This is a genomic window from Lysinibacillus sp. NPDC047702 (assembly GCF_050272555.1).
In the GTDB taxonomy this organism is placed as follows: Bacteria; Bacillota; Bacilli; order Bacillales_A; family Planococcaceae; genus Lysinibacillus.
Map to the genome: position 1 here is coordinate 1 of NZ_JBNNMG010000047.1, position 43326 is coordinate 43326.

Consider the following 43326-nt stretch of genomic DNA (forward strand, 5'->3'; position numbering starts at 1 on the left):
TCGTCGCTCGCCCACTGGAAGCCTTGCTCTGCGCGAAAGCGAAGCGTCAGCGGCAAAGCGAGTAGCCTGGAACGGAAATCACCTTCATTTTGACTTAGTAGTATTCACAAAGAGTCCTTTGACCATTTAGTTTTTCCATAGTGTTATTTATTCCACCCTTTTTCCTTAAAACGCGCGATAGCTTCAATTCGATTACCAACATTTAATTTTTCTAAAATAGTTGATATATAATTGCGAACAGTTCCTGCTGATAAAAATAATTCAGCAGCAATCTCTTTTGTAGTCTTGCCCTCTGCAACTAGTGTCAATACCTGACTTTCACGCTCAGTTAAAGGATTTTCACTATCATCCTCATAAACAAAATCGACTAGTTCAGGTGCATAAATTCTTTTACCGTCCATAATAATACGGATAGCATTGACCAATTCCTCTATAGGGCTATCCTTTAGCAGATACCCTCGGACACTAGCCTTTCTAGCACGCTCAAAATAACCTGGTCTTGCAAATGTTGTTAATATAATTACTTTACAATCAAATCCAGAGCTATGCATTTCCTCTGCAGCGTCAAGTCCAGTTTTCACCGGCATCTCAATATCCATAATACAAATATCAGGCTGATGTTCAGCTACAAGTGTCAATGCTTCCTCCCCATTTTTGGCTAAGCCGACGACTTCCATATCATCTTCCATACTAAGTAAAGAGCGAAGTGCGCCTAATAGCATACCCTGATCTTCAGCAATTACAATTCGGATCATGTCACAAGCCTCTTTTCTATATGTTCTTCAGGTTTTCCTTGACCTTCTGATGCGTAATTGCCACTGGAATCGACACCGTTAATGTGGTGCCCTTCTCGCTTTCAATTTTAAAGGAGCCGTTTATAAACTCTAAACGTTCACGCATTCCGTTTAATCCATTTCCTGTCTTCCATGCTTGCTTTTTCGTAATTCCTTGTCCATTATCACGAACTACCAAGTACACCTCTTTAAAGTTTTGATGAAAAGCAATTTCACATTTAGTAGCACCGCTGTGTTTGATGACATTATTTACTGCCTCTTTTAAACACATAGATAAAACGTTTTCTACAAGTGGCGGCACTTGTAATGTCTCTTTATCCCCATCAAAAATAAATTCCATTTCTGCTGCCCGCAATATTTGAGAAATGCGCATCAGCTCATCCTCAAATTTTGTTGTTCTCATATCAGAAACTAATTCACGAACCTCTTTCAATGCAATACTTGCTGTTTGACGAATGTCTTTAATCTCTATTAAAGCCTGTTGCGGATCTCGGTCAATTAGTCTTGAAGCTAGGTCACTTTTTAAGCCAATCATGGATAATTTTTGACCTAGTGTATCATGTAAATCTCGGGCAATACGTTGTCGTTCCTCAAAAACAATTAACTCAGCAATTCGCTCATTAGCCGTTTCTAGCTGGCCCTCTAAATTTTCACGTTTGTTTTTTGAATAGATCGTTAGCGGAAGAAGTACGACTGCTAAAATCGTTAGCACAACAAACGGTAGTTGTGATAAAAATAAGTGCAGCTCCACAAAGAAACCAGCACCTGTCGAAATAACCGTAAAGCCAATATGTAACCCATACATAATATAAAAGCCAACCGGTCTACGAATATTACCAATGAAGAACGCTGTGAAAATTGATAGATACACATAGCCATACAATATTGTCATCACGATATTAATGACCATTTCAAAGCTAATCCACATATAAACAAGGCCGTTTTTCGAATTCATAGAAAACCGATAAAAAATAAAATATAGCATTAAAAATGTAATTCCTATCGATATTTCTAAATAGGAGGATTTTCTAAAAATAAAGAAAAACGGTAGGAAACAGAAAATAATCCATAAATATATACTGAGCATCGGACTATTCGGAATAATACTGTGCCATTTCCTCAACATAATCTCACGCTCTTTCCTACTTTTCCCTTATTATAACAAGAAAATTAATTTTATGCCTGTGCATGGCTTTCCTATGCCTATCATGATATGGGTAGCACTATTTAAGTAAAACAGCCATCCCTTTAGAAGAGATGGCTAAAATTTCTACTAAGCGGCGATACTGCCTTTTGCTTTTCGCTTAATGATTTCATTAACGTCTTTAAACGATATAAACTTCCCTTGATCTTCATCATATAATTTGTAGCGCAATGATTCTAAGCTTGTACGCAATGTAATCGTTGTTGCAGTATGCAGTGGTGGTGTTTCATTATGCGCTTTTTCAAGATTATAGTTCGGTACACGCGGAGCTAAATGGTGGACATGGTGGAAACCAATATTCCCTGTAACCCATTGTAATAGCTTTGGCAATTTATAATACGAGCTTCCTTCAACAGCAGCCTTTACGTAATCCCATTCCGAATCATGTTCAAAATAAGAATCTTCATACGTATGTTGAATATAGAATAACCAAATTCCTAGAGCTCCAGCAATGAATAATGTTACACCCTGTACCAGTAAAAATGCCTGCCAACCCATCGTATAAATTAATGTTGCACAAAGTCCTGCAATTACAACATTTGTTACATGAGTATTAAGACGTTCCTTCTGTTTTGCATCCTTACGATTAAAACGGTTTAATACTAATACCATATATAATGGACCTAACCCAAACATAACAAATGGATTACGATAAAAACGGTACCATAAACGTTGACCTTTAGAAGCCTGTAAATATTCCTCTACTGTCATCATATCAATATCACCAATACCACGCTTGTCTAAGTTCGAGCTTGTTGCATGGTGAATTGTATGCTCACGCTTCCATTTTTCATATGGGAATGATGTTAACACTCCAGTTAAAAAACCAACCCCGTCGTTTGCCTTTTTACTTTTGAAAAATGAACCGTGTGTACAGTCGTGGAAAATTATAAATGCCCTTACGACAAACCCTGCTGAGATAACACTTAATCCCGCTGTTAACCATGGTGAAACATCTACTAACATATATCCAGCAATCCATAGTGCGATTAACGGTACAATCGTATTGATCATTTGAAAAATACTTTTTGCTGAATCTGATTTCGCAAATGGCGCTACATCTTGGCGCAGTTTTTTTGTTTTTTCTTTATCTGTTGCCATTGTTTACTCCCTCTTTTCTTTTTTCCTTATGACCTCATCATAAAACATGAGCATAATCTAGCAACAGACGCAAACATCATAAAAAGGATATGACATTTGTCATATCCTTTTATTTAGGTCCAGATAAATGAAGCTGATAAAACACCAGATCCAGCCATTGTTCAAATTTATAGCCTGCATTCTTTATTGTGCCTGCATATTCAAAGCCTAATTTTTCATGTGCTTTAATACTGCCAATATTATCACCATCAATGCCTGCTACAAGTGTTTTCACACCCTGCTCCCCTGCAATTCGAATAAGCTCATGCATTAGCTTAGTAGCAATTCCCTTTTGATAATGATCCTTATGCACATACACAGAGTGCTCCATCGTATGCTTATATCCAGGATAAGGACGGAACTGACTATAAGTAGCAAAGCCTGCTACTACACCATTCTCGTCAAAGACAAGTAGAGGATTATCAGAAGCCTGTTGGTCCTTAAACCATTGCATTTTTTCCTCTAACGATTGCGTTTCGTAACGATAAACAGCCTTACTCGTTAAAATAATATCGTTGTAGATGTCTAAAACCTCAGGTATATCTTTGTCCTCCATGAAGCGTATCATCATGTTCACATCCCTCAATCAATTATGATAGTTTGTAATCTTTACTTCTATATTTCATAAATTTCTTATTTAACATTACACATTAAAATAGCGAGCATCAGGATGTGCAAAGACAATCGCAGAAACAGAAGCCTCTGGTTCCATCATAAAGCCTTCAGTTAAATGAACACCAATATCTTCCGGTTTTAATAGGCCAAACAACTTCTCTTGATCCTCTAAATTTGGACATGCAGGGTAGCCGAATGAGAAGCGTTGCCCTTGATATTTGGCAGCAAAACGATCACGCATTGTAAAGTCTGTGGCATCCGAGAAGCCCCATTGGTCACGAATTTCCTGATGCATTCTTTCTGCAAAGCCCTCTGCTAATTCAAGTGCTGTAGATTGTAATGCATGGCTTTCAAGGAATTTCCCATCATCCTTTAACTCACGCGCCTTTGCCATTACCCCCTGTCCTGCTGTAACAACCATTAGGGCAATATAGTCCATTTCTCCACTCTCAACCGTTTTTAGGAAATCTGCAAGGCATAAAAATGGTTCCACTTGCTGACGTGGGAAGGTAAAACGCTCAATTTCTGTTTTATTGTCTGCTGGATCATAGACAATTACATCATCTCCATCTGCTTGTGCAGGGAAAAATTGATACATGCCAGACGGTTTCAACAAGTCACTTTTTAAATAATCGTCCACTAAATCCTTTAATTCTGTTGCTCTTGCATCTCCCGTCTCAAGTAATTGCTGCACTTGCCCCTTTAAACCCAAGTGGTGACCAAGTAAAGTGCGCATATTTACATAAGGGTATAAATGCGATACAGCATATTCCTTCTTCACATGTCGTCTTAAATCAGCTGGTAAAAATACAGGTGCTTCTTTTACTGTACGAGCAGGCTTTATAGCTATTTCTTTTGCAGGGCGAGCCGCTCGTTTCTCATCTGCTTCTATACGTTTTTTACGTGACTCCTCAATTTCAGCTAAGAAATCTGCACGTGTTTCTGAACCCATTAAAAGATTTGCCTGCTCTAATCCTTGCATCGCATCCTTTGAATAGATGACAGGTCCATCATATTCATCTGCAATCTTAGTTTCTGTAAAACGTCGAGATAATGCTGCTCCGCCTACTAATATCGGTACGTCAATCCCCGCTTCTTTGAAATCCTGAGCCGTAATTACCATTTGCTGTGCTGATTTTACAAGTAAACCTGAAAGCCCGATAAAGTCCGGTTTCTCTTTTCGAACTGCTTCAATTAATTGAGCAGGAGTTACTTTGATGCCAAGGTCAACCACCTTATAGCCGTTATTGCTTAAAATAATATCAACTAGGTTTTTCCCAATATCATGCACATCGCCTTTGACTGTTGCGAGCACCATCTTCCCTTTGCCAGCACTCTCTTCATTTTTCTCCATAAATTGCTCCAAGTGAGCAACAGCAGCCTTCATAACACCAGCAGATTGTAATACTTCCGCAACGATAAGCTGATTATTATTAAATAATCGACCAACCTCAGCCATCCCACTCATTAATGGTCCATTAATAATATCAAGAGGTGCTTCAAATATATCACGAGCAGCTTCCAGATCCTCTATCAGCCCCTCTTTTGTTCCCTCTAAAATATAGTAAGCTAAACGACCTTCCACTGTTTTAGGGATGTCAGCCTCTGTTTTTTCCTTCTTTTTATCACGATAAAAATCTGTGAATACGGCTAGTGTTTCATCATTCGTATTGAATAATAAGTCATTTGCAAGCTTAATTTCCTCTTCTGGAATGGAAGCATAGCGCTCCAGCTTCTCAGTATTCACAATGGCATAGTCTAAGCCTGCCTGTGTACAATGATAGAGATAAACTGCATTTAATACCTCACGACCAACAGGCGGTAATCCAAACGAGATATTGCTGACACCAAGTACTGTTAATGTACGTGGCATTTTTTCTTTGATGAGTCGAATTCCTTCAATTGTTTCTAGAGCAGAACCAATATATTGCTCATCTCCTGTACCTACTGGGAACATTAATGGATCAAAGATAATATCTTCTGGTGCAAGTCCCCATTTTTCTGTTAACAAGTTATAGGAACGTTCAGCAATTTCTAGCTTACGATGTCGATCAACCGCCATGCCTTGCTCATCTATCGTTCCCACAACCAATGAGGCACCATATTTTTTTACAAGCGGTAACACTGCATCAAAGCGTTCTTCCCCATCCTCTAAATTGATGGAGTTGATAATAGCTTTCCCTTGCGAAAATTTAAGTGCTTCTTCGATAACCTTTTCATCAGTTGAGTCAATCACGAGAGGTACCTTAACTTTTTTCACAACCTCCTGCATAAAACCACGAATATCGGCTAGTTCATCGCGATCAGGATTTGCTAAACATATATCAATAACATGGGCACCATTCTTCACTTGTGCACGAGCAATTTCTGCGGCTTCCTCAAATTTCCCATCAATAATTAGGTTTTTAAACTTTCGAGAACCAATTACATTTGTACGTTCGCCAATAAATAATGGACGCATAGAATCGTCATACACTAATGGCTCGATACCTGATACTACATGGCCATGCGTTGCCTCTGGTAATTGGCGCGGCTTTTCCTCTTTTAGTACCTCACGAATAGTAGCAATATGTGCAGGTGTTGTTCCACAGCAGCCTCCTACAATGTTCAACCAGCCCTTTTCAGCAAAGCCTTTTAGCTTTTGTGACAGCGACTCTGGTGATTCATGGTAGCAGCCTTCCTCGTCAGGTAAGCCTGCATTCGGGTAGCAGCTTATATAACCCGTTGAAAGCTCTGCTAATGAACGAATATGGTCCGTCATAAACTCTGGACCTGTCGCACAGTTCAAACCTACGGATAATGGTTTAATATGCTCGATAGAAATGTAGAATGCATCTATGGATTGCCCTGCAAGTGTCGTTCCCATCGGTTCAATTGTTCCTGATATCATCACAGGAAGCTCTTTGCCAGTCGCTTCAAATGCGCGAGATACTCCTAAAGTACCCGCCTTAACATTGAGCATATCCTGGCTGGTTTCTAGCAACAATACATCTGCACCAGCTTCAATTAACGCCTTCGCCTGTACATAAAAATTTTCCTCTAGCTCATCAAAGGTAATTCCACCTGTAACTGATAGGGTTTTTGTAGTAGGTCCCATCGCTCCTGCTACAAAACGTGGCCAATCAGAGGTAGAAAAATCATCCACTGCCTTACGTGCTATATCCACAGCACGTTTATTGATTTCCTCTGCCTTTGCTCCCAGATCATATTCATTTAATACAAGAGGAGTACCTCCAAATGTATTCGTGCAAATAATATCTGCTCCTGCCTCCAGATATTTTCTATGAACCTTTTCAAGCACATCAGGTCTAGTTAGTACAAGATTCTCATTACAGCCATCATATTCCTCGCCACCGAAATCCTCAGCTGATAAGTTTTCATTTTGTAGCATTGTCCCCATTGCGCCATCAAGAATTAAAATTCGTTTCTCTAGTTGCTCTTCAATCAAATGCTTAGCCATTTATACTTACCCCTCTTTTTTGTTCATCCAATTGCTCAATAAATTTCATTAGTTCTAGCGTCATATCATAGCGTAGGAACGGTGTAATAAGATAAATACCATTGAAGTATTGTGCAGCTACCTCCACTAATTCCTTAGCAATTGCAATTCCTTCAAGCGTTGCGCGTTCCTTATCCTCACCACAAGCCTTCATACGTGCTAATGCTTCTTCAGATAATTTAATGCCTGGTACTTCATGATGTAAGAACTCCGCACTTTTATAGCTCGTTACTGGCATAATTCCTATATAGATTGGTACTTCTAAATGCTTTGTTGCCTCATAAATTTCTACAATTTTTTCCTTTGTATAGACTGGCTGTGAAATAAAATAATCTGCCCCATGCTCAATTTTCTTTTCTAATCGAGATACAGCTCGGTCTAATACACGTACATTTGGATTAAACGCAGCGGCTACAGAGAAATTTGCCTTTTGACGTAGCGGCTTCCCTGAAAATGATACACCCTCATTTAACTGTTTGATTAATTGTATTAGCTCCATTGATGATACGTCATAAACACTTGTTGCTCCTGGGAAATCGCCAACCTTTGTTGGATCTCCAGTCACCGCTAATATATCATGAATTCCTAGTGCATTTAAGCCCATTAAATGGGATTGCAGACCAATTAAATTACGATCTCGACATGTAATATGTGTTAGCGGGCGTACCCCATGTGTTTCTTTCAGTAATGCGCCCATTGCCACATTGCTTATTCTTGGAGATGCAAGTGAATTATCCGCCATCATAACCACATCTGCGCCTGCCTCATATAATTTTTTAGCACCTTTAATAAAGCCATCGATTTCTAAATGTCTTGGTGTATCCAACTCTACAATAACCGAGCGTTGACGTTTTACTTTTATATGCAGAGGCTCAAATCTTGATGGTTCTGCCTCACGTACAATCTCTACTTTTTCTGGCTTCGCTAATTTTTCTTCTACCGGAGATAGCTCCTCTAAGTATTTTTTTGCTGCAGCAATATGATTTGGCGTCGTACCACAGCAACCGCCTATTAAACGTACACCTTGATCTCGAAGTGCTACAGCTGCTCGACCAAAATAGTCTGTCTCAGACTCATAAACCACTCGGCCGTCTTCTAAGTCTAGAAGAGATGCATTTGGATATGCTGACATAAATGCCTTCTCAGGAAGCTCTACACCTTCAAATGCTTGAATCGTATGGAATGGACCTAAACGACAGTTAACACCTACAATATCAGCTCCAAGCGCTTCAAGCTCATGTAGAGCGTTATTTAAACTCTTACCATTTTGCAATACTCCCGGTTCATGCATTGAAACTTGCGCAATGATTGGCAACTTGGTTTTTACTCGAAGCATTTTTAATGTCGCTGTTAATTCTTCAAAATCATAATAGGTTTCAAGTAAAAGACCGTCTGGATTCCCTGCAAGTAATACAGTTGCTTGCTCTTCCACAGTCGCTAAAATTTCTTCTAACGTTGCATCGCTTTTTCGGATGCCTCGAATTCCTCCGATAGTTCCTAAAACAAATTGACCGCCATCTGCAGCGGCTCGCTTTGCAATTGTAATAGCAGCTTCATTAAACTGCTGAACACGCGATTCTAATCCATAGCGTGCTAATTTTATGGCATTCGCTCCATAAGTATTTGTTTGAATAATGTCGGCTCCAGCTGCGATATACTCTCTATGAATCTTTTCAATTAATTCTGGTCTTTGAACATTCATTTCCTCATGACAGTACTCCAAGCCATAGCCGTATAATACCGTACCAATTGCACCATCTGCTGTCAGAACATGCGTTTTTAACTTTTCAAGCAATCCCATAAAACTAGCCCCTCTTCCTATTTTTCTATAATAAAAAAGCCTTCTTTAACACAAAGAAGGCTTTTACGTTTCGTAATTTTGTTCCTTCTCATCTTCGACCATAGGGTCTTCTGGATTTAGCACCTGACAAAAAGTTGGTTGCTGAAGCATCATAGGGCCAGTCCCTCAGCTTCTCTTGATAAGAATTTAGTATGAATTTTTTAAATAATTAAAAGAATCATATCGTTAACAAACGTTTGAGTCAAGACTATTTCACGTAACAAAGGATATTTCAAACGAAAAATATAATTTTTTGTCTTATATTCTGCAATTAAGAGAGTTTTTCAGCAATATTCTCCCCTATTTTTTTACCGTTTTGAATACAAGCACCTATACCTACACCAAAATAAGAGCAGCCCGCAATGGATAAATTCGGATAATTTGTTTCGAGCTCTTGTAATAAACCCTGTAATGCATCACGATGAGCTAAATCATATTTCGGCATTTGATCAATCCATCTACTCACATTCACGACATTTGGTTTTTCTTCAATTCCCAAGCTTTTTCTTACATCCTCTAAGGCAACAACCGCTAATTCTTCATCTGTCATCCTACGTAACTTCTCATACGCAGGGTTAATACTTTTATAGAAGAGTCGAACAAGTAATTGCTCATTTGCTGAAGTATGCTTCCACTTGCGGCTTGTCCATGTCGCTGCATTACAGATTACATCCGAATTATGTGACACAATAAAGCCTGTTCCATCAGCTGGTAATCTATTATCGGGTACATCAAATCCTAAATAAATCGTAATGGCTGAGGCAGTATTGAACTGTTCAAAATAACGGTTCAATGTATCATCCTTTAATAAGCTCTGTACAGCTTCATTAGGTAATGCTAAAACAACATGATCTGCTTTAATAACCGTATCATCTGCCAAAGTAACAGTGTAGTGATCCTCCTGCTTGTTGACACTTGTAATGGTAATTCCCTTAATAATTTCTACATCAGTTAACGTTTCTTCAAGACGATCAATTAAAGACGATAAACCATTTTTAAACGAAATAAACTTTTTATTAGCGGCTTTTACAAATTGTTGTCGATTTGCATCAAAACCTTTAACGATACTACCGTACTCATTTTTATAATCAATTAAATAAGGTAAAGTGGAGGCTATCGATAATTGATGTAAATCTCCTGAATACACTCCTGCAAGTACTGGCGCTATTTGGTTTTGTACAAGCTCCTCTCCTAAATAATATGTTAAAAATTCTCCGATAGAGCTGTCCTTTGTAAAGCCTGCATTCGGCAATGTCAAATCCTTTAATGCTTCTTTTTTACCTTCTTCGGATACAAGTGTGCTTTCCTCCAGAGAGTGTAGGCTCATTGGAATGCCGAACGTCGAATCTGCAGGAATGGCATGGAGCTCATTATTTGTGTATATATAGGAAATCCCAGTTTCGTTGTATACCAAATCTTGCTCAAAATTAAGCTCTTCAATCAGTTCCATAACACCTTTATGACGAGCTACAATTGAATCTGCCCCTGTTTCCATAATGAATCCATGTTCGTGAGCAGAGTGCAGCTTACCACCTAGATATGTATTTTTTTCAACAAGCACAAGCTTTACATCTAAATTTTTCTCCTTCACTTGACGCTGCAAATAATGCATCGTACATAAACCCGTAATTCCGCCGCCTAATACAACCACTGTTTCCATATTAACCGCCCCTAATTTTTGTTGTCTTCCTTTAGTATAAACTCTTTTTATTGAAAATTACGCTAAATCCTTTACAAATTTAGCAAAAATGGAGCTATCCAGTGGTTAGGATAGCTCCATTTCTATGACTAAAATATGTATTTTTCCATAATGATACAAAAAAATACTTTTAACCTTAAATCTCGGTCATCAGCTTGCAAAATTGCATAACCTATATATCGCCTTCGGAACCATTAATTTACACATATTAATGGTTTTTATAGTGTTTACAGGCTGTAGATCTTCAGTTGCCACAATAAATACTATACTTGCTATGAATTAATTTAAGTGTTGGGCAACATTTGCTAATTTCTCAGCTGAATTTGTTACTTCTTCAAAGGCAACTCCCAGCTCATTAAGAATCTCCGCTATTGTTAAAACTTCTTTTTCCATACTATCATTCTGCTCTTTTGCTTCTGTCATCGATTCTAATATTTTCGTGAATTGCCCTTCTGTTTGAACCATATTTTCCTTACCAGATATGACCTCTTCTTGAATATTATTAAGAGAGTGTGTTAACTTATCTGTCCGTTCATTTGTTTTTTGTAACAACATGGCTACTGAAGTCACAGAATCTTTTGTTTGAATCGATAGTTTTCGAACCTCATCTGCAACTATATTAAAGCCTTTACCCGCTTCTCCAGCACGGGCTGCTTCTATAGCTGCGTTTAAAGCTAACAAGTTGGTCTGGTTGGCAATAGTCGTAACCACACTCATAATTGATTCCATTTCTTTTGACATACCAGTCAACTGTTCTATATTCTCTGTTATATCCTTCAGCAAATCAATAATATTACACATATTTTGTGATTGACTCTTTATTCGTCCTCGTCCCTCTAATGCCTGCTTCTCAGCCATCGCCGACACTAAAAGTGAGTTTTTTGCAAACTGTTTAATTTCATCGGATTGCTTGCTTATTCGATGAAATGAGTTATTTGTTTCATTAGATATTGAAGCAAGGCTTTCTGTAGACGCTATGATTTCCTTCTCTACTGCTTCCTTTTGTCGTTCCATATTCTCTTTGTGCCGCTCAACAGTATTTTCAAAGGCTTCTAATACTAATTGCTGCTCGAAGTTTGAAATTTTAGAAATGGACCGTATTGTATTAAATTGATCTTTGGGATGATGAATGTATTCTTCCACTAAGTCAATGAATGATAATGATAAATCTTGGAAAGCACAAATATACCATTGCGTTCTTAAACCAATATGAACATGTACTTTGGCAATATTAGTACGTCTCTGATAAAATTCATCATCAATTGTGCCATTAAACATTTCAATAATATGGCGACCTAGCGTGACTTTTAATTTTTCTACAGAACTGTGATTATTAATAATACTTACTAAATCATGCTCAGTCCCTATCATTCTATAAAATCTATCTACTATGTCATTAATATTGTCTACAACAAATGGCTGAAAGGCTTTTAAATATTGTAAGTCCTGCTTTGTTAAATTTAGCATTTCTATTTGCTTGACCATTGACTTGCAATTAGAAACATCCATTTTTACAACATATTGCTGAAGGTCTATCATTGCTGTCTTTCTCTTTTTTTGAAAAATCACACATTTTCCCTCTTTCACGTGTACTTTTGCAAAGCTGAGAAAATCCAATTCTGTTTACAAAAATATATATTACAAAATGTAAGAGAATAGGTTTATAAGTACCTTAGATTAATTACTGTTTAGTTGCTAAAAAGCATTTAGCCATAGCATCAACTGCTCTTTTCAAAATCACTCATATACCTTATACATTTTTAAAATAGCTGTCAATTTTCTGATATACATTTTTTACCATTAATTGTATAAAAAGTCCCTATAGCCAAACTATCGACTTAATGCAGTAAAAAAGCTACCACAATATCTTTTGGCAGCTAAATTGCATCAACTAATGTTTCTTTTGCTTATTTTTTGTTTATTTTTCCTTTGTCTTTATTATCCTTTCACTATATTAATATTTTTACCGTTAGTTCCACTTATTATTATATACCTAAACAAAACAACGAACGCCATTCTTTATACTCATAAAATCAGAAGCTATAATCGAAACTAAATGACTACATTTTTTTTACGAAAAATTTACAATCCATTTAATTCATTCAGCAAAACAGTCGCCTCTTCTATTCCTGCCTCTGCAGCCAGTCTGTACCATTTAATAGCTTCTTTCACATTTCTAGATATACCCTCTCCATTATTGTAAAGATGCCCTAGCTGTAATTTTGCTCCTGAATCTCCTTGAAGAGCAGCTTGTTTAAACCAATGAATTCCTTTCTCGATATTACGTATACCGGTTAAACCTTGACTCCAAATAAACCCCAAATCATAAAATGCATCAACATGATATTGCTCTGCAGCTCTTTCATACCAGTATAAACCACGATTTACATCTCGCGATTGACCTAATCGCCCTTCAAAACAGATTCCTCCAAGCCTATATTGAGCTTCTACATAGCCTGCTTCTGCAGATTTTTTATAATAGAAGTATGCGTGCTCCTCATCAATGTCGACACCCAAACCTTGCTCGTAAATAATTCCAAGAGTAAACATAGCTTCAGCAACACCTTGCTTGGCAGCGAAGTCAAACCATTTCTTTGAAAGTATCAAATTTTCTGATACACCTTCACCGTTAAAATACATATCTGCCAAGTTATTCGCAGCATCAGGATGCCCTTGATTTGCCGCTGCCTCATACAATGAAAAAGCTCTGCAATAATTTTCCTGTACACCTATACCTTCAAAATAAAAATTACCAAGTACATATTGAGCATCAGCATGATCCTGCGATGCGGCTAATTCTAACCACTTTAAAGATTTTTCAGGCTTAAAACAGGAGCTATCGCTGGCACTATAGTATTCTCCGAGCTGAAACTGTGCTTCTGCATCTTGTTCTTCGATTGCCTCTTTATATAAATCAATAATGACCTCATGATCTAAATCTTCTTCATCAAATGCTTCAAACTGCTCATCTTGATTGATAAAATACCATTCCAATACATCGATTACATCGTCAACAACCTCAATACAATTGGTTAACTTCTCAAGTGAAGAAATTTGCCAAATTAAAATATATATAGGGAGTGGAATCGCTTCACGTAGTAAATCATCATACTCAGCTAAAAGCGTTAAGACATTTTCCTGTATTGATTGCGTCTGCTCTGGATGAACAATTTGTAAATGGCGTTGTTGATTTTTTTTTAGAAGTCCGTGCACAACTTGATACACCATTTTATGCAATGCTGTTAATGGCACTTCTTCAAATGTTAGCAATTTGATGTTTTGTGCAAACCATGTACCTTGAGTTTGCGTGAGCTTTAGTAAGGATTCAATTCGCTCTTTATTTCGTTCAGCTAATAATTGTCCATACATTCGTTTCCCCCCTTGCACTATAAAAAACCGCCTTGCCAATATTATATGGAAGACAGTTTAAAATTGATTACACATACGCTCTTAGTATTAATCCTACGAGTAATGTGATAAATAAAAAAACAGATATATGACCCCATTTATACATTTCTAATAAACCGATAAATTCCCTAGTAAAAGCATTTGGAACATAGTAAAAGGCAGTCTTTGAACCAACTCCTTGAGCATCAAGTTTTGACTTTCGGGCATATATACTGGCACGGAATACATGAAAATTATTCGTTACAAATAAAGATCGGTAATTTTCACCTTGCGCATGTCTATCCATAATTGCCTTTGAAAATGCCATATTTTGTTCGGTATTTATAGATTGATCTTCCATTATTATCTTTTGGGTGGGTATTTGATGTACTTCAATAATATAGTTTTTCATGGCATAAGCTTCTGATACTTTTTCATCTGTTCCCTGACCACCTGAGACGATAATGTAAGGTCGCTCACCATTTTTTTTATATTGCCGTACTGCCTCGTCTAAACGACTAGCTAAAAGCGGTGGTACTTTATCACCGATTAGTCCTGATCCTAGTGCAATAATAAAGTTTGGCTCATAGCGAATAGCTGTAAAATGATAAATAGTTGCATATGCCATTACACTTGTGTATAAAAACATTGTATAACCAAAAATCAAAAACGCATAGAAAAAAAGTATATGCCAAATTTCATTTTCAGTATTCATAAATATCACGAATACATACCATATCATCATGATAAAAAAACTCAATCCAAAAACTGCTACCAATAAATTACGTACTTTACGACCTTCTTTTTCAAGCAAAACCTTGCTATTAATAAACATCACAATCGATAAAATAAACATAATGCTTGGAAAACTACCGAGTATAATGACAATTCCCATCTCTGAGACAATTCCTTGATTGTCTGGCAGCAGTAGAGGATTTTGAATAATGATTGCTCTTAAAATATGTAAACCTAATAGCCCCAGTACTACTGCATTGAAAAAGCGTCTTTTTTCCGTCGTATATAATAGTAGGAAAATTGCCGTTAATAGCACCAATGTTTGTATCATCGTCCCACTCCTTTCTATAGTCTTTATACCCTTTCTCCCGACACTACTTGTTCAAATTTGTCGTTATTTCTAAATTAATGACAGCGATTATTTTATTTTTTGAGAATGTTCATGTAAAATTAATAGTAAGAACTAGTTTATGACAAAATGAAAAATTATATTGGAGGAATGTAAGTAATGAAAAAAATTCTTGCCGCTATTTTTGTAGCGACACTGATGTTTGCAACGGTTGGGGCAACATTGTTTATTTCTGATACACCAACTGCTGAAGCTAAATCCTACAAATCAGGAAAAAAAGGCTTCACAAACAATAATAATAGCTCAAATATCCAAAAGTCTCAGGACAAATCTAAAGATCAAAATAACGCAACAACAAATAAAAACAATACAACATCTACAAACAAAACAGATACAACTGCAAAAAAAGGTGGTTTCTTCTCTGGTGGCCTTATGAAAGGTCTAATGCTAGGTGGTTTAGCAGGTTTATTATTTGGTAGTCTCTTTAGTGGTATGGGTCTGTTAGGTAATATTTTAGGTTTATTAATTAATGTAGCAGCAATTGCTGTCATCATTATGCTTGTCGTAAAAATTATGAATATATTTAAAGATAAGAAGCGTAAAGAGGAAGCACAATGGCACAAATAATTAATGAACAAGATATTATTAATGCCATTTGCTTATCACAGGCATATTATAAAAATATTCGCCCAGAAGAAGTGCTTGTAGAGCTAACCTACGATGATGATGCTGGCTTTGGTGCTGAAGTCGAAGTGAATAGACAGATAGAGTTATTCAATACAGCAGCAATGATTGGTGCATTACGTGTATGGATTAAAGATGTCCTGCATGGTGATCCATTTTCAACTGGTATCGAGCTTGTATTAGATGATGAAGAAGGCATTATTGCAAGATTATCGTAAATAACTAAAAGTTAAGCAGTACAATAAATTTTTTATTGTACTGCTTTGTTCATTTTAAAAATGATTTTTTATCTGTTTCTTTTTGTCTTCATCAATTGTAAAATCGACTACTGATCGTCCAACCATTAATAGCATGATGAACATAACCCCAGTACCAGTTATTAATTCACCACCTATAGAGATGGATTTAATCTACTGAATCAAAATAAATCACTAAAATTAACAAATATTTTTGCTGCATGGCTTCGCTTTGTTGAGGCTTCCGGTAAAAACTTGCCTTCACTGCCTGTAACTATTCCAAGCTCATATAGCATAGTAATCGCACGCTTTGTTTCTTCATTGTAAATAGCAATATCAGTAAATGGCGCATTTCCTTTCACTACATAAGGCTTCTTTTGTTGAAGTTCATAGGCACGATTAATCATTAATGCTAGCTGAGCGCGAGTAATTGGCTGGCCAGGGTTAAATTTACCATCCGTTCCCTTTATAAGTCCATTTGCATAGGCAGCTGCAATTTCAGACTGTGTTTTTGCATCGTAGCTTGAAATATCCGTAAATGGTGCCTGTTTCTGCGTCGTTAAGCCTAAGCTTCTGACAAGCATAGCAGCAGCCTGTGCACGAGTCACATTCTGTTCAGGTCTAAACGTTCCATCTGCATAGCCTTTCATAATCCCTACTTCAGCTGTTTTCTGAATAAACTCCTTTGCCCAGTGATTCTCTATATCAGTAAAGCTTGAAGTACCTCCCAACGAAAAAGTTATAGTTGGACTTTGTACGCTTTCATTGCCTGCAGCATCTACTGCTTTTACAGCGACAGTATATGTTGCATGATCCGTTAAATGTTCCAACGTAATTGTTGTCGTTTCAGCATTTTGCGTAGCTGTTAACTCACCATTTACATAAACTTTGTAGCTTTGAACGCCAACATTGTCTATAGCCTTCTGCCAATTTACCTGCACGGTTGTACTATTTTGAATAGTTGTACTGATCACTTTTGATACATCCCATAATGAGCTTGCTTTAATGGCTGGTAAAAATGCCTCATTTGCGACTGCCATATAGCCAGCTTCACTTAAATGTATATTTTCTGGATTTGGTAAATAGCTTGGCACATCCTTTGCCACAATGTCGTAAGTTGGGACAAATATGCCTCCTGCCTTTTCAACATTTGCTTTTATTGTGGAATTTACCGCAGCTAATAATAGTTTAAATTGTTTTTGTAAATCCTCACTATAGTATGGAAAGGAATTATAATAGCCCATCACATAAACCTGTGCGCTCGGATTTAACTTTTTAATTTCTGCTAAAATAGCTGTTAAATTTGTGACTGCATCTTGTGAAGCTTTTAGAATTGCCGTTGCATTAATACCTGTAGCTTGAGATTCCTTTAAAATTGGTATTAAATCATTAGCGCCTGCTGTTAAAGTAACGATCTCCGCCTCTTTAATAGATGTACGAAGCTTTACCTGTTCGTTTGGATAGCCAAAACCAACCACCGGCTTCTCGACATCTTTTTGTAAATCTTCTAATACATTTTTAGTAGTATAGCCTGTATAAGCAAAGCCCTTATTATATGAAGTAATAAGGCCATCTTTCTGTAAAGCCTGTGCAACAAAATCGGCATACCCTAATCCGATAATTCCCACTTCATTCATGCCATGAGCAAGTGAATCCCCTAATGCTACATAATCTGCCTGTGTCACCCAGCTTGGTGCTATAAGATCTCTCTGCTCTTCAGCATTTGCACCTATTGGCACCACTAACTGTAATGCTAGTACACTACTAGCTAAAAATCGAAATTTCTTTGAAAATTTCATACTCTCACTCCTTCAACATCTACTGATTACTATTTTAATAGATGAAGGTTAAAAATGGGTTAAATAAGAGCATGCATTTTTTTCTTGTTAATCAGATTGAATCTTTCCGTACATTCCCCCACCACCAACTTCAATTACTAGTTGACCTGTTCTTGCTAAATCAATCATCTTCGCAATTTTATGTGGTACGATTTGTTCAAGCTGTTCTAGTGAGACGTGATGTAATATATTCATCTCAGTACCAAAAGCATGTACTAATCGGTCCATCATTTTTGGCCCTAATCCTGGAATAAAATCCATTGGAACTTGATGAATATAGGGTGGTCGATCACGTTTATTGACAAGTTGTTCTGATAACTCCTGAATACGTAAAGCAACTCCTTTTATAATTTGAATACTGTTACATTTAGGGCAGACAGTTGCCACATTACTTAACTGTTCCCCACACTTTGCACAAACGGTTTGATGGTATTTACCAAGCAAAGGATTTAGACCATAATTAGCTGTTATTGCTCGCCCTTGCTGCTCTTGAAGTGCCAATTTCAATTCAGAAAAATTGGCATCAGATAAGCGTAATTTTTGATATTCCCTAGCGATTTTCCCAAGAGAGTGAGCATCAGAATTACTGACAAATGGATAGGCTTGAAGCTCTTTAATATTACTTACCATGTAGGTATCAGAGCTTAATCCCAGTTCAATGGCATCGATTAGCTGTGGATCGAAAACTTCTGTTAAACTTCGTTGTACACCTTTACCAAATAGACTTTTAAATGGTGTAAATACATGTGCAGGAATAAAAAGTCCCTTTAATTCACAAACTTTTTGTTGTAGCGTTCGTGCATCGCAATATATCCGCTGAGAGCTTAAGTGGATATTTTTCATATGATTTGACATCCAAGTTGAAAACTCTCTCATCAGGCTAAGCGTCGGAAAATAGGCAAGCACATGGATTGGTCCTAAGCAATTCTCATCATAAATCTCTATTTCACTGCCTGGAATCAGGGTCGTTTTCTGATAACGTAGTCCCCCTTTCTCTAATTCCTTAATTAAGTCTTGTTCTATCATCAATGCCATCTCTTCTATTACTTCTGGAGAATGACAATCGATAATTCCAATAATATCTAGCCCCTTTCTTGCACTAGCAGTCTCTAAAATATTTGCTAATGTTAACGTTCTACTGCCTGTAATTTTGACAGCACGTCCATTAAAAGTACGTCCAATATGAATATGTAAATCAGCATAGAATTCTTTCATAATTAAATTTCACTCCTGTTATTTTTATAACACAGAAAAACCTCACATTGCTGCAAGGCATCTCTTTGTTCATTATGATGGATGATTATTATGTGTGCTATTATTTGATTCAAAGGCACCTGAGCCCTGCGACGGGATTGAAGATGAATCATATGCCACTAATGTCACGTCAATTTTCTTTTCCAGTTCATTAATTTTTTCAAGCTGCTGTTGATTTAATTGTGCAAACTTAATCTCTTCCATTATCATCAAATCCTTTCATTCATAAAGTTCCCTGAGAAAGTGATATTTATGCATATCAATTTCGTCGAAATGTAATTGCGTCCGAAAGTATTCTGTACTTGACGGTGCACTTTCGCACAGTAAACATTTGTTGCTGTCGCTTCGCTTTCGCACAGTAAAGATTTGCTGACTCAAGATGAAAATGACTGATTATCAGTCATTTTCTTTGACTTTACTCTAGCTATTTTGTAACATATGTATTAAGCAAGTCAAAAGCGAGGGATTACATGTCAAAGGAAGAGAAAATTATTCAAGCTGCTATTGAAGTTTTTCGTGAAAAGGGAATTGAAAAAACTAAAGTTTCCGATATCGTTAAAGCTGCAGGTATCGCTCAAGGAACATTTTATCTTTATTTCCCGTCACGGCTTTCAGTCATGCCGGCTATTGCGAAAGTTATGGTTGAGAAAATAATTGCTGCTATTAAAGAAGGTATATCCATACAGGAACCTTTTGCAATCCAGCTTGAAAAAGTAGTCGATATTGTTTTTTCACTAACCGAAGACTATCGGGATGTATTTGCTCTTATCTACGCTGGTATTACTCAAACTGAACATATGAAAGAATGGGAAAATATTTATGCGCCCTATTACGAATGGATGAATAATTTCTTATATGAGGCTCAACAGCAAGGAATAATTCGCCCTTCATTAAATACTACACAATCTTCTAAGCTTATTATTGGGTTAGTAGAATCTGCAGCTGAGCAAATTTACTTATATGATGATAGTGAAGAAGAATCTATCAGACTGCAAAAGCTTGAACTCCTTGACTTTTTACATCATGCACTTGGCTTACGTCACACATAAGTGGCGTTCTTTTTCACACTAAAAATGACTGAATGTCAGTCATAAATATTATTAAACGAAAGGAAACGTAACTATGAAAAAAGATTGGCTGTATGTTGGACTAACAAGTTTATTTGAATTATTTTGGATTTTTGGCTTTAATGTTGCACATTCATGGTGGCATTGGATTATTATCGTAGCTTTAATCGCTATGGACTTCCATTTCTTATCGAAAGCATGTGAAAACCTGCCTACTGGCACAGTTTATGCGATTTTTGCTGGGGCAGGAACAATTGGTACCACATTAATGGACATTTTCATTTTTGAAGGAGAGTTTAACACTATTAAAGCGATTTTTATATTTATTTTAGTATTAGGGGTCATTGGGCTTAAATTAGCTGATAACCCTGCTGGAGATAGTGATAACAAGAAAGGAGCGAATGCCTAATGGGCTGGTTACTTGTTTTATTAGCTGCAATATCAGAAATTATCGGGGTGGTAGGTTTACGTTTCTACAGTCAGAAAAAATCGCTACGTAATTTATTCATATATGTAGGTGGTTTTGGATTGTCCTTTGCGTTATTATATTCCTCCTTCAACTATTTACAGTTAAGCATCGCCTATGTTGTATGGATTGGTATTGGCACTGTTGGTGCTGTCCTTGTAAATATTATATTTTTCGGTGAATCTAAAAACCTTACTCGTCTGATTAGTATCGTTGCCATTATCATTGGCGTGGCAGGCTTAAAAGCTGTATCTTAATTTGCTTTGCTCCTGTACTTCTGTGGTAGAATTTATTTATAATGAATTAAAATCAATTTCGCCTTGGCGTAATTGTAGCTGCCGCTTTGCTTTCGATACTAAAAACATCTGCTGAATGAAGATAAATATAATCTAGTGAAAAGGAGGTTTTAAGAATGGTGTATTTATTACAGGTTGACTTTACTATGGAAGGCCCTTTTGGTACGGAGATGTCTGAAGGCTTCAAAGATTTAGCACATAGTATTAATGATGAAGAAGGCGTTATATGGAAAATTTGGACTGAGAACGCGTTAGCTAAAGAAGCTGGCGGGGTGTATTTATTTGAAACGAAAGAAAGTGCTGAAAAATATTTAGCCATGCACTCTGCCCGCCTAACAAGCTTTGGAATAACAAATATTCGCGGTAAAATTTTTGCAGTAAATGAAGCATTGTCATCCATTAACAATGGGCCTATCCTTCGATAAACAACATGGCGTATCCGCAATAGGAGATACGCCTTTTTCAAACTATCAATATTTTAATATTTTCTTTGTATATTGCTCAGATACATACGTTAAATAAGGCTTACCTGTAAGAGGATGAGTTTGTATATCAGCATAAACACCAAATACATCTTGTAATAGCGTCGGTGTAAGTACTTCTTCAGGTGTACCAGAGCAAACAATCTGACCTTTTTGTAAAACATAAATTTGATCGCAATACATAGCTGCAATATTTAAGTCATGCAAAGCAGCAACTACTGTTAAATGTAGGGTTTGAATTAAATCCATTAACTGTAATTGATGCTGTATATCTAAATGATTTGTTGGTTCATCTAAAATTAGAATTTGTGCTTGCTGAGCAAGAGCACGTGCAACCATCACTCGTTTTTTTTCTCCACCTGACAGAGAGCTGAAGCTACGTTTTTCTAAGTGCGCGATACCTGTTTGATTTAATGCATCCTTCACAATTTGAAAATCCCGTTCTTGATCGAGCTCCAATAGTTTTTTATGAGGTGTTCTTCCCATACTTACTAAATCATGTACCGTAAAGTCAAATAAAACCGGTGTTTCTTGACTTACTACCGCCAAATTTCTAGCAATGGTTTTACTTGATTGCTTAAAAATATCCTGCTCATTTAACAAGACTGTACCATTTTCGGGTTTTAATAGACGATACATATTCTTTAATAAGGTTGACTTCCCGCTACCGTTAGGACCAATTAGCCCAACAAATTGCTTTTCCCTTATTTGAATACTAACTTCATGTAGTATACGTTGATCATGAATGGAATAGGATACCTGCTTCGCTTCTAATGTCATAGGTTTAATCTCCTTCACCGAAAGAATAATTATTACGGCGTAGTAGCCAGATGAAAAATGGTCCTCCACAAAAAGCAGTAATTATTCCAATCGGCATTTCTTCAGGGGCTATTAAAATTCGTGCAATTGCATCTGCCCAAACTAAAAAAATCCCTCCTAATAGAGCACTAATTGGTATTACATATTTATAGTTGGAACCTACTATTATGCGGACAATATGCGGAATAATTAAACCGACAAATCCAATTGAGCCACTTACTGCAACAAGTACGCCCGTTAATAAAGATACTAGCAGGATAAGCTGCAAACGAAATTGTTGGATATTGACACCTAATGTAACCGCAGCCTCTTCTCCAAGCAATAATAAATTTAAGTTCCGATAATGGAGCCACAGTAAGGCAAACACGACGATAAATATAGCTGTAGGAATGATTATATTACTCCATTTAGCACCTGCTAGACTACCAAGCATCCAATACATAACTGCCTTAATTCCATTCTCTTGCTTTGCCATCATTAAAATAAAATTCGATACAGCAGATAAAATAAACGACACTGCCATTCCCGCAAGTAAAAGTCTAAAAACAGAGATTCTTCCTCCGACACGTGCAAGGAAAAACACTAACAATATGGCAAGAAGTGAGCCTAAAAATGCAGATGCAGAAAGAGCGAAAATACCTAGAAATGAAAAAGCACCTAAAATAATAACTGCTGTAGCACCGACTGTTGCTCCTGAAGATATTCCCAATATGTATGGTTCAGCTATAGAATTACGCACAAGAGCCTGTATAGCTGCTCCAGCGATTGCTAAGCCTGCTCCTACGATTGCAGCTAGCAAGACGCGTGGCACCCGTATTTGCCAAATGATAATTTCTTGCGAGCGACTCCAATCCTGCTCTATAAAATTTTGAACGATTGGAATTTTGGATAGAATAACCTGCCACACATAAAGAGGTGTGATGGAAACAGATCCAACCATAACAGCCAAAGTCATAGAAATGATTAGTACTAGAAGCAGAGTCAGAGATAATAGTATAAATTTTTTATTCATATGTATAATACTCCTAATCAATCGTAATAGATATGAAACAATAAAAAAGAGTATTTCATGCATAGTATGCATAGAAATACCCTAGAATCATCAACAAAGTCAGAAAGATTTCCATCTATTGTCCGTAAATGCGTTCATCCTCGTGGGCATTACAAGTATCACTATATGGCAGGTCTCCTGGCTTCGGATCAACGTTTTACGATTACCTTCCCATCCTAGAACAGTGGCTAAATCATCATAAAACTCCTCGTTACAGTTGCGGGACAGCGTCGGACTTTCACCGACTTCCCTTTTAAGTGACACTTTGTATAAGATGTCACACCATTAGTATCCAAACTATTAAAATTATGACGATTCTATCATACATTTTAGTAGTTAGTCTATAAATAACCGTAAATTATAAACTTTAGCTGTGAAAACCGCAATTGAGTTAACCTAAATAAAATAACAAGTTGACACAAATGCTTTATTTTCTTACACTATTAATAACTTTAATAGATAGGAGTGAAATTATGACAACAGTTGCAGAACACTCTCATCATAGATTAAGAACAGTAGATATTGCCTATATTGGATTATTTTCAACATTAATGATGATCGGTGCTAATATTACCTCCTTTGTCCCTTTCATGTCTGTGGGAGGAGTCCCAATCACATTGCAAACTTTCTTCGCTATTTTAGCTGGATTAGTTCTTGGCAGTAGAAAGGGAGCGCTTGCTTGCACGGTATATATGTGTATTGGTTTAGCTGGTGCACCGGTATTTGCGCGTTTTGGTGGCGGCTTTGGACAAATCCTAAGCCCTACATTTGGCTTTATTGTCACATTTATTTTAGCAGCATTTATCGCAGGACTGATTGTTGAGCGCAGTGGAACAAAGAAAAGCTATATTGTTGCGGCAGTAATTGCTACAGCTATTAATTATTTACTGGGGACAAATTGGATGTACTTTGCTTTTAAACTATGGGCTAGCGCTCCTGACGCTTTCAATTATAAGATGGCATGGCTTTGGATGATGCCACCATTGCCAAAGGATATTATTTTAGCTGTCTTTGCGGGTATTTTTGCGCATCGTCTACAAAGAATATTGAAAATAATACCAATAAAATAGTTGTACCCTGAAAACGTCAATCTTAAAAAGATGGCGTTTTTCTTATAACGTGGCCATTATTTCTGCACATTTATTTGCTACATTAAGCGTAATAGTGAGGAGGAATAAATATGAAGATAAGAAGAAGCTGGTTTATTAGTTTACTGACAGTAATTGCTTTACTAGCGTTATCAGCTTGCTCTGACAAGACAGATTCAGGTGAAAAAAATGACAATGAGCAGAATACAATGATAGATCATTCCACAATGGATCATTCTAGCTCTGGTGAAGTGCCAATAGCGTTAAAAACTGCCGTAAACCCTACATTTTCAGTAGGAAGCACAGCTATTATTACTGATGGACATATGGAAGGTATGGAGGGAGCCAGGGCGACAATTGTAGGTGCATATGATACGACAGCATATATTGTCTCCTATGAGCCTGCTAAAGGTGGCGAGCGTGTCGAAAATCATAAGTGGGTTATTCATGAGGAATTGATCGATTCAGACTTGGCTCCATTAGCCCCTGGCACTGAGCTTAAGACGAATGCATCTCATATGAAGGGCATGGAAAATGCGACTGTTCGCATTGATAAGGCTGTCCAAACGACTGTTTATATGATTGATTACACTGCTACTACAAATGGAGAGTCTGTAAAAAATCATAAATGGGTAACTGAGGACGAATTGAAAGCAGAATAGACCTTTGAACCTCTGTAGAGTTCTAGCAGAGGTTCTTCTAGCTTCTGATGTCTAAAGCATTTCTTCCTGCTGACTTAAGCCATTTATAGCCAATTCCCCAAACAGTTTGTAAATAATCATCAGCAGGAAAACCGCTTTTCCGCAGTTTCTCTCGTAAATTACGTACATGCGAATCAATTGTTCGATCTTCAATCGAATCATTATATCCCCATACAGTATTAATAAGATGCTCCCTAGTAAATACCTTATTTTGATGTGCTAAAAATAAGGCCAGCATCCCAAATTCTTTAGGTGTTAAAGATATTTCTATCTGTCGAAAACATACTTCAAAGGATTCCTTATCTAAACGTAATCCCTCAAACAACACAATATTTTCATTAATTTTTGCCCTTCTTAGGACAGCATTAATACGTGCGAGTAACACGTCTTCATCAAACGGCTTCAGAATGTAATCATCTGCTCCTAGATTTAGACCTTTTACCATATCAGTATGCTCCCCCTTTGCTGTTAGCATGATGATAGGAACATCCCAAAACTTCCTTATTTCTTTACAGACCTGCCAACCATCCATCTCTGGCATCATAATATCTAAAAGTACCAAATCTACATGATTTTCTTCTAAATAGATCAGAGCCTCTTGAACGGATACCATTGCCTTACATGTAAAGATAGGCTCTAAATAAAGCTTAAGCAAGTCTAACATTCTGGGTTCATCATCTATGAGCAGTATTGTTTTCATACGTTTCGACTCCTTTAAACGTTAAAATAAAAGTTGTTCCTTTATTCTCTTTACTCTGGGCTGTTATTTCTCCCCCATGTGCCTGAACAAGCTCTTTCACAATTGAAAGTCCAAGTCCAACGCCCCCTAATGCACGACTACGGGATTTTTCAACACGATAAAATCGTTCAAATATATGGGGTAAATCCTTTTTGGAAATTCCCTTTCCAGTATCCTTAACAAGTATAGTTACTAAATCATCCTGTCTTTTTGCCATAACCGATATAGCATCACCTGATGCACAATATAATAAAGCATTATTGAGGAGATTCATTAATATTTGTTCAAGCCTTGCTGCATCAGCCATTAAGGTTAATCCTTCTTCACAATGAACATAAAAGTGCAGCTGTTTTTCTTGAAAGGCAGGGCTCAACTTTTCCTCAACATTTGCTAAAAACGTATTCAATCGAAGACATTCCTTTTCAATCATAAAGGAGTTTTCGTCCATTTTAGCTAAATCAAATAAGTCCTTTATTAAAAGAGAGAGTCGATTAGTTTCTTCTATAATAATACCTAAGTATTTTTGTCGATCTTGCTCCGTCAAACTACGTTTATAGAGAATATCTGCATAGCCTTTTATAAAAGTTAAGGGTGTCCTTAGCTCATGGGCGATGCTTGATAAAAAATCCTTTCGATCTTGTCTTAAATGATTCAAATCATCCGATAAATGCTGTATTGCAAGGGCAAGATCGCTTAATTCATCCTTGCCATTCGTAGAAAGCACCACGGAAAAGTCACCATTACTTATTTTCAAAGTAGCTTCTTTCATCTGAATTAATGGACGAGCCAATTTTTTAGATAAAACAATAATGACTGCAATGGTTACTAGACCAGAAACAAATCCAACAATTAAAAAATGCTTATTTAGGCGCTCCATTAATGCATGGATAGAATCTGTATTTTGAAACATAAAAACGTAACCAACTGTTGTCTGCTGTTTTTGAATCGGACTAATGGTTGCAATATATCTTTCTTTTTGCCAATTATGCTGAAGTATTTCCCCATTATATGGAACAGTATTCTCTAATTTATTTATATAATCTTTGATTTCAGGATGTGGGTGTGAAGACGCTAGTACCGTTCCAGTTATATTTGTAATAACCACCTCTGTATCTTCTACTGACTCCATTAGTACAATATGGGCTAGGGTTTCCTTGTCAAAATTTTGCTCTAATATTGTTCTATGAGAGTTTCCTCTTGCCTGCAAGCTGGTTAGTTCCTCCTCCACCCTTGAATTGGTTAAAGAAGTATGTAAAAAAAGCATCATAAATGTTTCAATGCAAAATAATGTAATAAAAAAAATGATTCCAAGCTTTAGTGAAAGTTTTTTCATTTGCTAACCACCATTTTGAAATTTCCAAAAAATCCGTGACATCCGCGGTGTATTATCATGCGTTTATATATTCGCTGAATAGGAAAAATACATCATCTCTCCACCTTTGAAGTATTCTGTACCTGACTATTCGCTTTCAGTACAAAAACAATTGTTGCTGTCGCTGCGCTTTCGCACAGAAACATTTGTTGCTGTCGCTGCGCTTTCGCTCAGAAATATTTGTTGCTGTCGTTACGCTTTCGCACAGTAAAAATCTGCTGAATTAAGTTTACAGTATAACGATAAAGTATGAAGATTTCATGCAGAAGAACAGCATTTTTAATTGAACATTTCTTTTAACGTTCTACCCGCTGTTCCAGAGCTTTATTCGTTTCAAAGGAGTAAAAAAAGTTCTGTAAGTATACCTCATACTTACAGAACTTAAATTATATTAAACGTATTTTTTTACCCAGTTTAAGAAATTGTCGATAACTGCGTCAAGGAATTTTACAGTACCTTCATCTGTCAGATTACCTTCTGCATCAAATTTCGTGTGCACTGCACCAATATAAACATCATTTCCACTAAGTAATGGTGAATTAACACCTGGGGAGAATAAAATATCTCTCAAATGTAATTGTGCCTTAACAGTACCAAGGTTCCCCATCGATGCACCCATAATAATAGATGGTTTTCCAATCATTACTTTGTCTACACGAGATAACCAGTCAATTGCATTCACCATAACACCTGGTACAGTCCCATTATATTCTGGTGTCACCCAAAGCACTGCATCTGCAGCTTTTACTTTTGCTTTAAAATCAAGCACGGCTTGTGGTGCATCATTCTCAATATCTTGATTATACATTGGTAACTCGTTTAAGCTTAATACCTCAAGCTCAAATTTCTCTGTATACTGTTTTTGAATAAATTTTGCTAACTGCATATTATAAGATTCTTTTCGGATACTACCTACGATGGCTACTACTTTCACGATGATGTTTCCTCCTAAAATGTCTATTATTCTTAGTATTTGTATAGCAATTCTATTTTATACCACCTTAATAATAAATGGCAAATTCTTCAACCGGCTTACGATAACCACGTAAGCGACGACTGCTTTCTTTTTCCTTACCTATTGTAATCATAAGTGCAATTTCATGCGTTTCCGGCACATTAAAAAGCGCACGCATTTTCTGATTATCGAACCCAATCATTGGGCAAGTGTCCCAACCGCGATTTTTTGCAGCAAGCATAAATAACATTGCTGATAATGAAGCATTGCGAACAGCCTCGTCCTTCATAAAATCCTTGCCGCGATCTTCATAAAATTTAGTATTCTCTGTTACAATCTCCACTAATTCACTAGTTGTAATTATACCTAAATCAACCATCCCTTGAGTTAGGTTAGCTGTATTTTTATAAGCCTCTTTATCACCTAGTACTAGAATCACTCCAGATGCTGAATGTACTTTATATTGACCATATGCAGCCTCTCTTACTTTTTCCTTCATCTCTTCATCCAACACAACGATGTAGTTAGCATGTTGTAAGTTAAAAGCCGATGGAGCAAGCTTAACATCCTCTAAAATAGGCCGTATGTCTTCTTCAGTCATCCTAACGTCCTTCAAAAAATTATTAGCTGAACGACGCTTGTCAATTAGTTTGGAAAATTCCATTTTTAAACCCCCAATGCAGTTATGTAATTCCATCCAGTAAGCAGTTATTGCTGTTACTGAATGAATTAGTATTACTCATATTTTTTATCGAATTTTATTGTACTTCTTACAGTGTCAATAGGACGAACAAGTTCTTCAATTTGAGCACGCTTTGACTCTAAAAATGGTGGCAATGAAAGTTTTTCACCCAAAGTTTCATAAGGCTCATCCCCCATAAATCCTGGTCCATCAGTGGCTAGTTCAAATAAAATTTGTGGTGCAACTCGTGCATAAAGGGATTCAAAGAAGTGACGGTTGACATAACCAGAAGTATGGAAGCCAAAGCTATCAAATCTTTCTGTCCATTCATTCAATACAGCACGATTCTCTACTCGGAAGGCTGCATGATGAACTGTACCAAAGCCTTGACGTGCTACGGGTAAAACACTGTTGTATTCAACAACAAGCTGAGCACCGTTGCCTCCCTCGCCTACCTCAAATAAATGGAAATCTCCTTCCTCAGCAATTTCAGTAAAAAGCATCACTTTCTCTAACACATCTTTAAAGTATTTAAAATTAGCAATTCGAATGAATACTGGCCCTAATCCTGTTATTGCATATTCCAAAGGTATTGGCCCATCTTGCCATGGAGTCCCAGATGCAACACCCTTATTATGCTCATCAGAAATAAGTTGATATTGCTGATCGTCAAAATCAACGAAAGATAAAGTTTTCTTACCAAATTGTTCTTTAATACCTGTATGATTAACCTGCAATCGGTCAAAACGTTTCACCCAATATTCCAAAGCGTCATCCGTTGGCACACGGAAGGAGGTTTTGGAAATCTCATTTGTTCCATGCACACCTTTTGGGATGTTCGGAAAATCAAAGAACGTCATATCTGTACCTGCGCTACCCTTATCATCCGCAAAGAATAGATGATATGTTTGAATATCGTCCTGATTAACTGTTTTTTTCACTAAACGCATTCCTAACACAAAAGTGAAAAACTTATAATTTTCTTCAGCACTGCTAGTAATTGCTGTAACATGGTGAATTCCTTTTAAATGATTCATTTAAAACCCTCCTATTGTCTCGATTTCGAGATATTGATGTAAATTTGTTCATTTATTAATCGCATTAAAACCAACCTTCTTTAGAGACAGAATCATTGTTTCCAGCTCTTCGTGGTCTAATACTTCAAAAATCTCATTAATTTTTTGTTCATGCTTTGGGAAAATCTCTTCTAATAATGTTCGTCCCTTATTGGTTAAAAAAATATAAGTGACACGGCGATCCTTTGGACAGGCACGTCGATAGACATAGCCCTTTTGTTCAAGCTTATCAATAACATAGGTAATACTGCTACTTGCAATTAATATTCTCTTACCAATCACTTGAATTGGTTGCTCCCCACGATGGTATAAAAATTCAAGCACTGAAAATTCGGTTTGATTTAAATCATATTGCAGCAAATCTCTCCTGGTTGCTTCCTGAATCGTTTGATATGCACGGAACAAGACCGTAAAAGCCTTTAAATTACGATTGTCTTCCCTCATCCGACTCCCTCTTTCTATTTACCTCGAAATTAATTATCTTTAATTCGAGGTAATAATAACATATATTTCCCCCTACGACAATCAATTTGTTTTACTCAGAAATCTACTAAGTATTTATTTCACATATTTCGTACCCTTGATAGCACTACTACTTTTTAAATACTGCATGAAAAAAATCCAGCCGTTAATAGGTAGCTGGATTTGATGAATTCAGTCTGTACCATTTACTTTAGGCGTTTAAATTCTTTTTCATTCCCATCAACAAATTCTACTTCAATCTCAATTGATTGAAAGTCCTCTGCAATATGAAATACAGAGATAACCTGTTCTATTACCTCATCATTTGGTGTAGTGGAATCAAACGTCAGCTGCTTGAAAAGAGGCTCCAACTTCGTATAGGCTGCATCCCCCTGAAGATTTTCATTATTTCGCGTATCCTGTAATTTCGCTGCTACGCCAGACTTTTTGTTTTCGTATTCAGCTTCATAGGAATCTGCCCCAGAATAATCAACATCCAACGAAAACTCTAAAAAATTGAACGGTACTTGATCTGTCGCAGTATCACCGACCTGCTGATTCATATTTTGTTGAACTGGAGCATTTGTCAGCATATCTTGTGCCTTTTCCTTTGTACAGCCATAGAGAGTGACAGTCATAAACAGAACAGCAATTAAAAATTTCATTCTCATCTTTACACTCCTTTCTTCTATTATTATTTCCCTCTCTGTCTAAAAACTAACCAAAAAAGGTATCTCCAAAAATCAGGAGATACCCTTTCTATCATGAATTAATAAAAGTAATTACGAGTGTTGTTACCTTCAGCAATAGCTTTAGCTAATCGCATTGTTGATACAGCTAAATCTGCATATGTTACTTTCTCAGTAGCATTAAAGTTATTTTGCTGTGCATCGATTAATCCCATTGCACTTACTAAAGCCACATAGCCAGAATATGCTGGATCAATTGCGCCTGCATCAGCAAAGTTTAATTTGTAAATATCGCCATGCTTCGCAGCTTTCTCTAAGCCTAGCACACGGATATACCATTCTGCAAGCTCTTGACGAGTCATTGTTGCATCAACATCAAATCGATCTGCTGGCTTTAAAATGCCCATTCTTACAGCTTCTTCAACAACTCCATATAATGGATGCTTTTTATCAATATTCGTGAAGGATTGCTTGTCATCACCTTCTCCATATCCACCAAAATAGCCATATGTGAGAGATTTAAGCATAATTTTTAGTGCTTCTCCCTTAGTCACGCCTGTATCAGCATTAAAAGTAGCTGGATCTTTAATCTCTAACACGTTTTGGCTGACTAAATAATTTAACTCTTTGGCCGCAGTAGGATGTGAAATCAATGGTTGCTCTTTTTTATCCTCAATATTTATTAACCACTCACCAGTAGTTGCATCAATTTGATTAAATAAGTTACCACCATATGTTGGTGAATACACTAAATCATAATGATGCTTATCTTCACCATTTTGTTTAGCATACTGAAGTTGTAATTTAAGTGCCTCACTATAAGACTCCTTTGCTTTATCAGCAGAAATCGCCTGATCTACAGATGGCCAATTATCAATTTTTTGGTTAGAAATATACAATGAACGTAAAGAACCATCAGAACCAATGTTGACAGATATTTCATCTCCAACAACCGCAATACCATTTACAACACGTGGGAATGAGAAGTAATATTCTTTACTATAATCTTCTAATACTGCTTCCTCCAATGGTTTTGCATAATTATGCACGTAGGAAGGAGCCCATTGCTTTAAGTATTCAATTGCCTTATTTAATGCCGCATCCTTAGAAATGGCTGTAGTCTTATCGCTAGTCTTTACGAAATCTCTACTTGAATCATAGTATTGAGTAATTTCACCTGTTGCCTTATTTATTTCCAACTGAGAACCTGTACTACCATTATCATATATATACGAATAATTTACAGTGTAAATCGTTTCCCCATTTTGATTTTCTCTTTCATCAATCAGATCAAGCTGCAGCTTAGCTTTATCAGGGTCAACCTTTAAGAAGGACTTCGCAAATTCTTCTGCTTCAGCTAATGTCATGCTCTTCTTTCTAGGTTCAAGCGGTTGTGAGGATAATTTTTCTACGCGTTTTACTTTTGGTACCTGTGCCGAGAAACCGTTCACTGTTTGCCACTGTCCATTTAAGGCATGTACCCCATTGAAGCCTGTTGCTGGTGCATAGACAAGCTTCACCTTACGCTGATCTGTTTGATAATCATAATCAACCGCATAACGCAATTCTACTGCTAGATTATCACGAATTTGGGCAATAATATCTGCTTCATTCTTTTTCTGCTCTACACTATCAAACGTTGCCTTACTAAGGGATTCTGTATTGCTATACATACTTGTAATTTCACCATTTGCAAGGACCTCAATAGAAATGTATTGATCGCTGATTGCCACACCATTCTGAGTTGGTGAATAGACAAACGAATAAGAAATTGGCTGTGATAATGGTCTGCTCATATTGAAATAGTAGTCAGTCCCAATACCATTTTCCTGAAGTTTGTAGTTTTCAGTATTCGGGAATTTTTTTAAGAAATCCTTTGCAATTTTTTGTGCATCAGCTTCAGAATACTTTGCTGGATACATTGCATCTGAAATATCAGAAGGTTGATAATAGAAATTTTCTAGCTCTAAATCGTCTCCCTTAAATGTGAAGCCACCATGAATATCTTTCCCATTTACAGTTTTATGGAAGTTTAAATCATAACGAATTGTTGTATCATCTCTATAGTAGTGTCCGCTTCCTACATTTAAATCTTTTTCTGTTAAGAAATTAAACTTATCTGGGAATATTGCATGCAATTTATTGATAAGCATACTCTTTGTTACTTTTGTCTCTGTTGAAGCAACTTGAATTTCAATTCTCTCTGAAGATTCCTTTACATTAGCAGAAGCTTGTGAAATTGGTGAAAGTACTCCGAAAGTAAATGCTGTAGATGTTAGTATAATACCTAACTTTTTAAACTTACCCAAAATATCCCTCCTAGAAAACTATTTACCATCTATTATAATATACATTTCCAAATTTGGGAATGTTATTTACAGAGTATTTCCACTCAAAAGAAAATAGAATAGATATTATGATATTTTTTATCTAATAAAGTTAATTATTTTTTTACCACATCAAAATTGGAATCTATTAATAACCAATTTTGTGGGAAAGGTAAACCTAGCTTCCAATAACCTACTCCTCGAAGTTTATAGCGCTTTATTAAATCGAATTTAGCCTGAATGGATCTTGCATCTTCAAACCAAACAACATGTGCCCTGCCCTGCTCATCATAGTATTCAAAGAAAGGTGCTTGAGATCTCGTATCATATTGAATAGCTGCATTATATTTTTTAGCAATTTCAATAGCTCTTTGTGGACTAACTGCTTCAGCAATGGGACCTCCTTGTACAAAAGGCAATGTCCAGTCATAGCCATATAAATTTTGTCCAAGGATAATTTTATTCCGAGGAATTTCACTAATAGCATATTTAACAACTGCCTCTACCTCAGGAAGTGGAGATACTGCCATAGGGGGACCGGCAGAATATCCCCATTCATAGGTCATTAACATCACAAAATCCACTATTTCTCCATGAGCTTTATAATCGTGTGCCTCAGTCCATGGACCACGCTCACTAGCACTTGTTTTTGGAGCTAACGCTGTCGATACTGTATATCCTTGTGGATGGAATCTACTTACAGCTCTCCTTAAAAAGTTGTTATACGCCTCACGTTGATCACCTGGCAAATTTTCAAAATCAAAATGGATATCTTTAATGCTCCCTAAACGCCTTGCCTCTTCTAAAATATTGTCAAAAAGCAGATCCTGTACGGCTGTACTTTGAAAAATGTCTCGTGCTAAATCACCACTAAAGCTAAAATTCTCTAAATTTGAGATAACCATAGCTATAGAGGCTCCTGTATCATTAGCAACTTGCGTTACGCCCTGACTTGGTGGCTTTTTAAGCGTCCCATCTCGCCTTGCCTCATAGCTAAATAAAGCAAGATACGTTAAAAATGGTCCTGCTTCTCTTGCCTGACTCAATAATGCTTCACTAACAGATGTCCCCCTCGGTTCTAAATATGCCAAAGTTTCAGCCCTTGTTTTTGGTGGAGATGGAATATACAGTCGCATCCCAACAGATAGCGGTTGATTTGGATTAATGTTGTTGACCTGTGCAAGTGTTACATAATTAATGCCGAAGCGCTGACCAATGGACCATAAACTGTCTCCAGGCTGTACATAATAAAAACTTCCGATAATCGGAATAACAAGAGCTTGCCCTATGACTAATCGATTTGGTTCTGGAATTTGATTGGCATCTACTATACTTTGAACCGTTGTCCCATACGCCTGTGCAATTCCCCATAAAGACTCTCCAGCTCGTACAACATGTATTTGAATGACATTGCCTCCTTCAAGCGTGATGAAATCATACCTATAAAGCTTATGAAATAAGGCAGGAAAAGATGTCATGGCTCTTTCGGAATAGGTTTCTTTAAAAAAAGTCCTTCACTGATTACAGTGAAGGCATAGTGTTGAAAAACTAAATGGTCAAGGGACTCTTTGTGAACACTACTAAGTCAAATGAAGGTGATTTCCGTTCCAGGCTACTCGCTTTCCTGTGGGCGAGCGACGAGCCGCTTCCTGCGCTAACGCTCCGTGCAGGGTCTCGTCTGTCTCGCTATCCCACGGGAGTCGAGTAGCCTTGCACTCCAATCAGCAATAGTATAGAACTTTAAATATATTCTTCGCTCAAAAGTATAGTAAAAGCATGTTACTCACTATCATTAACTGGATAGAATAGTGGTCCAATTTTATAGCTGTCAACCTACATTTTATTCATAAAACTACTTTGTCACTTTACATAAAGCCACTTATTGTTGACGCTACTTTTGTGTGGGAAATGTTACCAAATTTCCGTTTTTCAGCAATATAGTGATGGCAAAGACTTCAATTTATCTCTATAAATTGTGTGAAATGCCAGAAGAAAATACGATGAGCAGTGGTTGATTGGAGTGTAGACTGAGTGACTCCTCGGGGATTCAGCGTCACAGATGAGACCCTGCAGCGAGCAGATTAGGGGAACGAAGGCTAAAAGCATCACGTCCTGTGATAACGCCTTCATGACCAACCTCCTGCTGCTGCCGCTTCGCTTTCGCGCAAAAAACATCTGTTGCCCCAAGCGGCTCATCGGACGCCCCCAGGAAGCTTTGCTCTGTGCGAAAGCGAAGCGACAGCAACAAAGCACTCAATCGGAACGGAGATCAACCCCTCGTTTTGAAAAAGGGCTAGACTTTTTAATTGTCACCTTGATTTCATTGACATAATAGTATTTCAACAGCATGCCTTCACTGATTACAGTGAAGGCATGCTGTATTTATAATATTTATGACACGCTCGAAAATAGAATACAAAGAAGAAATAAGCAATCAACTGTAGCATGGAACCTATAAAATGAACATTTTCTCGCATACTTTCATCAAAATTCATTGAAAATGCTTGTATTACGAAGCCGCAAAGCATAAATGCTATATATTTTTGATAGGTTTTAAAAGTCTTAGCTTCAAGGGGCTTATTATTATGAATATGTAATAATAATTGAAAAACACCATACATCAAAATAATAAATAAAAATTGCATAAGCTGTATTCCAATGTCTCCTAGTATCTTATAACCTAGCCATTGATCCAGCTCCACAAAAAATGACAAGACTGCCAAAATAATTGCGAAAGTTTTCGTCCAATGCTTTAAGTTATGAAAGGACGGCAACAGGTGAATACCATATACAAAAGAAAGATAGCCAATGAAATCTGGGAATATATCAGGTAATCCAAAAGAGCTTAAATCCATAAAAACAAAAGACACACCATTCACTATATATTCGTAAGGCTTTTTCATTATTTTGCATCTCCTTCAATTGTTTTCATAAGGTAGTTATCCTGTTCCTTTAGAATCTCATCTAAACGTTCTTTGTTCATAAATGGTCCAATTATTTCGTTATCATCATAAAGTTCGCTATAACTTGGTTCTTTAATATTTTGATACTCTGCATATGCTAGGTTCCCGACCCATGCTAAGAAGGACAATGAAAACGTCAAATAAACAAGTCTTCCTTTTGTAAGCCCCTTATAATACACAAACAGTATAAGCAACAAGAGGGCAAGCATTAGGAAAACACATAATATAGTAGTAAGGTTTTTCTCCTGATTGATAGTTAACAGTGCTGCATTTTTCAGCTTGAACGACTGCCCTGTGCCCATTCTGAATACAAATAGCAGAACAGCCAGCGTCACTGGAATGGTTAATATTGTTGCTATCGAAAATCGTTTTGTCTTCTTTATAGGAGCTTTTTGGAGGCTCTGACGTAATTGCTTGGAGAAATCTATATTTGGGTCTTTATCAGGGCGTTTTTTTAGTGTGTCAAATAACTCTTCATCGCGTTCTTCCATCATTCATCCCTCCCTACCTTTTTCCGAAGCCTTGTCATTGCCCGGTGAAAATCAACCCGTACCTTCACTTCCGAAATGCCCAAAATCTCAGCAGTTTCTTGAATCGTGTAATCTTTTAGCATTCTGCAAATAATAATTGTTCGATCATGAGATTTTAATGTCAATAATGCCTCTTGTACCGTTTGCCATTGCTCATTTTTCTCTATAATTTCCGGAGGCTTTGGAACTTCTTTTAGTACAGGCTGCCAGCTAAGCTTTTCTATCAAAAGTCGTTTTATTTTCTGTCTTCTATGTACATCTACTGCTGTATTTCGTGCAATTGATAAAATCCAAGTTTTTACTTTATCCATATCCTTTAAATTATCTAACTGCTTCATCACCTTGAAAAATGTCTCCTGTGTAATATCCTCTGCCTCTTCCCTACTATTTGTATAATAAAGCGCAAAATGATACACATCTCGATGGTAAAAATCGTACAAATGTTCTATTTTCACTATATCCTTATGCAAAGCCTCACCCCCCTTTCTACACTCAGAAATAAGTCGTTACAGCAAATTATTTGTTACACTTTTCCCACTTATTTTTATACAACTAGCGTAAAATGCCTTATTCTTTTCATGATTTACTCTCTTGTATAATGAAATTACTGTAAGGAGGTGTTAGTTTGCGTTTATTTTACCAGCAAAAAACAATTGGAAAAAAATCGCGTAAACTTCAAAAGATTGCATTTACAATTGAAGAGCCTGTCTATACCTTGAAAGACTTATTACTGCAACTTGTCACACAAGAGGTTCAGAATTATAACGAAAAGGCACTGGACACATCGCTTCATATTTATTTAACTGAGAAGCAATTGGAGAATGCTGTACATCATGGCAAGATACATTTTGGTGAGAAAAAAAGTGCCGCTGTACAGTCTTTAGAACAAGCTAAATCGACAGTGATTCAAGCTTTTGAAGACGAGCTGTTTTTAGTAATCCAAAATGAGGAGCAATTGAATTCACTTACAACACCACTAACAATTCAAGAAGATGATGTCTTTACTTTTATAAAATTAACGATGCTAGCAGGACGAATTTGGTAAGGAGGAATCCCATGACACTTTCTCATGAACAAAAACTACAATTTCAAAGTAAAATTGATACTGCACCAAAAGCTATTCAACCAATAGCTACAGCATTGCTTCAATATATGGATACACGTGATTACAATATTGAGCAACAAATTGCTGATTTGAATGTCACAACACTCGAGGAGCTATTTATAGGTCCACTATTTGATGTACTAACACTCTTTTCATCACAAGAGCGTGCACAAAATATTAAGAAACTGGCATTACGTTATGATACAGCAATGTTTCAGACCGGTATTTTGCGTAGATCGTTTCGTTCAGCACAGCCAGTACAGGATCACCTTTTTCAATGCTTACAATTAATTGAAGAAATGCTGACATTTGAAGAAATTAATTTACAGGAATTATTGACGAATCACAGTCAATATGAGCATGGTACATACCCTAACTATAGCTCCTATGTGATTAAGCAAGAGAATATAAAGGTAATGCCATTTAATGTTTTTGAGCAATTGCTTGCTGAGGAGCTATCATTACAAAACCCAGCTATTGAGGAAGCGATTGAAAATATACTATTTGATGAACATCGAAGTAGCTTTTTTGGTTACCCACTGATAAGGGGGATTTTTAAATCAACCAATAGTCGTCTTCATGAGGCACTTGGTAAACTATTAGTTGCGGCAGCGCGTCAGGAGGGGCTACGTCAGGCTATTGTTGAAAATATTGATCATGGTACCCTAGATGCACAGCTTACAATCATGAAGCTTATTCAAGAGCACCAGCTAACCCGCTTCTCTTCAGTTATTCGTGCTGTCGATACATGGATGGGACTTGGCTATAATAGCTTTGAAAATCAAAAGATTACAGAGGAAGTATTATCATTAGCGATACAAGCCATTGAAAACGACAATTTCACTAAGGAATTACTGCAAAGCGAGCGAACAATAGATATATACGTGGGTCTATGGGCAATCTCTACAAAAGATTACACGCAGCTTGATACGGTTTTACCAGAGCTACTAGGTCGTGATAAACATGTCCAGCTTACAACACTTGCATTCTTAAAAAACCTAGGAAAAACTTCCTTTACTGCACAGTTTGTCAAAAATATTATTTTAACAACGAAGGATATTGAGCTCTTTACTTTTGCTTGGGGAAATTTCATCCATGTAAATAACTATATTAACAGTGAATATGCTAGGGATAACGATTGGGTTAAAGATTTACAAACGTATATGCGAGAAAATACGCAACTTCAAAACATTGAAAATCCACTATTTAATCAGCTCGAATGGGCAAGGAGTGAGGTTTCAAAGGATGGTCTAACAATTGCAGGAAAGCCTCTATCCTTCGTATATGCTCACTTATCTTTAGAGGACATTATTTCAACACAAATTATTTTGGCCCATCATTTACAAGATGAGGAGTTATTTCAACGTATTATTACGAGTGCAGATACCTACTCACCTACTAGCAGAATTGGGCTTCTTAATATTTATTGCCTTGATAATTCTACACAAGGAAAGCGTGATTTTCTTTTTAGCTCTTTACGAGATCGAAGCTCCATAAATCGATCCCTCGCGCTAAAAAAAATACAGCTATTAACACCTACAGATCATGAAATTTTAAAAATCGAGGATCTTTTAACAAATAAGTCAGGCTCACTTCGTAAAGAGGCCATTTCACTCTTAAAGCTACAGTCACAGGAGAAAATATTGCAAAGTGCCGAGCGACTTATACAAGACAAGAAGCAATTAAAGCGACTTGGTGGACTTGAGTTGTTATTAGAAACCTCAAAAGAATACCACTTATCGCATGAGCAAATTACAGCTTTATGTGAAACACTACCAAAAGTTACTGCAACTGAGCAAGTGCTTTTAGATCAATTATTAACAGATGATGTTCCAGAATATAATGAGGAAAACGGCTTCGGCTTATATACACCACACCCTCCTATTCAATACCAGAACGTTGCAAATATTGATATTAAGATGGACGCTGAGGATGCATGGAAGCAGCTAATTCCATTCTATTTGCAAGGGCAAATGCCACTTGAGAGATTTTTTGACTATGATGTTGATAAACTTTTAGCAAAGCTTGAGCAGCTGATTCAATTAATTGATGCTCATGCTCATTATGAGTATGAGACATATCAATGGAATGATACGACAATTACAACAACGTTAGGACAAGACTACGACGTTATAGCTTCAAAAAAAGAGAATAACAAAAACGCAAGTCTTGACGTCTATCCAATACCTGAGGAAATCATTCAATGGATAAAAGCAGAAAAATTCAGCGCAGAGGATTTAGCTTATTTCAATTTTTACAGTAATCTATCTGAATACCCTGCGGCACATGAAATTAGCGAAGCCGCACACGCTCTTATAGCACCAATCCTTAACTATGCACAAATAAAAGAATATATTGCTAAGTTCAATGCGTTAAAGCACGAGCAAACACTGGAGCAAATTTTCACTGTACTTTCACAGGATTTAGACAAATTATCTGGGGAGCAGGAACTTCATAAACAAGCTGTCACACTTTTAGAACAACATTCACAGGGATTTAATGCTTTTGAGCAAGCAATCGGTATAATGCTTCAGCTTTTATCTCAAATACCATTTAAACAGTGGAAGTTAGAGGTAAGAGACAAGGGGTATTATTATTATCGTTCTACTTCCACTATAGTAGATTTAGATGTGATCGATGCCTTTGTTGATCGATGCTTCTCAGATTATACGACCTACAGCGAGTATGTTAAAATGCTTGCTATTAACGCAGAATTAACAAAGCGTATGCAGAAGGAACAATACAGCCCTAGTATATACAATTTAAGTTTATTCCGATATTTGGATGCTATTCAGGCAGGTTTATTCATACAGGATCATTTATTTGAGGCCATTTTCACGAATACATTAGCCTCCGATATATTAATTGCGCCTAACAAATTAATTGAAAACTATCAAAAGTCATTTGAGGATCTATCGAATCTTCTTGCTATACGTGAGCAGGCCATCAATCGAATTTTAGAGATTGAGCTTATGCGCGGCGATATTCCTACGGCCGTAACGAAGCTAGCGAGTAGTATATCCTATATAGAGGGTATTGAGTATTTCATTAAAATTTTACAGGCACTTGATGGAGAAAAGCTTGCGCGAGGCTATATTTGGCAGGCAGAAACGAAAAAGGATGTTTTCTCACGCCTACTTGCAAACTGCTATCCTAAAAAGGAGGAAACCGCACAGCATTTAAAAGATGCCTGGGAAAAAACAAATATTTCAAAAGAACGTTTAATTGAAGCAATGATGTATAATCAGCATTGGATAGATCTAGTTAGTGAAGTAATTGGCTGGGAAGGCTTAAAAGAATCTGCATGGTACTTTATCGCCCATACAACTGACTATTTATCGGATTTTGCTAAAGATCAAATTGCGCTCTTCACAAGCATCACTACTGACGATTTCCGAGATGGCGCATTTGATTTAAGCTGGTTCCAAAGTGCCTATCAAACAATTGGCGCAAAAAATTTCAAGCTTGTTTATGATGCAGCAAAATATGCATCAGAAGGAGCAAATCATCGTCGTGCACAGCTTTATGCTGATACTGCAATTGGCAAACTAAGCCCAAAACCATTAATGAAGGAAATCCAAGATAAACGTAATAAAGACAAGCTTCGTGCACTTGGCCTTATCCCATTAAAAAAATCGGATGAAAAGGACGCTCTAACACGCTATCAGTTTATCCAACAATTTTTAAAGGAAAGTAAGCAATTTGGAGCACAGCGCCGTGCCAGTGAAGCACGAGCAGCAAGTATTGCACTCGAAAATCTAGCACGCAATGCTGGTGATGGAGAAACAACAAGATTTACATGGCGAATGGAGCTATCCGCCTTTCATGAAATGAAGCATTTATTTGAAGCACAGCAAATCGAGCATATTATGGCACATTTGCAAATTGAAGATGACGCTGATGTGGAAATTATCGTAACAAAGGATGGAAAGCGTCTTAAAAATATTCCTACAGCATTGAAAAAAAACATACAAGTCATTGCATTACAAGAGGCACGAAAAGAGTTAAAGGAGCAATACAAACGAGCACGTCCTGCGCTTGAACAGGCAATGGAATTAGAAACAGTCTTCCATGCCGAAGAGCTCATCAATTTATTAAAGCACCCGATTCTAGCTCCTCTTTTACAAAAGCTTATCTTTAAAAGCGATGTATATATAGGAATGCTCACTTCAGAGGGCATAAAGCTGCTGTCAGGTGACATCATTTCACTTGCACCAATGACAGCATTAAAAATTGCCCATCCATATCACCTGCTGGAAAGTGGTCAATGGCGTCAATGGCAGGCTTATATGTTTGAGCACAAAATAAAGCAGCCGTTTAAGCAAGTGTTCCGTGAGCTATATGTAATAAACGAAGATGAAAAAGAGCAAAAAAGATCATTGCGCTATGCAGGACATCAAGTAAACCCATCTCAAACGGTAGCTCTCTTGAAAACAAGAGGCTGGCAAATTAGTTATGATGAAGGACCACGTAAGGTGTATTATAAGGAAAACATTGTGGCTTCGTTATATGCGCAGGCGGATTGGTTCACGCCAGCAGAAATTGAAGCGCCAACGATTGAGGGTGTTTATTTCTATCATCGTTTAACTGGCAAAAGTATAGTCTTAGATGATATTCCTGCAGCGATTTTCTCTGAGATTATGCGAGATATCGATCTCGTTGTCAGTGTTGCTCATGTTGGTGGTGTAGATCCCGAGGCAAGTCATTCTACCGTTGAAATGCGCACTGTGATTGTAGAGGAATTAACAAAGCTATTAAAACTTACAAATGTAGAAGTGAAAAAACAGCATGCCCTTATAGAAGGTAAGTTGGCTAGCTATTCACTGCATTTAGGTAGTGGTGTTGTCCATCAAATGGGCGGCTCAATGATCCCAATAATCGCTGTACAATCGCAGCACCGTGGACGTATTTTCTTACCAATGGTGGATGATGACCCTCGTACAGCCGAAATCATGTCGAAGCTATTACTATTAAGTGAAGATACTAAAATTAAGGATCCTGCCATTTTGGGGCATATCCGTAGCTACGAACAACAGCGTTAAAGAACTTATGCACATAATATGCAGGTAAGGTTTTTATTAATACAATGAGGCTGGGACATAACTAGCTTCAATTCGTGAGAAATCCGACTTTGAATGAATTCAAAGTCGGATTTCTCTATCTTTTATGTTTTTCCAGATAG

Annotated in this window: 36 protein-coding genes, 2 pseudogenes and 2 riboswitches; of the genes and pseudogenes, 10 read left to right on the forward strand and 28 right to left on the reverse strand. The window is 37.0% G+C overall.

The features are described 5' to 3' along the window. Positions 1 to 143: 143 nt before the first annotated feature. The 11 genes and pseudogenes from ACQKIM_RS19345 to ACQKIM_RS19395 all read right to left on the reverse strand — a co-directional run bounded on the left by ACQKIM_RS19345 (position 144) and on the right by ACQKIM_RS19395 (position 15244). On the reverse strand, positions 144 to 755 hold the full coding sequence (locus tag ACQKIM_RS19345; protein ID WP_427547016.1) for a response regulator: 612 nt from the start codon (positions 753 to 755) through the stop codon (positions 144 to 146). A 16-nt stretch (positions 756 to 771) separates the two neighbouring features. Then, on the reverse strand, positions 772 to 1920 hold the full coding sequence (locus tag ACQKIM_RS19350; RefSeq protein ID WP_427547019.1) for a sensor histidine kinase: 1149 nt from the start codon (positions 1918 to 1920) through the stop codon (positions 772 to 774). 147 nt (positions 1921 to 2067) lie between these two features. After that, a complete protein-coding gene (locus tag ACQKIM_RS19355; protein WP_427547022.1) occupies positions 2068 to 3099 on the reverse strand; it encodes a fatty acid desaturase in 1032 nt (343 codons plus the stop codon). 109 nt (positions 3100 to 3208) lie between these two features. Continuing rightward, entirely contained in the window at positions 3209 to 3706 is a 498-nt protein-coding gene (locus tag ACQKIM_RS19360) for an N-acetyltransferase family protein (RefSeq protein WP_427547024.1), read from the reverse strand. Between the two features lie 75 nt (positions 3707 to 3781). Beyond that, complete coding sequence (metH, locus tag ACQKIM_RS19365) at positions 3782 to 7213, reverse strand: methionine synthase (protein WP_427547026.1); 3432 nt, start codon at positions 7211 to 7213, stop codon at positions 3782 to 3784. Next, a complete protein-coding gene (locus ACQKIM_RS19370; protein WP_427547029.1) occupies positions 7206 to 9053 on the reverse strand; it encodes a bifunctional homocysteine S-methyltransferase/methylenetetrahydrofolate reductase in 1848 nt (615 codons plus the stop codon). Before ACQKIM_RS19370 ends, metH begins: the two co-directional genes overlap by 8 nt. Before the next feature lie 85 nt (positions 9054 to 9138). Then, positions 9139 to 9238, reverse strand: a riboswitch (SAM riboswitch). Positions 9239 to 9363: 125 nt separating this feature from the next. Further along, positions 9364 to 10752 (reverse strand): protoporphyrinogen oxidase, encoded by a 1389-nt coding sequence (locus ACQKIM_RS19375; RefSeq protein WP_427547032.1) that lies wholly within the window; start codon positions 10750 to 10752, stop codon positions 9364 to 9366. Positions 10753 to 11070: 318 nt separating this feature from the next. Then, positions 11071 to 11556 (reverse strand): annotated as a pseudogene (locus ACQKIM_RS19380) (methyl-accepting chemotaxis protein); the annotation flags it as partial. A 282-nt stretch (positions 11557 to 11838) separates the two neighbouring features. Beyond that, positions 11839 to 12330, reverse strand: a pseudogene (locus ACQKIM_RS19385) (protoglobin domain-containing protein); the annotation flags it as partial. Positions 12331 to 12873: 543 nt separating this feature from the next. Then, the gene (locus ACQKIM_RS19390; RefSeq protein ID WP_427547034.1) at positions 12874 to 14160 is read right to left on the reverse strand and encodes an SEL1-like repeat protein; all 1287 of its coding nucleotides are present in this window, start codon (positions 14158 to 14160) and stop codon (positions 12874 to 12876) included. Between the two features lie 67 nt (positions 14161 to 14227). Beyond that, positions 14228 to 15244: a YdcF family protein gene (locus tag ACQKIM_RS19395; protein ID WP_427547037.1), complete on the reverse strand. Its 1017-nt coding sequence runs from the start codon at positions 15242 to 15244 to the stop codon at positions 14228 to 14230. A gap of 177 nt (positions 15245 to 15421) precedes the next feature. Here ACQKIM_RS19395 and ACQKIM_RS19400 point away from each other — a divergent pair, with 177 nt between their 5' ends. Both ACQKIM_RS19400 and ACQKIM_RS19405 read left to right on the forward strand, forming a co-directional pair. Beyond that, complete coding sequence (locus tag ACQKIM_RS19400) at positions 15422 to 15889, forward strand: hypothetical protein (RefSeq protein WP_427547039.1); 468 nt, start codon at positions 15422 to 15424, stop codon at positions 15887 to 15889. Continuing rightward, positions 15877 to 16164 carry a DUF2653 family protein gene (locus ACQKIM_RS19405; RefSeq protein WP_427547042.1) on the forward strand — a complete coding sequence of 96 codons (288 nt, stop codon included), beginning with the start codon at positions 15877 to 15879 and terminating at the stop codon, positions 16162 to 16164. Before ACQKIM_RS19400 ends, ACQKIM_RS19405 begins: the two co-directional genes overlap by 13 nt. Before the next feature lie 200 nt (positions 16165 to 16364). Here the strand turns inward: ACQKIM_RS19405 and ACQKIM_RS19410 are convergent, their stop codons facing one another. The 3 genes from ACQKIM_RS19410 to ACQKIM_RS19420 form a co-directional block, all read right to left on the reverse strand. Then, entirely contained in the window at positions 16365 to 17981 is a 1617-nt protein-coding gene (locus tag ACQKIM_RS19410; protein ID WP_427547045.1) for an S-layer homology domain-containing protein, read from the reverse strand. Positions 17982 to 18068: 87 nt separating this feature from the next. Next, entirely contained in the window at positions 18069 to 19235 is a 1167-nt protein-coding gene (locus ACQKIM_RS19415; RefSeq protein ID WP_427547048.1) for an endonuclease Q family protein, read from the reverse strand. Between the two features lie 72 nt (positions 19236 to 19307). After that, the gene (locus tag ACQKIM_RS19420) at positions 19308 to 19478 is read right to left on the reverse strand and encodes a hypothetical protein (protein WP_427547051.1); all 171 of its coding nucleotides are present in this window, start codon (positions 19476 to 19478) and stop codon (positions 19308 to 19310) included. A gap of 266 nt (positions 19479 to 19744) precedes the next feature. Between ACQKIM_RS19420 and ACQKIM_RS19425 the strand changes: the two genes are divergently transcribed. The 4 genes from ACQKIM_RS19425 (at position 19745) to ACQKIM_RS19440 (ending at position 21528) form a co-directional block, all read left to right on the forward strand. Then, entirely contained in the window at positions 19745 to 20323 is a 579-nt protein-coding gene (locus tag ACQKIM_RS19425; RefSeq protein WP_427547054.1) for a TetR family transcriptional regulator, read from the forward strand. 73 nt (positions 20324 to 20396) lie between these two features. After that, positions 20397 to 20750: a DMT family transporter gene (locus ACQKIM_RS19430; RefSeq protein WP_427547057.1), complete on the forward strand. Its 354-nt coding sequence runs from the start codon at positions 20397 to 20399 to the stop codon at positions 20748 to 20750. Then, positions 20750 to 21064 (forward strand): DMT family transporter, encoded by a 315-nt coding sequence (locus ACQKIM_RS19435; protein ID WP_427547060.1) that lies wholly within the window; start codon positions 20750 to 20752, stop codon positions 21062 to 21064. The genes ACQKIM_RS19430 and ACQKIM_RS19435 overlap by 1 nt, the downstream gene beginning before the upstream one ends. Positions 21065 to 21219: 155 nt before the next feature. Beyond that, on the forward strand, positions 21220 to 21528 hold the full coding sequence (locus tag ACQKIM_RS19440) for a monooxygenase (protein WP_427547063.1): 309 nt from the start codon (positions 21220 to 21222) through the stop codon (positions 21526 to 21528). Between the two features lie 45 nt (positions 21529 to 21573). On the opposite strand, the gene ACQKIM_RS19445 is transcribed toward ACQKIM_RS19440, so the two are convergent. Both ACQKIM_RS19445 and ACQKIM_RS19450 read right to left on the reverse strand, forming a co-directional pair. After that, complete coding sequence (locus ACQKIM_RS19445; RefSeq protein WP_427547066.1) at positions 21574 to 22365, reverse strand: heme ABC transporter ATP-binding protein; 792 nt, start codon at positions 22363 to 22365, stop codon at positions 21574 to 21576. Between the two features lie 4 nt (positions 22366 to 22369). Then, the gene (locus ACQKIM_RS19450; protein ID WP_427547069.1) at positions 22370 to 23416 is read right to left on the reverse strand and encodes a FecCD family ABC transporter permease; all 1047 of its coding nucleotides are present in this window, start codon (positions 23414 to 23416) and stop codon (positions 22370 to 22372) included. A 150-nt stretch (positions 23417 to 23566) separates the two neighbouring features. After that, positions 23567 to 23757: riboswitch (cobalamin riboswitch) on the reverse strand. A gap of 171 nt (positions 23758 to 23928) precedes the next feature. Here ACQKIM_RS19450 and ACQKIM_RS19455 point away from each other — a divergent pair. Continuing rightward, a complete protein-coding gene (locus ACQKIM_RS19455) occupies positions 23929 to 24525 on the forward strand; it encodes a biotin transporter BioY (protein WP_427547071.1) in 597 nt (198 codons plus the stop codon). 110 nt (positions 24526 to 24635) lie between these two features. Further along, the gene (locus ACQKIM_RS19460; RefSeq protein ID WP_427547074.1) at positions 24636 to 25205 is read left to right on the forward strand and encodes a YdhK family protein; all 570 of its coding nucleotides are present in this window, start codon (positions 24636 to 24638) and stop codon (positions 25203 to 25205) included. 37 nt (positions 25206 to 25242) lie between these two features. Here the strand turns inward: ACQKIM_RS19460 and ACQKIM_RS19465 are convergent, their stop codons facing one another. From ACQKIM_RS19465 to ACQKIM_RS19520, 12 genes are all read right to left on the reverse strand, one after another. Further along, entirely contained in the window at positions 25243 to 25944 is a 702-nt protein-coding gene (locus ACQKIM_RS19465; RefSeq protein WP_427547077.1) for a response regulator transcription factor, read from the reverse strand. Further along, positions 25919 to 27316 carry an ATP-binding protein gene (locus tag ACQKIM_RS19470; RefSeq protein WP_427547080.1) on the reverse strand — a complete coding sequence of 466 codons (1398 nt, stop codon included), beginning with the start codon at positions 27314 to 27316 and terminating at the stop codon, positions 25919 to 25921. The genes ACQKIM_RS19465 and ACQKIM_RS19470 overlap by 26 nt, the downstream gene beginning before the upstream one ends. A 430-nt stretch (positions 27317 to 27746) precedes the next feature. Further along, positions 27747 to 28289 carry an NADPH-dependent FMN reductase gene (locus tag ACQKIM_RS19475; RefSeq protein WP_427547083.1) on the reverse strand — a complete coding sequence of 181 codons (543 nt, stop codon included), beginning with the start codon at positions 28287 to 28289 and terminating at the stop codon, positions 27747 to 27749. A 67-nt stretch (positions 28290 to 28356) separates the two neighbouring features. After that, entirely contained in the window at positions 28357 to 28974 is a 618-nt protein-coding gene (locus tag ACQKIM_RS19480) for a nitroreductase family protein (protein WP_427547086.1), read from the reverse strand. Between the two features lie 71 nt (positions 28975 to 29045). Further along, positions 29046 to 30029, reverse strand: a complete 984-nt coding sequence (locus ACQKIM_RS19485) for a ring-cleaving dioxygenase (protein ID WP_427547089.1) — start codon at positions 30027 to 30029, stop codon at positions 29046 to 29048. Positions 30030 to 30077: 48 nt separating this feature from the next. After that, positions 30078 to 30512 (reverse strand): MarR family winged helix-turn-helix transcriptional regulator, encoded by a 435-nt coding sequence (locus tag ACQKIM_RS19490; RefSeq protein WP_427547092.1) that lies wholly within the window; start codon positions 30510 to 30512, stop codon positions 30078 to 30080. 224 nt (positions 30513 to 30736) lie between these two features. Next, positions 30737 to 31201 carry a YusW family protein gene (locus ACQKIM_RS19495; RefSeq protein ID WP_427547095.1) on the reverse strand — a complete coding sequence of 155 codons (465 nt, stop codon included), beginning with the start codon at positions 31199 to 31201 and terminating at the stop codon, positions 30737 to 30739. 98 nt (positions 31202 to 31299) lie between these two features. Then, entirely contained in the window at positions 31300 to 33528 is a 2229-nt protein-coding gene (locus ACQKIM_RS19500) for a YcdB/YcdC domain-containing protein (protein WP_427547098.1), read from the reverse strand. Positions 33529 to 33662: 134 nt separating this feature from the next. Continuing rightward, a complete protein-coding gene (locus tag ACQKIM_RS19505) occupies positions 33663 to 34835 on the reverse strand; it encodes a glycosyl hydrolase family 18 protein (protein ID WP_427547115.1) in 1173 nt (390 codons plus the stop codon). A 1071-nt stretch (positions 34836 to 35906) separates the two neighbouring features. Continuing rightward, a complete protein-coding gene (locus ACQKIM_RS19510) occupies positions 35907 to 36449 on the reverse strand; it encodes a hypothetical protein (RefSeq protein ID WP_427547101.1) in 543 nt (180 codons plus the stop codon). Continuing rightward, the gene (locus ACQKIM_RS19515) at positions 36449 to 37000 is read right to left on the reverse strand and encodes a hypothetical protein (RefSeq protein ID WP_427547104.1); all 552 of its coding nucleotides are present in this window, start codon (positions 36998 to 37000) and stop codon (positions 36449 to 36451) included. The genes ACQKIM_RS19510 and ACQKIM_RS19515 overlap by 1 nt, the downstream gene beginning before the upstream one ends. After that, the gene (locus ACQKIM_RS19520) at positions 37000 to 37509 is read right to left on the reverse strand and encodes an RNA polymerase sigma factor (RefSeq protein WP_427547106.1); all 510 of its coding nucleotides are present in this window, start codon (positions 37507 to 37509) and stop codon (positions 37000 to 37002) included. Before ACQKIM_RS19520 ends, ACQKIM_RS19515 begins: the two co-directional genes overlap by 1 nt. Positions 37510 to 37664: 155 nt before the next feature. On the opposite strand from ACQKIM_RS19520, the gene ACQKIM_RS19525 reads away from it, so the two are divergent. Then, complete coding sequence (locus tag ACQKIM_RS19525; protein ID WP_427547109.1) at positions 37665 to 38084, forward strand: hypothetical protein; 420 nt, start codon at positions 37665 to 37667, stop codon at positions 38082 to 38084. Positions 38085 to 38095: 11 nt separating this feature from the next. Beyond that, on the forward strand, positions 38096 to 43186 hold the full coding sequence (locus tag ACQKIM_RS19530; protein ID WP_427547112.1) for a DUF4132 domain-containing protein: 5091 nt from the start codon (positions 38096 to 38098) through the stop codon (positions 43184 to 43186). Positions 43187 to 43326: the final 140 nt, after the last annotated feature.

Coding starts and splice junctions, on each gene's coding strand:
- ACQKIM_RS19345 (WP_427547016.1), bottom strand. CDS start 755: ATGATCCGAATTGTAATTGCTGAAGATCAGGGTATGCTATTAGGCGCA.
- ACQKIM_RS19350 (WP_427547019.1), bottom strand. CDS start 1,920: ATGTTGAGGAAATGGCACAGTATTATTCCGAATAGTCCGATGCTCAGT.
- ACQKIM_RS19355 (WP_427547022.1), bottom strand. CDS start 3,099: ATGGCAACAGATAAAGAAAAAACAAAAAAACTGCGCCAAGATGTAGCG.
- ACQKIM_RS19360 (WP_427547024.1), bottom strand. CDS start 3,706: ATGATACGCTTCATGGAGGACAAAGATATACCTGAGGTTTTAGACATC.
- metH (WP_427547026.1), bottom strand. CDS start 7,213: ATGGCTAAGCATTTGATTGAAGAGCAACTAGAGAAACGAATTTTAATT.
- ACQKIM_RS19370 (WP_427547029.1), bottom strand. CDS start 9,053: ATGGGATTGCTTGAAAAGTTAAAAACGCATGTTCTGACAGCAGATGGT.
- ACQKIM_RS19375 (WP_427547032.1), bottom strand. CDS start 10,752: ATGGAAACAGTGGTTGTATTAGGCGGCGGAATTACGGGTTTATGTACG.
- ACQKIM_RS19390 (WP_427547034.1), bottom strand. CDS start 14,160: ATGTATGGACAATTATTAGCTGAACGAAATAAAGAGCGAATTGAATCC.
- ACQKIM_RS19395 (WP_427547037.1), bottom strand. CDS start 15,244: ATGATACAAACATTGGTGCTATTAACGGCAATTTTCCTACTATTATAT.
- ACQKIM_RS19400 (WP_427547039.1), top strand. CDS start 15,422: ATGAAAAAAATTCTTGCCGCTATTTTTGTAGCGACACTGATGTTTGCA.
- ACQKIM_RS19405 (WP_427547042.1), top strand. CDS start 15,877: ATGGCACAAATAATTAATGAACAAGATATTATTAATGCCATTTGCTTA.
- ACQKIM_RS19410 (WP_427547045.1), bottom strand. CDS start 17,981: ATGAAATTTTCAAAGAAATTTCGATTTTTAGCTAGTAGTGTACTAGCA.
- ACQKIM_RS19415 (WP_427547048.1), bottom strand. CDS start 19,235: ATGAAAGAATTCTATGCTGATTTACATATTCATATTGGACGTACTTTT.
- ACQKIM_RS19420 (WP_427547051.1), bottom strand. CDS start 19,478: ATGGAAGAGATTAAGTTTGCACAATTAAATCAACAGCAGCTTGAAAAA.
- ACQKIM_RS19425 (WP_427547054.1), top strand. CDS start 19,745: ATGTCAAAGGAAGAGAAAATTATTCAAGCTGCTATTGAAGTTTTTCGT.
- ACQKIM_RS19430 (WP_427547057.1), top strand. CDS start 20,397: ATGAAAAAAGATTGGCTGTATGTTGGACTAACAAGTTTATTTGAATTA.
- ACQKIM_RS19435 (WP_427547060.1), top strand. CDS start 20,750: ATGGGCTGGTTACTTGTTTTATTAGCTGCAATATCAGAAATTATCGGG.
- ACQKIM_RS19440 (WP_427547063.1), top strand. CDS start 21,220: ATGGTGTATTTATTACAGGTTGACTTTACTATGGAAGGCCCTTTTGGT.
- ACQKIM_RS19445 (WP_427547066.1), bottom strand. CDS start 22,365: ATGACATTAGAAGCGAAGCAGGTATCCTATTCCATTCATGATCAACGT.
- ACQKIM_RS19450 (WP_427547069.1), bottom strand. CDS start 23,416: ATGAATAAAAAATTTATACTATTATCTCTGACTCTGCTTCTAGTACTA.
- ACQKIM_RS19455 (WP_427547071.1), top strand. CDS start 23,929: ATGACAACAGTTGCAGAACACTCTCATCATAGATTAAGAACAGTAGAT.
- ACQKIM_RS19460 (WP_427547074.1), top strand. CDS start 24,636: ATGAAGATAAGAAGAAGCTGGTTTATTAGTTTACTGACAGTAATTGCT.
- ACQKIM_RS19465 (WP_427547077.1), bottom strand. CDS start 25,944: ATGAAAACAATACTGCTCATAGATGATGAACCCAGAATGTTAGACTTG.
- ACQKIM_RS19470 (WP_427547080.1), bottom strand. CDS start 27,316: ATGAAAAAACTTTCACTAAAGCTTGGAATCATTTTTTTTATTACATTA.
- ACQKIM_RS19480 (WP_427547086.1), bottom strand. CDS start 28,974: ATGGAATTTTCCAAACTAATTGACAAGCGTCGTTCAGCTAATAATTTT.
- ACQKIM_RS19485 (WP_427547089.1), bottom strand. CDS start 30,029: ATGAATCATTTAAAAGGAATTCACCATGTTACAGCAATTACTAGCAGT.
- ACQKIM_RS19490 (WP_427547092.1), bottom strand. CDS start 30,512: ATGAGGGAAGACAATCGTAATTTAAAGGCTTTTACGGTCTTGTTCCGT.
- ACQKIM_RS19495 (WP_427547095.1), bottom strand. CDS start 31,201: ATGAGAATGAAATTTTTAATTGCTGTTCTGTTTATGACTGTCACTCTC.
- ACQKIM_RS19510 (WP_427547101.1), bottom strand. CDS start 36,449: ATGAAAAAGCCTTACGAATATATAGTGAATGGTGTGTCTTTTGTTTTT.
- ACQKIM_RS19515 (WP_427547104.1), bottom strand. CDS start 37,000: ATGGAAGAACGCGATGAAGAGTTATTTGACACACTAAAAAAACGCCCT.
- ACQKIM_RS19530 (WP_427547112.1), top strand. CDS start 38,096: ATGACACTTTCTCATGAACAAAAACTACAATTTCAAAGTAAAATTGAT.